Origin of the sequence: Anabaena sp. UHCC 0204 (genome assembly GCF_009711975.1) — a bacterium.
GTDB lineage: Bacteria > Cyanobacteriota > Cyanobacteriia > Cyanobacteriales > Nostocaceae > Dolichospermum.
This window is the reverse complement of record NZ_VIKW01000031.1, coordinates 1-48,037: the sequence shown is the minus strand read 5'-3', so window position 1 is coordinate 48,037 and position 48,037 is coordinate 1. Positions and strand designations below refer to the sequence as shown.

Sequence of the window (48,037 nt, the reverse complement as noted above, 5' to 3'; positions counted from 1 at the left end):
GTGGTCTGGCTTAAATACGACTTTTTCAGCAAGCCCTAAATATTTATGATAATTCCGAAATTACAGCAGATTCCACTCTTTTGAGATACAAACTTAAATTATTAAACTCTTGTGGTGTGGGCATCGTGACGGGTAGAAGTGTACCTCCTAACACCGGGAAGTGCTGTATGTTATTGTTCTAATTCTGAAAATGATAATAACCTGATTCTGACAATTATTTAAATGATAAAATACTCTAGATCATGATGAAAAAAAATCCTGTAAATCCTTAAATTCTGTAAATTATCTCGACTCCGCGGTAGTTGAGCGGAGTCGAAACTCGATAACCACCTGATTCTGACAATTATTTAAATGTTGGGTTTCCTTACGTCAACCCAACCTACGGAATTTAAAAATTAGGTTTCTCAGGATAGAAAAATAGGTAAAGTTATCGTTTATAATAGTTAGGGAATACTCTTGTTGATTTATCAAAATAGTGGAATTTGGGAAAGTTTCAGGGCTTATTTTGTATAAAATTTGCTGTTTGTAAGGAGATGAAATTATGAGTTTAACTATTTCTGATGAGGTGCTAAATTCTAGCGGAATGACAGGGAGTGAATTATTAGTAGAAATTGCAATTATGCTATTTTTACAAGAAAGGGTTAGTCTGGGTAAGGCTAGTAAAATCGCTGAAATGAATTATGTAGAGTTTCAAGAATTACTTGCAAAACGCAATATTTCTATGCACTATGATGTTGAAGAATTTGAAGAAGATATTAAAACTCTTCAATCTACAGGTTGGCTATGATTGTTGTTAGTAATACTTCGCCAATTAGCAGTTTAGCAAAGATTAATCAATTGTCTTTGCTTGAATATATTTATGGTCAAGTGATCATCCCACAAGCAGTATATAATGAATTAACTGATATTAGAGCAGGAGAAAAAGTTAATAACGCCCTAAAAAATGCAAATTGGATAGAAATAAAAAGTGTTATTAATAAGCAATCAGTCAGAAAATTAGATTTAAATTTAGATCAAGGAGAAGCTGAAGCTATTATATTAGCTGTAGAATTAAATGCCAATCAACTATTAATTGATGAAAGGTTAGGAAGACGAGAAGCAGTAAAATTAGGATTGTCTTTAACAGGCATATTAGGTATGCTTTTAATTGCTAAGAAAAGAGGATTAATCAGTAATGTCAAATCATTAATGGATGATTTAATTTCTCAAACAACTTTTAGAGTTGGTGAGAAACTCTATGATCGTATTTTGAAACAAGCAAATGAATAATGTCTGATAGCGTAGTAATGTAGGTTGGGTTAAGCGACAGCGCAACCCAACAAAGTTCCGAAAATGTTGGGTTTCCTTGCGTCAACCCAACCTATATAAATAGTTTAAATTAAGTCAGTTATAGAAAATTGTCGCTGTTTTTCAAGGTCTTGTAAATGGATTTTTTCTATATATATGGCTTCAACATAATATTTATCTTTTTCTGGTTCAGCTTCAGGATCTATTTTTTCCCATTTTTCCATAAAGTAACGATAGCGTTTTTCTCGGAATACTCTTTCCATACAAGCTAATGCTGCTTGGATAACGTGAGGAGTTCGCAAGATTTCTGTTTTATTTTTTTCATTGAGATGAAATAAATGAGAAACTACTTCTAACTCTTCTGCTAATTCTAAATATCTATTTTGCACACTAGAAATTAAATCAACTTCATCAATTGTAAATTCGGCAATTTGTTGCCATAAAAAGCGATGATGAGAAAGACTAAATTCTAAATTGCGGGTTTCTAAATCATCAATAATTGTTTGTCGCTGTTGGGAAGAATGCAGATAGATGATTAATAATAATGCTTCGGCTCGTTCTAGTAAACTGCGTTCTGTGGTTACTAAAGATAGCTTTGGGGTTTTAGTAGGTGGTTTACTTGTGCGGGAATTTAAGGATTTTATACTACTAGGTTTAATTTGAGTTAAAAGATTTTCAACTCTTAAAGGTATGAGTCGAGTATCTCCTAAACTTAGGATTTCTGCACAGTAGGAAACATAATAATTAAGTGTATCACTATTATCTATATTTTGTAATATTTTAACTATTTGTTGGGTGACTTGTTGAAAGTCGGTGGCTTGTTTTAAGTCTCGATTTTCAATAATTTTATGAATTTGCCAATCTAGCCAAAGTGGTGCATTTATTAATAGTTGTTGATAATCTGCGGAAGTATGACTATGTAGATATTCGTCAGCATCTTTACCATTAGGTAAATTGAGGATTTTTAATTGTACTTCGCCTTTATATGCTAAGGTGGCAATCTCACCAATTGCTCTTTCTGCGGCGTTGATTCCGGCTTTATCTGCATCAAAATTAAGGATTAATTGTTTGGATTCGGTGTAACGTAATAGTAGCCGTACTTGTTCTATGCTTAAAGCTGTACCCAGGGAAGCAACAGCATTATTAATTCCTGCTGCATGGAGAGCGATCGCATCAAAATACCCCTCTACAACTACAGCTTGATCTACTTTAGAAATACCGTCTTTGGCTTCATCTAAAGCGAATAAGGTTTTCCCTTTACTAAACAGTTCTGTTTCTGGAGAATTGAGATATTTAGGCTGTTCATCCGTTAAAGTTCTGCCACCAAAAGCAATTACTCTACCTTGAATATCACGAATGGGAATCATTAAGCGATCGCGGAAAACATCATAATATCCGCCCCCTTCTTTCCGGGGTTTAATTAATCCCGCTTGTTCTACCAATTGCACAGGATGATGTTTACTTTCTACCAAATAACGGTAAAGTGTTTCCCATCCAGGTGGTGCATAACCTAACCCAAATTGTTGAATTGTTGATTGTTGAAATTGACGACTTTGTTCTAAATATTCTAGGGCTTTTTGTCCTTGAGATTGTCTTAAAGTGTGTTGATAAAATTGAGCAGCGGAAGCCAAAACAGTATATAATTGTTCACGTAGAGATATCTGTCGTTGAAATTCTTGCCTTTGTTCAGGTTCTAAAGTTTTAACAGGAACTTGATAACGTTTTGCTAAATCTAGTACCACATCAGCAAATTGGCGTTTTCCCAAATCCATCACAAACTTAATTGCATTCCCCGCTGCTAAACAGCCAAAGCAATAATACATTTGCTTATTAGGACTGACGGTAAAACTGGGGCTTTTCTCATCATGAAAAGGACATAATCCCACAAAATCTTTTCCCCGTTTCCGCAAGACTACATACTCCGAAACCACATCAACAATATCAGCCCGGAGTTTAACTTCTTCAATAGTGTCTGGATGTAAGCGGGGAATTTGCATTAGAGATTAATACTTATAATTGTTTTAACCAAGTTTCTAAATCAGCTACTTCTGAAAAATCTAATAATGCTTCTCCTAATAAATCCAATTGTTCTAAAGATAATCCTTGAATTTGTACAACTAAAGATGAAGAAAGTTCTCCAATTCGACGATTTAGTTGGCGGATAATTACGCGCTGTTCTCCTTGCTGTAGTCCTCTTTCTTCTCCTTCTTGAATAGCTTTTTCCCGGTCTTGCTGGTACAGTGGTGCTAATCGCATAATCAACTCCCTATCATCTGGTTCTAGATTTTGATTGGCTCTCAAGTTCTGCTGGAAATTGTATAGTAATTCTAGCATCACTTTTTTAAATGGGTGACTTGTCGGTAGTGCTGCCAATTCATCAACCGCTTGTCTTTGCACGGTTTCACGTCCCAGAACTCTTAACCACAGAGTTTCTTCAGTGCTGGGTAATTGATGCACAACAATGATGGCTGTCCCTAGAGAATCAGGTAAAAAATGTACTCCAGGCAACCAATCTACCTTTTGAATTGTACCAAATCCTGATAATAGTTTTGTAGATGCGGTTGGGGTAATAATCCATAGTTTGGGAATATCTAATTCTGTAACTGTGGTTTTTTGGCGATTTGCTTGTCTTTGAAATGCACCTCTAATTTCTAATAATTTTAATATGCAACTACATATCTCTTCTTTAGATGCGGGATTCCGAAATGGTTCAAATATAGCAGGTGTAGCGGCTATTGTCCCTAATAATCCTAATACTTTTATATTAGCATTTTGTACAGAAAATGGAGAAAATGAAACGTCAATTTCCCTAGCTTCTCCCGATACGCGACTCGGTGCTTCAACTTTTCCAAAGGGTTTTAGTAATTCCTCAAGATAGTCTTTGGCAAATTGGTCATGGATAAATCGTGTCATTCAATTTGGTTGGGAGTAAAGTTAATTTGCTGAAGTTAATTATAAAATAACGCGGTAAATAGGATTAGTAATCTCAAATTCCTAATTTTAGGTGACTGGGCATAAATTTTCTCAAATTCTTGTTTCTAGATCCAAAATCATAGATAAAATTGCAATTGCTGGGACTTAACAACGGAAATAGGTAAAAATGGGACGTATTTTTATTTCGGCGGCGCATGGAGGCACTGAAGCGGGTAGGAATGACCCTGGTGCGATCGCAGGTGGAACAACGGAAGCCAAGGAAATGATTTTTCTACGGGATTTGATAGTCACAGAACTCCGCACCCGGAACTTGGAAGTTTTAGCTGTTCCTGATGATTTGAGTGCTGCTCAAACGATAGTTTGGATTAACTCTCGCGCTCGTTCCCTGGATATAACTTTGGAAATTCATGCTGATGCTGCTAGTAGTCCCTCTATCCGTGGAGCTAGTGTGTTTTATATTGCTGGTAATGACCAACGAAAAAAAAATGCCGAAACGGTATTGATGGGACTATTGGGACGAGTTCCGCAGTTACCAAATCGTGGAGTTAAGCCAGATACAGATAGTGGTTTAGGTAGTTTACAATTTTGTCGGCAAACAAAGATCGCGGCTTTATTAATGCAAGTAGGTTTTATTAGCAATCCAGAAGATCGAGCTTTACTCCAAAATCGTCGTCGTGATTTGGCGATCGGTATTACTGAAGGAATTACTGCTTGGAATCAGGCAAATAACCCTGATCAACCAACTCCAGTAGTCAGTTATCCTAATATTAATATCAACATCAATGGACAAAATTATCCCGAACAAGGAGCATTAATTAATGGTAATGCTTATATCCCCATTGATTTAGTAGATCGGTTGCGCGTTGACATCACCAAAGTTGCTAATCTAGTGCGTGTTAATTATCGTCAAATCGTTTATATCAAAGCAGTTGATCTCCGCAATTATAATGTTTCTATTGCTTGGGATAGTGCCACCCGGACTGTTAAATTACGTTCAATTTTAGCAGTTTGTCCCGGACAAATTGAACAAATTATTTCTAATGGGAATACATCAGAATTAGAACTACAAATATTTTTGAAAAATAATAATGAAGCTGCTCTTACACAGTTTCCTGAACTTCCTAAATTCTATCGAGAAGAAGCAACTATTGAGGGAGTAAATCATGATTTAGCTTTTTCACAAATGTGTTTAGAAACTGGATTTTTACGTTTTGGTACTGATATTCAACCCCAACAAAACAACTTTGCCGGCTTAGGTGGAGTTGGTGGTGGTGCAGAAGGAGCATCATTTCCTAGCGGCAGAATTGGGGTGAGAGCGCATATTCAACATTTAAAAGCCTATGCCAGTTTAGAACCTTTAGTACAACAAGAAGTAGATCCTAGATTTCGTTTTGTTACCAGAGGTGTTGCTCCTTCAGTACATCAATTATCTGGACGTTGGTCGGCTGATTTAGATTATGGTACAAAGATTACAGCCATACTCAGAAGACTATATGAATCTGCAAATCTTTTGTAAATAGAAAATAGGGAGCAGGGAATAGGGAATAGGTAACTATATAGGTAGTTTTTTGGCAAAATTAAATAAGACTCAGCTATTAAGCGTTATATTGTTATTAATGATGATTAGGAACAACATTTGTGTTTCCCCTCTATGATGAAAACCCCACCCGAACCACCCCATTTTTAACTTATGGGTTGATTGGGATGAACGTTCTTATTTTTCTCCATGAAGTTAGCTTATCAAATGCACAACTAGAGCAATTTTTCCAATTGTATGCTGTAATACCGCAAGAATTAACAACCAATGTTGCTAGTGAGTGGACAACCTTATTTACCTCGCAATTTTTACATGGGGGTTGGTGGCATTTAATTTCTAATATGGTCTATCTTTGGGTTTTTGGTAACAATATTGAAGACCGTTTAGGGCATTTAAAATATCTGATATTTTATCTGATTTGTGGTGCTTTAGCTGCTCTGTGTCAATGGTTTATTGCGATTAATTCTAGTATTCCTTCTTTGGGAGCAAGTGGAGCAATTGCTGGGGTTTTAGGTGCTTACTTAATCTGGTTTCCCCAAGCCAGAATTACCTCTTTAGTCTTCTTAGGTTTTTTCGTGACTACAATCAATATTCCGGCCATAATCATGATTGGCATTTTCTTTATTCAGAATCTCATCTCCGGTGTTGCCAGTCTGCAAGCGGCCGCTAATATGAGTGTAGAAACTGGAGGAGTTGCCTACTGGGCGCATCTTGGCGGCTTTGTTGCGGGCATGATTTTTGCCATCGGTAATCGAGATTAGGGAATTGGGGATTAGTCAGTTGTCAGTTGTCAGTTGTCAGTTGTCAGTTGTTAGTTGTTAGTTGAAAATATCTGCACCCTGCCCCCTGCCTTATTTTAACGCTCACCTACTTTCTGTGTGCAGCAATTGGGACTTCTGGGGATGGGACAATTTCTAATTCTGCATCTTGTGTGGGGATGATGATATCTTCTAATGATTCAAAAACTGGTTCAGCAATTTGTACAGGGATATCGGCGGCATTAATAATTGCTCCTAAGAGATTAATTTCATAGTTCATTAATTGATCAATGGTTTCACCCAGTAAATTTTCTTGTGTATAGTTTGGTCGTGTTACTAACACCATGCCATCACTATAGGACTGAAGTAATAGGGGATCGTTGGAAAAACTGAGACTGCTAGTATCTAAGATTACTAAATCATAACGTTCTCGGACATCTTCCATGAGTCGTTTGATTTCACTAGATTCGATAATTGCGGCGGAGTGAAGAACCGGTCCAGCACTAGGAATAATGTATAAATTTTCTATGTCTGGAACTATGCGGATACATTCACTCAAGTTGGAGTAATACTGTAGTGGTTCAAGGGCAGTATCTTCGTCAAGATTGACATTTAAGAATGCAGCACGGGATGGCGATCGCAAATCGGTTTCAATAATCAAGGTTCTTTTCCCAGCCCTAGCAGAAGCAATGCCTAAGTTATAAGCACTAACTGTTTTCCCTTCTCGACTACTAATGCTAGTAATCAATAATACTTTAAAGTCTTTCCCACCAATGCGGCGCAAATTACTGCGGAATCTTTCATAAAACTCCAAATAGGGAGAATCGGAGTCCAGAATTACTGGGACACCATCTGTATGGAAATCATCTAAGGGCATGATGGGCAATTCTCCCAATAGTGCCACCTCTCGTTCCTTGAGACTGTCGCGGATATCTTCTCTGGTTTTGAAAATTCCTTCTAGAGAACCTAATAAAAAGATGACTCCACCACCAACAACAATACCCATAAAAGAGCCAATAGCTATAGTTACAGGTATATTTTTGGGTTTAACTGCTTTAGCTTCACTGATGGGAGGACTAGAAATACTCAGACTAGATACAGTTTCTGCTTCTGCGGTTTTGGCATCTGTGAGCTTGGCTTGAATTTGGTTATATATAGCTTTTTCGAGTGCAACTGCTTGTTCTAAACGCGATCGCTCTAATTGCTTATTGGGAATCACAGCATACTCTTGACGTAATTTAGCCTCTTGCTGGATCTGCTGATTAAGTTGTTGTTCCAGTGTTTCCTGTTGAGTTTGCAAGGCTACCATTTGGTTAGCTAACCCCTGTCTGGTTGGATCTAAGCTACTTTGAGTCCGAATCCCGGTCAAATCACCTTGAAGAGGAGCAGCCATACCTGCACCACCCAACACCTCATAAGCTCGTGCTTGTAATAACTCTTCCGAGGCTGCTTTCTGACGCTGTAATTGCACCATAGTTGGGTGTTGGGGTCGTAAATCCTTTCTCAGAAAAGCAATTTGTGATTCAACTTGATAAATTTGCGATCGCAAATTCGCAATAATCGGATCAGCACTCAAAGCAGAAGCCACATAAGCCTGATTTACCCCCAACCCTAATTTCCGTTCCAAAGAATTAATTTGAGCTTTAATTCCAGCAATAGCGAATCTAATTTGCCGTTGCTGATTGAGACTAGATGTAATCCCAGACAATAAACTACCATTTTCTGCCGCTAAAATTGCTGGACGTTCCAAGCGATCGTATTTTTCTAATTTCTGCTCGGCTATTTGTAGCGATTTTTTAATCTGTGGTAAACGCTCATTTAGTTTTTCAATAATCGCGGTTAATCTACTAGTATTAATTTCTCCACTTAGCTTCACCATTTCTTGCATTAATCCCAGCAAGACGTCCCTAGCTCTATTACCATCTTGATCTTGATAGCCCAAGATTATAGTTGTAGACGTTGGTTTTCCCAACTTATCTTTACCAGGCATTTTGATCGAGATATTTTTAGCAATAGTTGTTGGTTTTATCCTCATCTTTGCTGCTACCGCTTCAATTACTGGATTCGATAATAAAGTGGCATTTGTTAATTCTCTTCCCTGCTGTTGTATCTCACTACCAGTCTGAGAAAAAGACACAGTTGGTCCAGTATAATTTAACTGCCCTGTGGCTATATATACTGGTGGTGGATCAGGTAGCATTGCCACTACCGTTGAACCAATTACAGCTAAACTAAAACCTGCTAATCCAATCCATTTATACTTTTCAAAAGCAATAAGATAGCGTTTAACAATTGGTGGAGTCATAATAATTTATAATTTAAAATGAGAAAACTTCATGGAAACTTAGTCAAAAGATTCTTTTTCTCGGTTCTTTAATTTTCTGTACCACCGAATAAACCACTGCCAAAGTTTTGGAAAAAACGGAGAAAAGACTGAACATTAAAGAAAGGTTGAGTAATAGTATTGAGTAAATTAGTAACTTTCCCGACTAAATTGCGACCAACAACAATTACATCATTGTCTTGTAGTGCCACATTTTGGGAAGCATCACCCGCAAGGGCTTTTTTAGCATCTAGTCTTTGAGTAACAGCTTTACCTTGCTCAGGATCAAAACGAACTACAGCAATATCACGAATATTAGCAGTATCGAGTCGAATACCCCCTAAAGCATCTATAAACGTACTTCCATTCGGAAGAGATTGGATCGCAATTCCTCCCGCAGCATAATTTAACACCCGCACTCTAATTTGCGGAACAGCCAAAGTTGAACGGGCAATTAAATTCCGATCATAACCTTCATCCGTACCAACTTCCCGTTGTGGCACAATAATGGCATCACCATCTTGCAGACGTAAATTAGGTGCTGATACACCATTTTGCAAAGCAGCATATAAATTAATGTTTTGTGAAATAATCGAACCATCAGTTAATTGACGACGGACTTGTACTTGCCGCAAATCTGCCTTCAGCGTAGAACCACCAGCCAATGGTAAGATATCAGTAATTCTGGGCATAGCCGTTGATGCAGAATATATTCCTGGTCGAAATACTTCACCAGTAATAGTCAATTGCACAGGACGCATTCCCGACAAAGACACCTCGACAATTTGATTAGGTGCAACTTTCTCTAAAGCCAAGCGAATTTTTGCCTGTGCTTCTTCCAAACTCAAACCTTGTACGGAGATTTTTCCTACTTGTGGCACAATAATATTACCATCTATGCCAATGGGGGCAGAAAAACTAGAGTCTGGCCGTTGTCCTACCAGTGATAAAACTGTAATGGGATTAATAATATAACGATCTAATTGAGTGCGAAGTTTTGCTTCTGCTTCTAGCAAAGTTAACCCTTGCAAAGGAACTACTCCTAATAATGGAACAATAATATTACCTTCTGGATTAATAGATGCTTGAAAGCTTAAATCTGGAAAACGCTGCACATTCAAACTAATGGAATCACCAATACCTAAACGGTATATTCCAGGAGGACGCTGTACGGAAACAAGAATTGTATCTCCTGTGGATAAAAGATAATTACTAAATTGTGGTGAAATTTCGTTACTTGTGGTAGCTGTAGATGTCATCTCAGCATTCTCAGGTGGTGAAGGTAACGATTGCGAAGGTGGTAAATTCTGCGCTATGACAGGATGAAATGATGTTGTTATTTGAACACTGATTAAAAATAGGAGACTAAATTTACGCATATTAGATTGAGTATTGTTACAAGATATTTTTGTATCGGTTCAATAAGTAGGGTTAGCCATAAGGACACAGGAGGTAGGGGCGCAGGGTCTGCGCCCATTCAGGAGACAACGAGGAAGAATAAGGTTTTTCCTGATGTACTTAGGAAAGATATTAAAAAGTGAAATTTATAAAACCTCTGTGATTAAAGCTTGTTGGACAATCTGACCTAATGACTGAACCTCAGTCCAAGATGTTTCCACCTCTCCTAAAGGCTCAATTGGTAGCAAAATAGTAACAGCCACCCAATAAATACGGCGATGCTGCCATTGTGCCACTTGATCGGCAAAAAACCAATTTAACGGTGATGGATTACCTGCGTTCGGCATTGCATACCATTGTAAAACAGCGAAGGTTTGCTGTGGGGTGACAGCACGAAAAAAATTAGCCGTTACTTTAAATGTAGTATTTGTATCTTCATTTGAAGTTATATTAACAGTAAATTCACCAGAACGATCTTGAGCTATATCCCATCTTCCCCAGTTATTTATTTCTGTCCATTCTACTTCTGGTTGATCTTTTGGTCCGTTTTGCGGTAGTAAAAGTAAGATCGCTTCGGTAGAAGTTCCTTGCTTCTTGATGCGCTGCCAAGACCATTTATGTGTACCAAGTTGTTGTTGAGATTGTTCAATAGTTGGCCACCCTGGAATACTTAATCCCACTTTGCGGATATTTTGCAACTTCTGGAGGTTAGTAATTGGTGGTGGCTGTTTCCATTGCCATTTTCCTGTTATGTATCCAGGAAATGCTCCCAGGGCTAACAGTAATAATAGTAAGACTACTACAATCACTTGATACCATTGTTGTTTGAGTAATTTAGATAGAGAAATCATATAGTAATGCAAGTTGCTAGTCAGGTGATTGGTGATTGGTGATTGGTGATTGGGAATTGGGAATTGGGAATTGGGAATTGGGAAACTTATTTCTGCTCCCCTACTCCCCTGCTCCCCTGCTCCCCTGCTCCCCTACTCCCCTGCTCCCCTACTCCCCTGCTCCCCTGCTCCCCTGCTCCCCTGCTCCCCTGCTCCCCTGCTCCCCTTATTCACTTGTTTCCAGTTCTTCTCCCATAAAATAGGTATTCATCCAATTGAGTATAGGTATTAACAATAACAGCATACAAGCTGAATATAGGTCGCCGCCCCAACTATCATGAAGCCAGACAAAAGCGCCTTCATTACCTGTACCGTGGAAAAATGTCAGGAAAGTGTTGCGAATAATATTAGCAATTACACTAATAAGCATAGCAACAGATAAAAATATGGCACTGATGCGGCGAGAAGATAAAGTTTCGGTCCAATAAAGTAACATTAAGCTGACGTAGAAGGTTGTTAATAACATTTTCAAGCCGGCACAATAGGGCGCAACTTCGACAATTCTGCCACCAACATATATATTTATACCATTTACAGTTACATCCATACCCATTTGATTGAGAATAAATGCGGCTGTTCCGGCAATAAAACTTTGTAGAGGAAATGTGTAGGGAGTGATGATATATGGTATGGCTGTAGGAGTAGCAAGAAATACTAAGATTAGGGAAAACCCTTGTAATTTTAAACCGGGGCGGCCTTTTAGCCATAAGCATATTCCCGTCAGTATAACTGGTAGGGAAAGATTAACCCATTCCGTTACACCACTTAAATAAAAAACCATCCCTACTATTAATAGAAACAACCCCAAAGGATTGCTATGATCTGGAAGCCGTTGCCATTTTTTTCGATTTAACCAACTTAGATAAAATGCAAATGGTAACCCGATAATACCATGACTAAAATATTCATGTTCGATACTAATGCTTTTGTGTAACCAACCATCTACCCAATGTAGTAAGATGGGCGCATAAAGTAAGATTAAAATGCCTATAATTCCGAAGGTGAGAAGTTGTTCTTGGTTGGTTTTTTTTAACTGTTGTGGAAATGTCATATTGATAATTGATAATTGACAAAAAATGTGATCCTGTCCCCCTTTCTCCAGCCTCTTTCTAGTCCCTATTCTATAGATCAAATAGGATGGCTATAGTAGAGACAACTTCTGTGATTTGATTGCTATTCAAACCAGGGTACATGGGTAAGGATAATATTTGTGTAGATAGCTGTTCTGAATGGGGAAAGTCTCCATTTTGATAACCTAAATATGTAAATGCTGGTTGGAGATGACAGGGAATTGGGTAATGAATTCCTGTTTGAATGCCGGCTGTTGTTAATTGTGTTTGTATTTGTGCGCGGGTTACAGGACAAGATTGATCTATATTGATGACATAAAGATGATAAACATGACCTGTACTACTTTGATTTTCTATGGGCAGAATACCAAGAGAGGCTAAAGGGGCTAGTTTTTGATTATACTCTTGGGCGATAGTCAAGCGATCGCTATTCCATTTCTCTAAATAGGGTAATTTTTGTTGTAATATCGCTGCTTGTAAGGTGTCCAAACGGCTATTAGTTCCCGGTTCTAGATGCACGTACTTTTGAGATGAACCATAATTTCGTAAGCGACGCATTTTTGTGGCTATATCTGCATCTGCTGTCACCAATATTCCCCCATCTCCCAAAGCGCCTAAATTCTTGCTGGGATAAAAACTAAAGGCTGCTGCTTTCCCTACTGAGCCGGCTTTGTATCCTTCTCTTTCTGCTAAGTGTGCTTGGGCTGCATCTTCAAAAATGATGACTTGATGGGTATTGGCAAAATCTAATAGCTGACTTGGTGATACCATTTGTCCATATAGGTGGACGGGAATAATGGCTTTGGTTTGGGGTGTTACGGCTTTTGCAGCGGCTTCTAAATCAATTAAGGCCGTTTTGGGGTCACAATCTACTAAAATCGGCTTTGCTCCGGTTTTTAGTACGCCTATCAATGTAGCAACAAAGGTATTGGCAGGTAAAATGACTTCATCACCTATGCCAATATTACAGGCTTCTAACCCCAGAGCGATCGCATCTGTTCCTGATGCTACCCCAACCCCATATTTTGTCCCGGAAGCCGTTGCGAAGGCTGTCTCAAAATCTGATACTGCTTGTCCTAAAATAAAATCACCCTTTGTCAATACATTCTCTATTGCTTGGTGCAGTTGAGATTGAATTGGCTGGTGTTGAAATTTCAAATCAACAAAAGGAATTTTTACAGTCATTTGCTTAGTGATTGAGTAGCCTAAAAAACTATAACAGTATTCGAGTTTCCCAAATTGTGGGACACTAGTACCGCAAGGCGGAAGTCAAAAGTCAAAAGTCAAAAATCAAAATGAATACAGCATGAGCTTTTCAGAGATTTGGAATAGTTGGTTTATTTACGCCAATCTGTACTAGGGGAATTTAAGGCAGAATTTAGCTTTAAACCTCATCCATCTTGAAAACTTGAGTTTTCGCCATAGAAAAAACTATGGATTTCAACTTGGAAGGGGTTTAGATATTTTTGATCAGCAATTCTGTTCTCATTATTCAATAAGTAGAATAACTGAGATACCTCCTAGTTATTGATACTGATAATTATATCAAATCCTAGTTCGTTATTTATAATTTGTGATTACAGCAGTTTTCATGTATTCGTACCACACGCTAATTTTTCTATTCCTTTCTTCCTTTGCGTCTTTGCGCCTTTGCGTGAGATATAAAATGTGGTGAATTTACCCGAAAATCACTGTAATTATCCTTCAGGTTGTCAGGACAAAAATTTTTTCTCCCAAAGTATTGATTCTAGGCACAATTAGGGAATGCTTAAAAAAAGGACAGGATAACCTCTCATGGTTATTTGCCTCATCAAGCCAGCAGTTATCAAGGTAATAATGACAATGGTAGATTCAGAAAATAAATTATTTGCGCCCCAACATAATTGGAATTCCGTCACCCCAAAAGAACAACAACGTCTTCAAGCACTGACAAGTCTGGGGCTGCGACAATCAGAAATGATTCCGGTGTTTGAAGAAGCTACCCAAACCGCTGCTCACTTTTTAGGTGTAGAAATTTCTATTTTAGGATTTATTGACCAAAAACTTCATTGGTTCAAATCAGCGGTGGGCTTATCCCGGCTAGGATTAATGAATGACTTAGCTCGCAACCGCCAACTTTTGCGCCAGGAATCATTTTGTACTCAAGTCGTAGAAACATCACAAGTTTTAGTCATTAATGATACAAATCTTGACACAAATTCATTCATTCAAGAAAGTAAATTAGTTCGTGATTATGGTATTCGTACTTACTTGGGAGCGCCTCTAATTGATGCAGCAGGTAATTGTTTGGGTACATTAGCAGTCATGGATAGACAGCCTCGTAATTTTACAACTCGTGATATTGAATTCTTACAAATAATTGCGCGTTGGAGTATGAGTGAGTTTGAGCGCAACCGCTTATTAAAAGATAACTCAGAACCAAGAACCGTTAAACCTAATTCAAATTTTTCACTTTTAGAAGCACAAACAATTGACTTAAAAGTTGCTGCGACTCATGTAGAAGCAGACTTAGACTTAACTAAACAAATTCAATTAGAACTTCTCAGCCAGCTAACTCAAGAATTACGGACACCATTAACATCTATATTAGGAATGGCTGGTGTATTAGGAAGAGAAATTTATGGACCACTGACAACTAAACAAAAAGAATATTTAGAAATCATCCAACATAGTGGCAAATATTTACTTTCTCTAGTCAATGAAATTACCGAATTAGACGCAACAAATCAAAATTCCCATGTCATAAATTTAGTTCCTGTAGATATTGAAATGCTGTGTAAACAAGTTATCAATACTTTAGAAGAACTAGCTACTCGTCGGGATCAAAATATTCGCCTATCTATAGAACCAGGGCGTAATCGCTTCTTATCTTTAGATAAAGATAAAGTACGACAAATTTTATATAATTTGATTTTTAGTGTCATTCAAATTTCTGCTATGGGTAGCATAGTCAGAATTCACGTTACATATAAAGAAGATACTTTATGTGTGACAGTTTGGGTATCTCATCCTTGGTTAGGAGATGGTATTACTGACTGTGATGCTTACTTTTACCTCAATTCCTCGCAAATGGTAGCTGTGGTAGATGAGTATAGCAATGATGATATGCAGTCAGAAAATCCCCAAAAAGTTCCTGATTCTTACTCAGATATGTTAGGTGATTGTTTAGTTGAAAAAACTGAAAAATTAGCGGCTAATATGTCACGTGAAAAACTAGGACTATTGTTGAGTTGTCATTTAGCAGAATTGCATAATGGACAAATTTCTATTCAAGGTTCACCAGAATCAGGATATCGTTATGTATTATCTTTGCCATTAAAATTTGCAACTGCGTCAACAGTCGTGAGTGAGATATAGCTGGAGAAAGAGAATCAGAAATAGGTTAAATGCAGTACAATTAAATGCGGGTAAATACTGTATTTACAGCGATCGCAATTTTACCCATAGCTCGTTCACTTTCACTATACTGATGAGCAGCAATTAATTCTTGTAATGGATATGTGCGATCAACTACAGTCCGCATTTTACCTGTTTCAATTAACTTTTGCAAATACAGCAAATCCTGGCTATTAGGTCTTTCTAAGACAAATTTTACCTTTTGTCCCGGAAAAACCGCCGTTAAAATAATCTGCAAAATTACATCTGGGGTAGGTAAAGTAGAAATAAAAACCCCATTGGGCTTTAAAACCTTTCTGCATTCAGAAAATTCTCTTTTAGCAACTACATCAAAAATGATATCGTACTGCACATTACCTTCTGTAAAATCCTGTATAGTATAGTCAATAACTAAATCTGCATTCAGAGACTTCACCAAATCCAAATTTTTAGCACTGCAAACACCAGTCACCTCAGCCCCCAAAGCCTTAGCAATTTGCACAGCAAAAACGCCCACACCGCCCGAAGCCCCATTAATCAATACCGATTGACCTGATTTGAGATTACCCAAGTCTCGCAGGGCTTGAAGAGCCGTTAGCGCCGCTAAAGGAACAGTTGCGGCTTCTTCATAAGTCAGATTTGTGGGTTTGGGAGCAGCTAAATTTTCGGGAACAACTGCAAATTCGGCATAAGCACCACCAGGAAAGTTAGTGCTGCCATAAATAGCATCACCTACCTGAAAGCGCGTTACTTGCGAACCAACTTCCACCACCTCCCCAGCCACATCAAAACCCAAAATCAGCGGAAATTTGTTTCCTGTTAATATACTCAACATCCCTTTGCGGGTTTTCCAATCAATGGGATTAACACTACTAGCATGAACTTTGACAAGTAATTGCTCAGGCTTAATTTTTGGTTGTTCCACCTCTTCATATTGCAAAACTTCAGGAGAGCCATAACGATGGATAACAACAGCTTTCATCACATTTTCCCTAATTCGATTTGTTCGTCATAGTTATAGTGTAATGATAATTGAAAGTTCATGGTTAACAAAATTATCAATAATCATCAAGAAATAATGATAAAACAATTAAATCTTTTGAAAATGATCTGCATTAAGATAGATGTTTTTTCAATGCTACATTCCTGATATAGTCAGGATCTAGCTATGTTTTGTATCATGAAAAATAGAAAAATTAAGAAAAGATAAATTGCATTTTTATGCGAAAAATAAATGATAGGTTGTATACAGAATTGAATTTCGCACGTATCTGGAGTAATCAGGTTGATTCTACTCCAGTTTTTTACCCTTAAATCCCTGACAAACCAGAGTTTTCAGGAGAATTTGCGGGAAACTTGAGTACAGTTGAATATTAGAAAAACCCGATGAAAATATAGCTCAAATCCTGACAGGTATTGAGTTTTAGATGAGTACAAAGAAATCCTGAACCCCTCACTATAAATACTAGTACCCCTCACTATAAATACTCGTACCCCTACCCAAAAAAAGTTTTTTTAATTTTTTTATGGTTGCAATACAAGGATTTTAGAATTTGAGTACAAAACTAATAAATCCAATAAGTTCTATCCCAGATAAACCCAGCAACGGCTAAAGAACGGACTGCTATAAATCATTTATCGCCAATCACTTAACGCTCCTTAACAAAGTTAGCAGCCAAAAGTGAGTGGAGGGATGAGATAGCACCATGTCCAAGTAAATTGAAGTTACGGCTGTATACAGCTTATTCAATTTCCAGACATTGGCAGTAGTAACAGCATCTCCCACAGTGGCCCTCTAGTCCACCGAACTTGCGAAATTCAATGACACTACCTGCTATAGACATTCTCACCTCCGAAAATCAGGATATCATTATCAGCCCGGCTACATCTGCTGCTTGTGGTTGCGACAGCAGCACAACTCCAGAAATGGATGAAAAACTCATAGAACGCATTTCTAAACACCCTTGTTATAGTGAAGAGGCTCATCATCACTATGCACGGATGCACGTTGCTGTTGCTCCAGCTTGCAATATTCAATGTAACTATTGTAACCGCAAGTATGACTGCGCTAACGAAAGTCGTCCTGGAGTAGTGAGTGAACTGCTCACACCGGAAGAAGCTGCACATAAAGTGTTAGTAATTGCCGGAAAAATTCCCCAAATGACTGTATTAGGAGTTGCTGGTCCTGGTGATCCTTTGGCTAATCCAGAAAAAACTTTTCGGACTTTTGAATTAATTGCAGACAAAGCACCAGATATTAAATTGTGCTTATCAACTAACGGTTTGATGCTCACCGAATATATCGATCGCATCAAACAATTAAATATAGATCACGTTACTATCACCCTTAATACCATTGACCCCGAAATAGGCGCACAAATCTATTCTTGGGTTCACTATAAACGCAAACGTTATAGAGGGGTTGAAGGAGCAAAAATTCTTCTAGAAAAGCAGTTAGAAGGATTGCAAGCTCTCAAAGAAGCTGATATCTTATGCAAAGTTAATTCCGTGATGATTCCTGGAGTTAATGATCAACATTTGGTAGAAGTTAACAAGGCTATTCGTGAAAGAGGAGCATTCTTACACAACATCATGCCGCTGATTTCTGCACCAGAACATGGTACTCATTTTGGTTTAACTGGTCAACGTGGACCAACAGGAAAAGAACTGAAAGAAGTCCAAGACAATTGCTCTGGTAACATGAAAATGATGCGCCACTGTCGCCAGTGTCGAGCCGATGCGGTAGGATTATTAGGAGAAGATCGTAGCCAAGAATTTACTAAAGATAAATTCATGGAAATGGCTCCAGAATATAACTTTGAAACCCGTCAAGAAGTTCACGAAGGTATTGAGAAATTTAGAGAAGAAATTAAGGCAGCCAAAGACAAAGCTAAAGCCAATTCTGTAGAGAATAATGATGGTAAATCTCTACAAAACAAACCTAAAATCCTAGTTGCAGTAGCGACAAAAGGCGGTGGATTAGTTAACCAACACTTCGGACACGCCAAAGAATTTCAAATTTATGAAGTTGATGGTAATGAAGTGCGCTTTATCAGTCATCGGAAGATTGATCAATACTGTCAAGGTGGTTACAGCGAAGAAGCTACCGCAGACAATATAATGAAAGCGATCGCAGATTGTAAAGCAGTCTTAGTATCGAAAATAGGCAATTGTCCCAAAGAAAAATTAGAAGCAGCAGGAATCCAAACTGTTGAAGCCTACGACGTAATTGAAAAGGTTGCTTTAGAATTTTACGAGGAATATGTTAAGGCTAATGGGTAAAAGGTAATTGGTAATGGGTAATATTTTCCAATCACCAATCACCAATTACCTGTTACCAATTCACCAATTCACACCAAGGTAAATAATCATGGCTTACAAAATTACTAGCCAGTGTATTTCCTGCAAGTTGTGTTTATCTGTTTGTCCTACCGGTGCAATTAAAGAAGGTGACGGTAATTACTGGATTGACTCTAAACTTTGCACAAACTGCGCTGGTAGTATTCACACTGTACCTCAATGTAAAGCCAGTTGTCCTACTGCTAATGGTTGCGTTAAACAACCTAGTGATTATTGGGAAAGTTGGTTTGCTAATTACAACCGTGTCTTAGCAAAGTTAACAAAAAAACAAGACTACTGGGAAAATTGGTATAACTCTTATTCTCAGAAGTTCTCCGAACAGTTGCAAAAGCATCAAGGACAAGTAGTTATATAGGTGACAGGGGACAGGTGACAGGTGACAGTTAATAGGAAATAGGAAAGATAAATATTCTCCCCTGCCCCTCTGCCCCTCTGCTCCCCTGCTCCCCTGCCCCTCTCCCCCTGACTCCTTCTTTACCACTTTATACTTTTATAGAGAAAACCATGCAAAATAATTGCATCTATCTTGATAATAATGCCACCACTAAAATAGATCCTCAAGTTGTAGAGGCAATGATGCCTTATTTGACGGACTACTATGCCAATCCTTCTAGTATGCACAGTTTTGGTGGACAACTTGGTAAAGCTGTAAAAACAGCCAGAGAACAAGTTGCTGCTTTACTTGGAGCAGAAGAATCAGAAATTATTTTTACCAGTTGCGGAACTGAAGGTGATAATGCTGCTATTCATGCTGCATTATTAGCTCAACCCGAAAAACGTCACATCATCACTTCCCAAGTAGAACATCCAGCAGTTTTAAATGTCTGCAAACAATTAGAATCTAAAGGTTATCAAGTTACCTATTTGTCAGTAAATGCTAAGGGACAAATGGATTTGAACGAGTTAGAAGCTTCTCTAACTGGTAACACTGCATTGGTGACAATGATGTATGCCAATAATGAAACCGGCACTATTTTTCCAATTGAAGAAATTGGTGCTATGGTTAAAGAATATGGAGCAATCTTCCACGTTGATGCAGTGCAAGCGGTAGGCAAAATACCCTTGAATATGAAGACCAGCACCATAGATATGTTAACTATATCTGGTCACAAAATTCATGCTCCTAAAGGTATTGGTGCTTTGTATGTTAGACGTGGAGTTCGATTCCGTCCTTTATTAGTTGGTGGACACCAAGAACGGGGACGCAGAGCAGGTACAGAGAACGTTCCCGGAATTATTGCTTTGGGCAAAGCTGCGGAATTGGAAAAGCTACATATAGAACAGGCAACTACTAAAGAAAGAAAGTTGCGTGATTATTTGGAACAAACTCTTCTGGCTAAAATTTCCGATTGTGAAGTAAATGGTGATATCAAAAATAGATTGCCAAATACTACAAATATCGGTTTCAAATATATTGAAGGTGAAGCAATTTTGCTCTCTTTAAATAAGTACGGTATTTGTGCTTCTTCTGGTTCTGCTTGTACTTCTGGTTCTCTTGAACCTTCTCATGTTTTACGAGCTATGGGTTTACCCTACACGACTTTACATGGTTCAATTCGCTTCAGTCTTTCTCGCTACACAACAGAAGCGGAAATTGATCAAGTAATAGCTGTAATGCCGGAAATTGTTGACCGTCTCCGGGCTTTATCTCCCTTCAAAAATGATAATGCCGATTGGTTACAACAACAGTCAGTAGTCGTAGGGGCGAAGCATTCGGAAAATAGCCTTAGATAAAAATTGATAATTAGTCGCCCGAATGCTTCGCCCGTACAGTGGTCAGTAGTAAATAAAAATTGACTGCTGACCAATCGAAAATTACGAATTGCCAATCTAACATCCAAAATCTAAAATCCAAAATCCAAAATCAATTATGTGGGACTACACTGATAAAGTATTAGAGTTATTTTACGATCCTAAAAACCAGGGTGCAATTGAAGAAACTGGCGAAGCTGGTGTGAAACTGGCAACTGGTGAAGTCGGAAGTATTGCTTGTGGTGATGCTTTAAGATTACATTTAAAAGTGGAAGTTGCATCTGATAAGATTCTTGATGCTCGTTTTCAAACTTTTGGTTGTACAAGTGCGATCGCTTCTTCCAGTGCTTTAACTGAAATGGTTAAAGGTTTGACTTTAGATGAAGCTTTGCAAGTTACAAATAAGGAAATCGCTGATTATTTAGGTGGTTTACCTGAAGCAAAAATGCACTGTTCAGTCATGGGTCAAGAAGCTTTAGAAGCTGCTATATTTAATTATAGAGGTATTCCTTTAGCTGTCCATAATGACGATGATGAAGGTGTCCTAATTTGTAGCTGTTTTGGGATCACAGATACTAAAATTAGAAAGGCTGTTGCTCAAAATAATCTCTTCAGTGCAGAGCAGGTAACAAATTATGTAAAAGCTGGTGGCGGATGCGGTTCTTGTTTAACGAAGATTGATGATATAATAAGAGAAGTAAAGCAGGAAGCCGCCAAACAAAATCTCAACAGCTACGGCGCGAAACCTACTACAGAAATTCCTAGTTCAGGGCAACAAAGACCATTAACTACAGTTCAAAAAATTGCCCTGATTCAAAAAGTATTAGATGAAGAAGTCCGACCCGTTTTAATCGCCGACGGGGGAGATGTAGAACTTTATGATGTAGAAGGCGATAAAGTTAAAGTAATTCTCCAAGGTGCTTGCGGTTCATGTTCTAGCAGCACTGCAACTTTAAAGATTGCGATTGAAGCGAGATTACGCGATCGCATCAGCAAAGAAATCATCGTCGAAGCAGTTTAGAAAACAATTGACAATTGATAATTGACAATTGACAACTGACAAACAATTCTCACAACCTCATAAATACAATGCACTCAACACTGATTCTATGTTTGGTAGAGCGATCGCCTCCGGCGGGACATAAACCCCTCCATAGCGACGTTCTACAAACGCTCACTGCCGTAGAACTTGGCCGTGAGAACCAAAAGACAAACCAACCAATTCTAGGAAACACGAACAATGACTGAAGAAAAAATTAGACAGATAGCTTTCTACGGCAAGGGCGGTATCGGTAAATCTACCACTTCTCAAAATACCCTTGCAGCTATGGCTGAAATGGGTCAACGCATCATGATCGTAGGTTGCGACCCTAAAGCTGACTCTACCCGTTTGATGCTTCACTCCAAGGCTCAAACCACCGTATTGCACTTGGCTGCTGAAAGAGGTGCTGTTGAAGATTTAGAACTTCATGAAGTAATGCTCAAAGGTTTCCGCGACGTTAAATGCGTGGAATCTGGTGGTCCAGAACCCGGTGTTGGTTGTGCTGGTCGTGGTATTATCACCGCTATTAACTTCCTAGAAGAAAACGGTGCTTACACAGACTTAGATTTCGTATCTTACGACGTATTAGGTGACGTTGTATGTGGTGGTTTTGCTATGCCTATCCGTGAAGATTAAGCTATTTTGTCTAGGGTTTTTGTTAATACTATTGGTTGGAAACTTTTATTTTTTATGCCCTATTTTTGCCCTGGTAATTTTTGGGAAAATGGGGTTTTTGTTTTGTTTTTATTCTTTTATTTACCCTATTTTATCCCTACTGTCAAGAGATATACATGATTTTTGATAAGTCTGTTACCTCACGCAGAGACGCAGAGAGAAAAATATTAAATTTTTATACTTTTGCAAGCCAAGTAATAATATCAAAATTATTCTGTATAATATGCTAATATTACGTCACTTTTAATTATATGTCTAGTCTTAATCTCAAACCAACTCACAAACCTATTAAGCAATATTACGAAGAGTTAGAAAATTTTAAAAAATTGGGTGTGGTTCATGAAACTGCGGTAAAAGCTGCTTTTCAAAAGTTGCTTGAGTCTTGCTGTCAACAGTTTAAATGGACTCTTGTCCAAGAGTATGCTATTAAAAGACCGAAAAAACAACCGCTTCGTGTTGATGGGGCTTTAGTTGATGATTTTAACTTGCCTCGTGCTTATTGGGAAGCTAAGGATAGTAAGGACAATTTAAAGAAAGAAGTACAGAAAAAGTTAGCTGTTAATTATCCTAAAGATAACATTATTTTCCAACAACCGGAAAGGGCGATTCTTTACCAAGACGGTAAACTGGTAATGGATGAAGATATTACTAAACCACAAAATTTAGTGGATGTTGTGCGGCAGTTTTTTGAATATCGTCCTCCAGCTATTGAACAATGGGAAAAAGCGGCTGATGAGTTTGGATTTCGGGTTAAGGAACACGCTACAGCTTTATTACAATTAATTCGAGAACAGGGTAAGAAAAATAAAAAGTTTATTGATGCTTTTGCCGATTTTTTACAACTTTGTCGTCAGTCAATTAATCCCAATCTTTCAGAAGCAGCAGTTGAGGAAATGTTAATTCAACATTTATTGACTGAGCGCATTTTTAGAAGTGTGTTTAATAATCCTGATTTTGCTCAACGGAATATTATTGCGGTAGAAATTGAAAAAGTAATTAATGCTTTAACCTCTAAATCTTTTAGTCGTATTCATTTTTTAAGTAGTTTAGATCGGTTTTATGGTGCAATTGAAGAAACCGCCGCAACCATTGATGATTTTTCTCAAAAACAGCATTTTTTGAATACTATTTATGAGCGGTTTTTTCAAGGTTTTTCTGTAAAGGTTGCGGATACTCATGGAATTGTTTATACTCCTCAACCCATTGTTAATTTTATGGTGAAAAGTATTGAGGATATTTTACAAAGAGAGTTTGGTAAGTCGTTAGTTGATAAAGGTGTACATATTCTTGATCCGTTTGTGGGAACAGGTAATTTTATTATTCGGGTAATGCGAGAAATTGCAGAAATTCAAAAATCAGCTTTACCTTATAAATATGAACATGAATTACATTGTAATGAGGTGATGTTGTTGCCTTATTATATTGCTTCGATGAATATTGAACATGAGTATTTTGAGCAAGCAGGAGAATATAAATCTTTTGAAGGTATTTGTTATGTAGATACTTTTGAGTTAGCTGAGAGTCAGCAATTATCCCTTTTTGTTCCTGAAAATACAGCCAGACTTGAAAAACAGAAACAAACTAAAATTTTTATAATTTTAGGAAATCCACCATATAATGCCAATCAAGTTAACGAAAATGATAATAATAAGAACCGTAAATATAAGATTTTAGACAAGAGAATTTCAGAAACATACTCTAAAGATTCAAAAGCCTCTAGCACTAATAAGCTAAATGATCCTTATGTAAAAGCTATAAGATTGGCATCTGATCGTATAGAAGATGAGGGTATTATAGCATTTGTAACTAACAATGGGTTTCTAGATCAAATTTCCTTTGATGGTGTAAGAAAACATTTATCAAAAGATTTTTCAAGAATCTACATTCTAAATTTGCATGGAGATATTAGGAAGGATTCTATGAGAGATGGAATCCCTTTAGGTGAAGAACATACTGTCTTTGGATTAGCTGCAATGGTAGGTATTTCAATTAATATATTTATTAAGAAAAAGAATACTGAATCTGAACCTATTAAAATTTTTTACTCTGAGGTTGATTTTAGGGCTACCAGAAAAGAAAAATTTTCAATAATTGAAAATGCTATTTCAATAGTTGGTATTTCTTGGGAGGAAATTAAGCCCGATAGTAAATACACATGGCTAACCAAAGAGCTTAAAGCTGATTATGATAATTTTTTACCGATGGGTAATAAAGAGACAAAATCTCAATCTTTAAATCCTTCCGCAATTTTTTCAATTTACAGCTTAGGCATCAATAGCAATAGAGATAATTGGGTTTACAATTATCAAATTGATGATTTAAGCAAAAATATAGATATTTTTATTGAAACTTATAACCAACAAGTTTTTAAATGGAGTAGAAGAGGACAATCAGACAAAGATATAGACTCATTTGTTTTGTATGATGATCAAAAAATTAAATGGAGTAGTAGATTAAAGGAATTATTAAAGGCTGGTGTATCTACCGAATTTGATTCATCAAAAATTAGAACATCTTTGTATAGACCTTTTAGTCGTCAATATCTTTATTTTGATGCTGTTTTGAACCATAGAAGAGGTCAGCTTCCTAAAATATTTCCAATACCTTTAGTGGAAGCAGAAAATTATGTTATATGTGTTGTAAATGAAGCTCAAATTCCATTTTCTGCACAAATAATTAACTGTATTCCCTGTCTCCATTATGGTGGTAGACAAACTCAATCTTTTCCCTTTTACACCTACGACGAAGACGGAACAAACCGCCAAGAAAACATTACAGATTGGGCATTAGAAAAATATCGCAACCATTACCAAGATAACACAATTAACAAATGGGATATTTTCTACTATATATACTCCGTTCTTCATCATCCCCACTACCGGGAACGCTACGCAGCAAACCTAAAACGAGAACTTCCCCGCATTCCCTTTGCACCAGAATTTCATCCTTTTGCAGAAGCCGGAAAACGACTAGCAGAAATTCATGTTAACTATGAAAAACAGCCAGAATATCGCCTTAAACATTTAGAAAATAAAGACTTACCCATTGATTGGCGTGTGGAAAAAATGCGCCTTTCTAAAGATAAAACCCAAATCAAATATAACGACTTTCTCACCTTAACAGGTATACCCTCAGAAGTATTTGAATATCGCTTAGGCAACCGTTCCGCATTAGATTGGATAATAGACCAATATCAAGTTAGCACAGATAAACGTAGCGGAATTACAAATGATCCAAATCGTCTTGATGATGAAGAATATATTGTGAGGTTAATTAAACAGATAATTACTGTGAGTTTAGAAACGCTGGAAATTGTTAATAATTTACCAGATTTGGGTTTACTGCAAGACTGATATCAAGATTATCGCATTTCCGATGTTGTGGTTTGAGAGCGATACTTGCGGTGAGGTTTGCGATAGCGAAGCGCTCCGTAGGAATCGCATTTCCGGTGTTGTGGAGAGAGCTATTGCTATAATTATGTAGGATGGATAAATTATAATATTTTATGGACTACCACAAAATTATCACCATTGAACCTGGTAAACGTAGCGGCAAACCTTGTATTCGAGGAATGCGAATAACCGTATATGATATTTTAGAATATCTTGCAGGTGGTATGACAGAAGCCGAAATTCTCGAAGATTTTTCTGAACTTACTTCAGAAGATATTAAAGCTTGTCTTGCTTTCGCTGCTGACCGTGAGAAAAAGTTATTTGTGGCATCCCTGTGAAACTTTAGCTAATTCTTCAGGAGTTACTTGAAAAGGTGAAACATGATAACGATTGAGAGCTTCTAAAAATTCGTGACGGCTAACTCCTGCGATTTCCGAACCCTTAGATTGGGAAACCATACCAACTTCATACCATTTGACAGCAGCAGCTAAACGCATTTCCCTAACAAACGTTTCTGGGTTACTACGAAGTGCAGAAAAAACATCATTGGGAAGTTCAATGTTAATGTTTATGTCCATAGCATTAATTATGTTGATTGATTTTTATTAGCTTAACATTAATTGAGTAATTGCTGATAAACTGGAATATAGGGATTTATGATAAATATATGACAGAAAATCGAGCTTACGTTCAAAATCTAGCCCAGCAATATATTGAAGCGGGTAAACCAAAAGAATGGTTTGAACAACTTTACTCTCAAGCTAATAATGATAGTAAAGCTATTCCTTGGGCAGATATGAAACCCAATCATAACCTAGTACAATGGTTAGATGATCATCATATTCAAGGTCAGGGAAAAACAGCATTAACAATTGGTTGTGGTTTGGGAGATGACGCAGAAGAATTATCTCAACGTGGTTTTAAAGTCACAGGTTTTGATATCTCATCCTCAGCTATAGAATGGTGTAAAAATAGATTTCGTAATTCTACTGTTGAGTATAGAGTTGCTGATTTGTTAAATCCTCCTATCCAATGGAATCAAACTTTTGATTTTGTCTTAGAATCATATACACTGCAAGCATTACCACATACATTAAGTTCACAAGCCATTTCTTTAATAGCAGATTTTCTTGCTCCTGATGGTATATTACTTGTAATTTGTCGTGGTAGAAATATAGAAGATCAACTGGAAAAAGTACCTTATCCATTGACTAAAGATCAAGTAATGAAATTTGTAGATGCAGGTTTATCATTAGTAGATTTTGAAGATTATTTAGATCAAGAAAGAGGATCTGTAGTTAGAAGATTTAGAGCAACATTTAAGAAATAGGTAGGTTGGGTTAAGCAACAGCGCAACCCAACAGATATTTTCAGTTATGGTGGGTTAAATAGTATCTGGATCAATATTTAACTCCCTTAATTTTGCTGCTAAACGTTGAGATTTTTCCGCTTCCATTTCCGCACTTTCTTCGGGTGTCGGAACTAAAGTTCCCTCTGGTGTAAAATATCTTAATAAACCCTGAAAAATCCCTAAATATAATCCTAATTCTTCACTCCATAAATGTCCTTTTTCATTAAGTTCTACAGGTTGATATTTACCATGTATTAAATAAAAACCTGCAAACTCTAATGTATAAGGATCAAACAAAAAATATTCAGGTGTGCGGAAAATATCTTGATAAAGTTCTTTTTTAGTTCCTCTATCAGTTTTAGCTGTAGTTGGTGAAAGAATTTCTATAATCAGGTTAGGATATTTGCCATTTTCTTCCCACACAACCCAACTTTTTCTAGTTTTTCGTTCTGTTCCTAAAACTACGAAAAAATCTGGACCTCTAAAATATTCTGATTTCTTTTGATTAGGACTATAATAAATACTCAGGTTTCCGACAGCATAAAAATCAGTTCTCTCTTTCCATAACCATTTGAGAGATTTTATTAAGAGCATTATTTGTTCGAGATGCAGTTCTGTTTCCACTGGAGGTTCATCACTATATAGGTCACTGAGTGGAAAAATTATCTCTTCAGATATATCTTCCAATATGTTGGGTTGTGCTTCTAGTGCTTGAGTAATCATCATGATATGATACCAAGTAATTTTATTGATTATAGCATTAATTATTATTTTGGGTTTTGATGTTGGGTTGCGCTGTTGCTTAACCCAACCTACAGATTATAATTTTAATTAATCATTTTCATCAACTCTTGATTTCCTATCTGTAACCTCAATCTTTCATTCTCAATTCTCAACCTCTCATTTTCTTGTTCCAATCTGATCACTATATCTTGCAAATCTTCAACTTTTGATTTTTTCTTAATCGCTTCCTCAATTGCAACCTTACGATTTTCCAAACTAAACCACTTTTGATAAATGGATGTGTGCATATTCACAGAATGACCCAAATTATCAGCAGCAGCTTTAATTGGAATTCCCATTAAATGCGCTCTAATTGCCCAACCATGCCGTAAATCATAAGGTTGAAAAGGAATTCCCACAAATCTAAACCATCTATCTGTACCATGTCGCGCAGAGTTGATTTCTCTACTCGTAACTTTATCTTTGATTTTCGCTTTTAATAAATTAATTGCTTCTGTATCCATTTTTAAATTAAAAGTTTCCACCCAACGGGGATATAATGGTAAAGCTTCCCTTTGTCCTGTTTTACATTCTTCATTAACTCGCCATGTATTCATGGTATTATCTGATGATAACCACCAATTTAAATCAGGATTAACAAAAATTTCAATTGGTCTTAATCCATAAGTCGCTAACATCCCATATACCCATCTCCACAATTTCCAATTATTTCTATCTTCTCTAGTTATCAACTTACTAGAACGATTAATAGCATAATTTTCAAACTTGAGATATTCCTGTTCTATCTCTGCGTCAGTGGGTATATCCCGTTTGCGTTGAGAAATAGCCTTGATTTTTAAATTACTTAATTCTGGAACTTCTACACCAGAACATTTACACAACACCCGAATTACCTTAATTAATTCATTTTTCACACTATCCGATGACGTGCAGAATTTTACAGCATCAATAAAATTAGCATTTATAGCTAATTTATCTTTTGGTAAATGTGTTTTAGCAATATAGAAATAACTATTAAAAGTATTGTTACTTTTGAGAGTACGTTTTCTGGTTTGAAAATAGTTTTGCTCAAAGTCAGAAACCAACTCTCCGATTGTGAGAAACTTAGCTTTAAATCTAGTTTTGCCTAAATATTTATCAGTCCATGAAAACTGTTTTCTAGCAATCAATTTTCCTAATTCATTAGCTTCCTCTTCCGCCGTATTTAAACCATCAAAACTAAATGGTATCCCCAAAGAAATATCATATTGTTTAGTGCCGATACCGTTTTTATCAACATCACCTGGTTTAATAGGTAGAGTAGTTCTCAACTGTAATGAATTTCCAGACTTTCTCACAGAAACACTCACCCTAGCGGCTCTTAGTCTAGCATTAATTGCTTTTAATTCTGTTGTTAATTTTGCCGTTAAGTGATTTTCTTGATTTTCTACTGCTTGCATTCTACCTAAATATCCCCCGTCCGTGATAGCTGTTTGGTGAAAATCGGCAAATGCTTCCTGTGTTCTGTCCATACCCTAGATTTACCCTAATAAAAAAACTGTTTACCCTAGACAATGATTGCGACAAACATTGTAGAAAATAAACATTTTCCGGCTATAAAAATCATGTTATTACTCTTTCCCGTGAAGGTAAAGCACAAGAAATCTACATCGTTACCTCTGGTGAAATGATGGCGATGTACGCTGCAAACAACATCGCTCGTGGTGTACTTAAATATGCTCACTCCGGTGGAGTTCGTTTAGGTGGTTTGATCTGTAACAGCCGTAACACAGACCGAGAAATCGAATTAATCGAAACCTTGGCTGCACGTTTGAACACCCAAATGATTCACTATGTTCCTCGCGATAACATAGTTCAACACGCTGAGTTACGTCGGATGACAGTTAACGAGTATGCACCTGATAGCAAACAAGCTAACGAATACCGCGAACTAGCGAAGAAAATCGTTAACAACAAAAACCTCACCATTCCTACACCTATCGAAATGGAAGAGTTGGAAGAATTGTTGATTGAATTCGGTATTCTCGAAAGCGAAGAAAACGCTGCAAAAATGCTGGCTAAATAGGCATAATTCGCTACGAAGAAAGAATTTTCTAGCACCAGGAAAAAGGCAGAGAGCAGCACATCAAAAGCTCTCACCTTTAACCAAAATTCCCTTCATTCGCAAAGGGGACATCAAGTCCCCATCCCTAACCCGTTCCTTAGGAGCAAGAGAGACAGAACATGACTCCTCCAGATGACAAGAAGATTGTTGAACAAAGAAAAGAACTAGTTAAAGAAGTTCTGAAAGCTTACCCCGAAAAAGCTGCTAAAAAGCGCGAGAAGCATTTAAATGTATATGAAGAAGGTAAGGCTGATTGTGGTGTTAAATCTAACATCAAATCCTTACCTGGTGTAATGACCGCTCGTGGTTGTGCTTACGCAGGTTCTAAGGGTGTGGTTTGGGGTCCTATCAAGGACATGATCCACATCAGCCACGGTCCTGTAGGTTGCGGTTACTGGTCTTGGTCTGGTCGTCGTAACTACTACTTAGGTACAACAGGTATTGATACCTTTGGTACTATGCACTTCACCTCCGACTTCCAAGAACGCGACATCGTTTTTGGTGGAGACAAGAAACTCACCAAGTTAATTGAAGAATTAGATGTATTATTCCCCTTGAATCGTGGGGTTTCTATTCAATCTGAATGTCCTATCGGTCTAATTGGGGATGACATCGAAGCAGTAGCTAGAAACACCTCCAAAAAAATTGGTAAGCCAGTTATTCCCGTCCGTTGCGAAGGTTTCCGTGGTGTGTCTCAGTCTTTAGGACACCACATCGCTAACGACATGATTCGTGACTGGGTATTCCCCAGAGCAGATCAAGCTAAGAAAGACGGAACATTGAAGTTTGAAGGAACTCCTTATGATGTAGCCATCATTGGTGACTACAACATCGGTGGTGACGCTTGGGCCAGCCGGATCTTATTAGAAGAAATCGGTTTGCGCGTTGTTGCTCAATGGTCTGGTGATGGTACAATCAACGAAATGTTGATGACCCCCAACGTGAAGATGAACCTCATCCACTGTTACCGCTCGATGAACTACATCAGCCGTCACATGGAAGAAGCTTATGGTATACCCTGGTTAGAATATAATTTCTTCGGTCCTACCAAGATTGCTGCATCTTTACGTGAAATTGCTTCCAAGTTTGACGCGAAGATCCAAGCAAATGCTGAAAAAGTAATTGCTAAGTACCAACCTACCATGGATGCGATCGTTTCTAAATATCGCCCCCGTTTGGAAGGTAAGACTGTAGCAATGATGGTTGGTGGTCTACGTCCTCGTCACGTTGTTCCCGCTTTCCAAGATTTAGGAATGAAGATGATTGGTACTGGTTATGAGTTCGCTCATAATGACGACTACAAACGTACTACCAACTACATCGAAAACGGAACTATCGTTTATGACGACGTTACCGCTTACGAATTTGAAGAATTCATCAAAGCATTGAAGCCAGACTTAGTTGCTTCTGGTGTGAAAGAGAAGTATGTCTTCCAAAAGATGGGTCTTCCTTTCCGTCAAATGCACTCTTGGGATTACTCCGAACTTGATTATGTTGGTGGAAAGGTGCGTTAATTTGAGGTTTTTTGGTTGGGGAATTAAGAGAATTTGATTTTTAGACTAAATGTAATTTATTATGTTTGATAATAACATTGTTTGTGGATAACTGCAAGTAGTAAAAGTCTGATTTTGTCTGAGTTTGAGATGGTTATTAAGTTTTGATGTTTGGTGATTTGGTTAAATTTGATAACTTTTTGTAGGTTGGTTTTATAGACTAAATAGTATGGTGTACGTTAAATTTTTAGTAACCGTTCAGAGGGTGTAAAGAAAACGAAAAACAACCCCCAAAATCAAGCAATAAAATTAAGCAGCTTTCAACAAGTCAGAATCATCAGAACAAGTAGCATTTTCTGGAAGCAAAGAAGGTACAGTTGTAGAGCCACGAGCCGCAACAACAGCTTGAGTCATAAACTCCAAAACATTGCGCTTTTGGGACTTGAGAGTGGGAGCATTTCAAGTTTGTTAGAACAGATGAACTAGCAGACAGGGGTGAAAATCAGCGAAAATAAAGGAAGAAATCAAGGGAGCATCTCAATCATGGAACCAGCTAATCAGAAAAAACTCCAGGAGCATCTCAAAGCCATAGCCGGAATTCTATATCAAGAAGCAAAAACTGAAGAATTAGAGAGTTTAGCAGGAATTGAAAGAACAATTCTTAGCAGACTTTAGAATATATTACGCCAGAATTAGGGGTTTTTTTCTCAAAGAAGCAACAGGAACTTCATCGGGAAGAGTAAGAATAATAAAAAGCATTCTTGGAGAATTGCCAGTCAGTGAAAAACAAGCACGAAAGTTAAAACTAGAAAACAATCAAAAAATAAGTCCTTATTTAGAGCAATGTTGCTTGAGAGCAAGTGCAGGGGAAACGCATCTTATCAATAAGGGCAATTCAATCTCATATAATGACCAAAATATTCGCATTAACGACCACTTATTGACAATATTTTAGTCCATCACTATGACCCTGAAAAATCAATCAAACGATAAATTAGGATTTCTTGGTTTATACATTAAAACGGTATTTTGTCAATAAAATTTAGATGCGTTTCCCCTGTTATAGGAGGCGATCGCTACCAATTAATCACAGGCAAAGTGTTTATTTTTGCAAATTCTTGATCAGCAGTCACTAAACTTGCTGAATTTTGGATTGTTATTGCGGCAATCACCGCATCAGGTAATTTTAACCGATATTGCTGACGAATTTCGATAATCTTCTCAACTAATAAGGCATCGCTCGCTGTCAAACCAACAATTTCCACTTGCTCAATAAATTGTTGAAACAGTTGAATATCGCTTTCCGTTAGCCCAGAAAACACTAAAAATTCAATCTGGCTAATAATCGAAATTCCAATCCAATTAGCATTTTGAAGTAACTGAATAAGTTGGGTATTTCCTTGCAAAAGCGCGATGATTGCATTCGTATCTAGTACATAGCGATTACCATTCATCTCGTAATGTCCTTTGCATCAATACTGCATCTCCTTGCCAATTTAACCGTCCTACCAAATGAGAAAAATCATACTTCAGATTTTGATCTTTAGATGCAACAACTGGATTAATTACCAGCACAATATTTACTTGTCCCGGATTAAGTTGTGTGGGAATGTCAAGGTGCAAATGACCTGACGAATCCACTGTTGTTGTTAGTTGAAGAACTTCCATTTTTATTTCAACAATTAAGTACCAATTTTATTTTAGCGCGATCGCGTCACAATAATCATAAATGATTAATAATACATAAAATCCTGGATATCCTGATTCTGACAATTAATGCTACAATAAACAAATAATTACTTGGTATCATATCATGATGATTACTCAAGCACTGGAATTACAAACTAACACCTTAGAAGATATATCAGAGGATATCATTTTTCCCCCCAGTGACCTATATAGTGATGAACCTCCCGTGGAAACAGAACTGCATTTACGTCAAATTATTCTCCTTTTCAAATGTTTAGAATGGTTATGGAAAGAGAGAACTGATTTTTATGCTGTCGGAAACCTGAGTATTTACTATAGTCCTCATCAAAAGAAATCAGAAGATGTTAGAGGTCCAGATTTTTTCGTAGTTTTAGGAACAGAACGAAAAACTAGAAAAAGTTGGGTAGTGTGGGAAGAAAATGGCAAATATCCTCATGTCATTGTCGAAATTCTTTCACCAACTACAGCTAAAACTGATAGAGAAACTAAAAAACTACTTTATCAAGATACTTTCCGTACACCTGATTATTTTTGGTTTGATCCTTATACATTAGAATTTGCAGGATTTAATTTAATCAGTGGCAAATATCAACCCTTAAAACCTAACGAAAAAGGATATTTATGGAGTGAAGAATTGGGTTTATATTTAGGAATTCATGAGGGTTTGTTAAGATATTTTACATCATCAGGAGTTTTAGTTCCTACACCGGAACAAAGCGCAGAGATGGAAGCAACAAGAGCAGAAATTGAAGCTAAAAGAGCAGCAATGGAAGCAGAAAGAGCGAAAATATCAAATGAAAAATCTCAAAGGTTAGCCGCAAAATTAAGAGAGTTGAATATTGATCCAGATACAATTTAATGAAATATAAAATCAAATTGTGTTTGGTTTAATTACGCCAACTTTGTATATTAGGAGAAAATTTTATGCAAGTAATGACAATCAAAGATGTAGAACAAGTCCAAACTGCTTTTAGTGAAGCCGGCTTAGATTATGATGTTGAGTTAACAAACGGGAGAATTTCTATTGTGGGTCCATCAGATATTGTATCTAGTGAAGTTGGTATTCTTTTTAGCCGACTATTAGCTAATTGGGTTTATCCCCGTCGTTTAGGAAGAGTATTTGATTCTGCTGGTGGTTTTATTTTACCTGATAGCAATCTCACCGCACCAGATGTTTCTTTTGTTCGGGCTGCACGTCTGCGTCAAAGTCCCCGTTATTTTGGTGAACTTGTACCAGATTTAGTAGTAGAAATTAAATCTCAAAGTGATAGAATTAAACCTTTAGTTACTAAAATTCTCAACTTTATAAACTTAGGTGCTGTGATTGGAATTTTAATTGATCCTGATGAGGAGACTGTAACAGTTTATCGTCATCAAGGTGAACCAACTGTTTTAATCAATGGCGATATTTTAACTTTACCTGAACTTTTTCCAGGTTGGGAATTAGCTGTTTCTGAATTATGGCCTCCTATTTTTACTGAAGAAGAAACTCAAGGTTAGTTGGTTTGATCGGATTAGTTTTTATGTGGAGTTCTTTCATGAGAAACAGGGAATTTTGCCTGAAGATATGTGCGGAGAAAATCTCCGCACCAATTTTTCTGTTTATTCGTGAATTGTAACTTTGATCATTTTAACTGGAGTTTTTGGGCGATCGCCTTGTCCCGTTGGAGTCGTTTCAATGGCTTTCAATACATCCATGCCTTCAGTAACTCGACCAAAAACAGGATGCTTGGATTGACCGGCTGTAAACCAATCTAAATAGGAGTTGTGGACAGTGTTGATGAAAAACTGGCAACTTCCACTATTAGGGGCCCCCGTATTAGCCATAGACAGAGTTCCTGGTTCATTGGAAATTTTCCCGTCTTCAGGATGCTCATCTTGAATGCACCCATCAGGACTATTACCCGTTCCCGCACGAGGAGAGCTAGGATCTTTACTGTGAGGACAACCAAATTGCACCATGAAGTTTTTAATCACACGGTGGAAATGGAGACCATCATAAAAGCCACTTTTAGCCAATTTGATGAAATTTCCAGCCGTTATGGGCATAACATCGGTGAATAGCTCAAGAGTAATAGTACCAAGGGAAGTTTCCAGAGTTGCGGTGGGATTTGCCATGAATATTGAATTACTAATCTGTGCAATGGGTTATTTTGTCGCTTCTAGTTTACCCAAAATATTGAACATAATGTTGACTAACATCCACAACTTTTCAAACTAACAATTTCTACTTGTGATAAAAAACTCAAGATCAGGTTGTTTTCTCGGCATTTTAATCTGGGAAAGCTAAACCAGTTCTCGGATCTCTGATATATAATCCCAGTGTCAAACTCCGCATCACTTCATCCCAAACAGGTATTAATTGTTCTGCTTGATCTGCCCAATAATCAAAGGTAATTAAACATTGAATATTAGAACCTAAACCCACGCAAGTCCGAGAAAAAGCTTCCCTTGGTTCTGCTTGAGTATCAATAAATTTAATTTCACACCACATAATTCTGGCAGTTTGTCGCTTGACGGTAATCACTTCTCCTCTTTCAATCACATCACGGCTATCATTTTCCATGATTTTTTTTAAAGTAGATTTGAGAGGAAATAGAGTCCAATCATTAGCTGGTAAATGATTGTAAGATACCTCTAAACAACAATCATCATCAGGTGGTTTCTTATCCATGAACTTAAATGATTTTTCCTGTGGTTCAGATATCCAACCGCGAGGAACATTGAAACGTACAGCCCCTCTACCTGCGACAAAAATATTATATTCTGGGGGAGATTCCCAATGATGATCTGGTTTTAATTCCAGAGTTTCTTTAATCCACTTAAACTTGGTTTTTTTACGTTTTGTCATAATCGTAATAAGTCACTAAATTTGATTTTACAGTAATATTTATTTGCTAGAATATGTTAATTGTATTGTGGTGATTCAGTTTCCAATCCAACACCATCATAAAGCATTTCTATCGGAAATTCAAATTCGATACTTGATAAAGTGATGATGTCTCCAGCAGTGTAGGGATAATAAAGCCACATTCTTCCTTCTCCTCGACAATAACGTTCAACGGATATTTTTTCAGAATCAATTAAGATGTATTCTTGTAAACTGGGCATTGTTAGATAATATCTGAATTTTTCACCTCTATCTTTACTGCTTGTACCAGGAGAAAGAACTTCAACAATTAATTTGGGATTTTGAATAAATTTACGGGCGTTGAGGTCTTCAGGGTGACAACTGACGATAATATCAGGATAGAAGTATGGACTTTTAGGGGTTACTTGTACTTTCACATCTGATACATTGACTCGACAACCTCTAGGACGCAGATGAGAGTATAGAGGTCTGTAAAGATTGAGAGCAATATCATTATGGGGAATTGTACCACCAGTCATGGCAAAGACTTCGCCGTTTATGTATTCATAGCGAATATCTTGGTCAAGTTCCCATTGGAGATATTCCTCAATGGTCATTTTTTGCGGTTGTTGGGGAATGGCTATCATATCAGGATTTTTTTAAGTTTGTTTTGATTATAGCAACTACAATTACAACTATTTTCAGGTTATTAAAGTATATTTTAATAAAAGTTATAGAGTGAAAAATGCTACAATTAAATATTCATCTACTGTAGTGCATAAATTTTAACGCCGTTATCTCAATTTTTAAACAGCATTAACAGACTGAAAAAATGAAACATTTTAGGACAAATCAAAATAGCAAATTGGCTGTTTGTCTATCTAGTTGTGTAATCTTCATCTGTTTTTTTCCGTTTTGCTTGTATGTATCTGTTTGGTTTGCCTTTGCCATTGGACCGACGAATTGTACTTTACCAAATAGGTGTTCACAGTTGGAAATAAATACCAAAAGCATTCTGTCATTACTTGTTTTATTGGGGGTAGGATTTGCAGTTCCCATAATAGTTGCAAGTTCTGTTGGAAAAGGTTTTCGTCGCTAAATTAGTTCCGTTTAGTGTCTCGTCTCACAGCAGAGATATTTTAGAATAAGATCGAGGGAAATTCGTAATTCTAGAAGACTTTAGATTATATTCTGGATGAGTTAACATGGCGTAGAAGAGCTAAACAAACTCTTGACTAAACACCAATTTTCAAATATAGTTCTTTTCAATCTGAATTATATGAAAGTTTCATCATGACTGTACAAATAGCCGGAAAATATAGCTTTGTTTCCCAAGAAAACTTCGAGGACTACTTGAAGGCTGAAAATGTTGGGATGATAACGCGAACGGTGTTGGCAAAAACCACGCCAGACATGATTGTGGAGATTGACGGCGACAACTTTACCATCACCACCGTCACCAATCTAAAGACTATCAAGATTAGTTTTACCTTGGGAAAAGAGTATGATTGTGACCCAGGAACGAACAAAGTTGACAAATACATCACTACTTTGGAAGGGGGTGACACCTTGGTGACTAAGAAGGTTGAGGATACCTCTTCTACGTCTTCCACAAAGTTTACTAGCGATCAAATGATCATGACTATGACAACGAACGAAGTCACTGCAACGAGAACATTCAAGAGAGCTTAAACAAATAGGGCTTGATATTTGGCGTTGCTGATAGCCATATTGAATATGAAATGCCAAAATTACGTTTTTTGTACTTTTTGACGAAACTAATTCATATTGCGACTTAGCAACGCCTGCTGTTCATATTTCGCGATCGCACTCAACTCTATAATATTCCTCATTCAGATAAAATAATTGCAGCTAATCGTTCCTCAACTTCACAGATATAATCTGTCAAACCCGTATCAACTCCTCTTTCTCGTAAATGTTTTAAACTTGTATCTTCCCAACACTGCTTTTCCCGTTCCATATTTCCTGTAAGTTGTTCAACAACTACTTTTACATTTCTGATTCGTTCAGGTTCTTTCTCAGAAGTAGCACGTAATCTATGAGACTCTATGCAAGGATCAAAACTCAATTTATTTTTGATTTCTTCGAGAATTTGTTCCTCTTGTTGATTAGATGAAATAAACCCATTTAAAACCCATGCTTCACGTTTTGGATCAGCCGCACCAATGATAATTTCTAATTTCGGCGTTTTATTAATATGTGCTGAACGTGCTTGCTCAATTCCTTCTTTACGTTCCGGTTGATTATCTAAATCACGGATAAAAATAACAGCTTTAATATGTCGTGTTTTTTGCAAAAAACGTACTAAATTAAGAATCTTGATAGATGCTGCTCCATCAGCTTCTAAAGATACACCCTTACTATAATGACCTAAATATCTGGGTTCATTATATTTTAGTTGTTTTTTTGCATCATCAATAATTTTTCTAATGTCTCTCCAACAAGAAAATTCTGTCCCTTCCTCTAAACCAGTCCACTGAAAACAATGTTGCAGAATATCATTATCTAACCAATCGAATTTTTCCTGCAAAACTCGCTCGGCTAATTTAGTCGCTATTCTGGCATCTGCACCACTTTCAACTATGACAATAAACTCAGTCACTGACTTCTCCTTCTACCACCCAATCTTCACCTTCAGCATCCCAAAATTCACCAGTCGTTAAGGTTTCTTTTGCCCATTCTACATCAGGATGTTCATCCAAACGTTTAGCAATTGTAAAACCTGATTTACTGTTATTTAATATGTGGACTTGAGAAGGAGTAAGTGCATCAATAATATAAGGGGAATGAGTAGAAAAAATAATTTGCAGGTTAGGATTTTCGGCAATTATTTCTTTAAAAACAGTCATTAACTCACGTTGTGCTTTAGGATGAAGTCCCTGTTCTACATCATCTAATAAAACTAAATTAGGTTGATTAGGATTCATTAGTACAGTTAATAATCCTAAAGTTAACATTGTTCCTTCGCTAATTGCATGGGCTGGAATACGTTCACCTGTATTCATATTTAATATAATTTCTTGTCCTATCATTTCTTGATTTTCTTCATAGGAAATAGATTTACCATCTACTTCGATTAAACGTTTGCGAATGACTGGAACTTTTGCTCGTTTGATGCCAACTTTGCGTACATTTGGAACAATTTGACTCAATTTTTCTTCTATTAATTGAAATTGATCTGGAGCTTCATCACGCAAAAAATCTAAAGTGGGTGCTAATCCTGAACCATCGAACTCAATTCTCGGTGTAACTTCATCACTGTAAGTTGCTTTGGCAAGGTTGCTGGCAATTAATTTTAAATAGATAGTATTTTTTAAAGATTGAGGAATCTTGGATATATCTCTAAAACGTGGATCTTGATCCCAATTATATTGATGTCCATCTATACTTAATATTATGCTGGAATTGTAATTATAAATTTTTTCCTCTTCAATACTGTAGAAAAATTTCCACTTTTTCTTAAAATTATCTTGCCAATAACCACTCGCAGTTATAGACATTCTTTTTTCACCCATTGTTGTAATAAATTGAGGTGAATTTTCATTTTCAAATATTTGTGTAGATAATGAATGAGTAAGCATACTTAAACTATACAAAGCTTGTAAAACCGTTGTTTTACCAGCACTGTTTTTTCCTACAATTCCATGTAATCGGGAATTGTCAAAATTGAGTTCTGTAGATTTATGGCTTTTGAAATTATGAAGTATTAGTTTTTCTAGCATATTTTTATCTATATCTATGGATAAAGAGTTTTAGTAATGGGCATGGTTTTGAGTAGCAACAGCAGCGTTAATATAACTGAATATGTCGTCAAGTTCCCCCATCGCCTCTAATTCTATTGCTTCCTCTGGAGTGAGGGTATTTAATTTGTTTTTATCAAGGAGTTCTTGCATCCGTTCCCCTAGCTTATCGGTAAATTTGAATAGCATGAGGTTGTTGATATGCTTGATGCAGATTCCTTCAGGTAATAATTGGGATGGTTTAACGAGTGTATTTGTCATTGGTGGATTATCTTTAGTTTTCTTGATTTTATCATTGGAAAATCTTTAAAGTTTAGCCATTGTGCTTTTGTTCGTCCGCTTCTAGTAGTTGAGCAAGTTGATGTGCGGCTGCATGGGAATTAAGCGGTGATAAAATAGAATAGGTTGCTCCCTGTTCTAATGATGGTTCTTCATCCCTAGATAATTCGGAAACTAGAAACTGCATTACTTTTAGTTTGTCTGCACGATTTAGATTTCGCAGAGTGGGAAATAGTTTTATAGCGTTCATAATTGTTATGGTGGGGATTAGACTTTAATTGTTATCATCCGTCACTTGGGATTTGAGAGAGTGCGATAGCGAAACACTCCGTAGGAATCGCTATTTAGAATTGATGAAAATTCGAGCGTCTAATGAACAATTGCAACTAAGGCTACAGGAATTGCTACAAAATAACTTGACTCCTCATCAAGAAAACTATCACCACCCATAATCAAAGAATCCTGCACCCATTGAGAAATTGCCTTTCCTACTGATTTAGCCTGTTCAATTTCTTCTAATGATAGAGAGACTGCACCTTGAGTAATTTCTTTTTCTAAGAATGTAATCATTTCATGTACTTCATTAGCAGAAGCACCATCAGGATTCATAGGTTGACTAAAATCAGTAGTAGTAAAACAATAATAAGTCAGATACTTAGCTGAATCTGATGATTTACTTTTTTCCAGTTCTCGTAATGGATGAGTTGCAAATAGCAAGTAAGAACAATCTTGACAATTAGGAAAATTTTGGTACAAGTTGTATGCCGAAACAGCTAAAAAATCTGCTTGTTTTTGTCTAGCAAGAGATTGAGTTAAACTTCCTATTAGATCGGCTCCAATCATAGGCTTATGTTGTTTTATACCTGCATCAGTTTCTGTTAAAAGCCACGGTAGCAACCCTGCTAATTTATTGAGATTTTTTTCTTGGCTAAAAAGACCAAATTCTGGATCAAAGTTAAATTTAGATTTGTTATCTCTACCTTGCCAAATTACCAGAACTTCAGAAGTTGCTGATTCCATTTCTGTTTTCTCTTCCCCAAAAACAGGACGTTGCCACTCTTTAGCCTCAAAAGCTAGTTTATGTCTGTAAGGATCATATTCAGTAACATTTAAATCATGCCAAACTTTCAGGCGTTTGAGTAGCTTATATCGATCAAGCACCCATTGAAGTTTTAGTTGCTCTTGCTCATTTAATTTACGGAGTTCTTTCTCCATTAGATTGCTATGTTCCTGGGCTTTTTTCAAAATTTCGTCTACATTACCCTTATCATTAGCTTCATCAACTGCATTAATAATCTTTTCCTCCTGCTTATTATCAAGTTGCCCTAAAATTTTAAGCTGCATCCGGTGATCTGTTACTCCTGCTTTGATTAGACGGTCTAATAAAGCAGTATCTCTTTTTTCAGCTAGTGTACCTTCTAAAATCAAGTAATAAGCAGTAACGTCGGAAATTTGTCCTAAGCGAGCAACCCTCCCATTACGTTGCATTAAAATGGCAGGATCAGGACTGATATCCCAATGCACAACTTTATTTGCTACTTGAAAATCTAATCCTTCATCCGCAGCAGAAGTGGCTACAAGGATACGGTAATTTTTGTTGCGATCATAAAATTTCTTGACTACTTCCTTACGCTCATCAGAACTCATTCCACCAGTGAGGGCAAGACTTTGTTTTGGGAAAGTTGCCGTAATAATAGCAGTAGTTTGTAGGACTTCAGTAAAGACTAGAAACCGAGAATCTGGGTGTTCTTCAAGCATAGCTCTTAGCCAGTTCAGCTTGGCATTTTCCACACTTGTACCTGATGCCAATAAATTTAATGCTAATTCTGATACTTCTAATATTTCCTCTATTGTTGCTTCCAAGTCTGGATCGTCGTCGTTATCATTTTTGCGCTTGATATTATCTAGTATGGTTTTCTGAAATTCGTAAATTCGAGGTATACTACCTTCTCCTAAATGTTTAGACCCAAAAGAAAAGTTACTGTCAGACGGAAAAAGAATCTCTTTAGCATATTCTATGTCTCTATCCTCATCAAATTTTGCTAGGCATTTGGAAATCTCCCGAATTAACCTTCTCAATTGTTTTGTATCATCTGATATATCTCCTTTATACATTTTTTCGTTTTGCCATTTAGGATGATGACGGACAGACCAACGAAATAACCAACAAGCACCAGCTAAAGAACTACTTGTCAAACGAGTTTCAAGATGTGCAGTAGCAAAACCTCCAAAACTATCATTATGATCTCGATAAATTCTCTGTACAGTTTTTTTGATTTTCTCTAATGTTGATAGATATTCTTCATTAGTTTTTTCAAGAGTTGGTGATCCTTCCCGGTGTGGACGAACTATGTTTAATTTAGGAAATAATCGCTTATCTAACCAATTACGAATCTCATCCTGTTGTCGCCAAATCACTGTTACAGGTGAATCATCTTTTGATATTGCTGCTAAAAGCTCATTTTTGCCAATATCTTTAGCATAGCCATTTGTCAATGCTGTTTGGTGTGTCAGTAATCGCAATAAATTTGTAAATTGATTAGCAGAACGAAAGGGTGTAGCACTCATTAGAATTACTAACTCTGGTGGTTCAGAGTCTTTCCAGAATTTACCTGCAATCATTTGATAGGCAGCTTTATATGCTTGTGTTGTATAAGTTGCCGATTCTACAGACTGACCATTTAAATCATCATTGCTGGAACAGTGATGACACTCATCAATAATGATGATATTTGGCTTAATTCCTACTGGTAATTGCTTTTTACTTTTATCTTCAAGATATAGTCTAGCTGCGTGCATACTAGCAATACGAATACCTTTCTGGCTAATAGAATCACCATAATCTCTAAAAGAATCTACAACACTAATAATGCTGTCATCACCAGAATCTTTAATTACACTACGCAATTTTTCTTTAACATCTTCTGTCAAACCGCCAGATGTTAAATAAAGACAACGAAAATCCTCTTTTTGAGTAATTAGCTTATCTCTTAAAATTAAAGCTACTTCAATAGTTTTGCCTAAGCCTACTTCGTCAGCAATCAAAATGCGTTTGATACGAGATTCCTTAGTTTTGACATACTGCTGTAATGCTAGTTGATGAGGAAAAGGATCTTTGTCACTAGCAGTAATTCGCCCAGAATAAATATTTGCTAATAGCTCTAATGCACCAAGCCTCAAAACTGTTTTAATATGATGATCAGGCTTTAATTCATTTTGCTCAAGAACACTTTCACCTGGATAGTAAGCGCGTTTTTCTTTAAGACGTAAAAATAATTCGGGAAATTTTTCCTTGATCATTCCCCTTCGACGTAAGTTTTTGAAACGAATACCCCGCCCATCTATGACGCTGTTTTCACTGTCCGTTGTTTCAATTGCATAGGCTATATGAGTGTAGGCGTTGCGATCTCCGCTATCAGGATCAGCCCAAACAATATCTGCGTGATTACCGTTTTCAGATGGAATTTCAAAGAGCCTATATGTCATATCTGTATCCTCAGAAGATTTTGATAATCGTTAACTTGCTAATCATGAATCTTAGCAATATGTTTAACTAAATACCTACATGGAAATTACTTATTATACAAAACTTTTATATACAAGAAGGTCTAAAAATATACATACATCATAAAGTTTAATATATTAAAATATACTTTTAATACTGTACACTTTCTATTTTTTGATAAAATTATATGTTGTAATATTCAATTTAATCCAATATTTAAACTCTTATTCAAAAACTATGACATTATGCTAATAATCATGTAAAATAATATTATTCTTAGCTACTTAACACTAGGTTTATAAAAAGGAAAAACCGTTATGGAAAAGCGAATAACTATTCATCCAGATATTTGCAATGGCAGACCTGTTATTACTAACACTCGAATTTCTGTACAAACAATTATAGAATTTTTAGGTGCAGGTGATTCTATCGAGGAAGTTCTAGAAGAATACCCATCTTTAGAACGAGAAGACATTTATGCTTGCATCCAATTTGCGGCAAAATTGATGGGGAATCATTACGAAGTGAGAAAAATTGCATGAATGGGTTTTTATTTGATGAAAATCTCCCCACTAAAATCCAATTTACTCCATCTTTACCCGTAATTCATGTTTCTATTTTAGGTAATAGTCCGAGTGATACCCAAATCTGGGAGTATGCAAAGGAAAAAGAATTGGTGATTGTTACTAAAGATGCAGATTTTTCAGATCGGTTGATGGTTGATTCTTCTCCACCTAAAATAGTGCATCTACGTTTTGGGAATATGCGAAAACGTGAATTTCACTCATTTCTAGCTAAAGTTTGGACAGAGATTGAAATGTTAGTCATTGATCACAAGCTAATTAATGTTTATTCGGATCAAATTGAAGCATTTAAATAGTGTTATGGTGCATTACTTAACTCCGTTTATAAACCATTTCCATCCTCAACTTCTCCACCTCAATCTTCAACCTTTCATTCTCCATTTTCAACCCTGTATTTTCATCCTTAATCAACTCCACCTCATTCCGTTTACTCAAAGCCTGATTAATTGCCAACTTCCGCATATCCAAAGAAAACCAACGTTGATAAGTTTTCGTATGAATCTGCACACTATGACCCAAATTATCCGCCGCAGCCTTAATCGGAACTCCCAAAATATGCGCTCTAATTGCCCAACCATGACGTAAATCATAAGGTTTAAAATTCAAACCGATTTTTCTAAACCACCAACTCACCCTTTGAATTAAAGCCGTGATTTCCGCATGATTATTCTGGTCTTTTTTACTAATTGCTATTGCCAACATTTCTAAATACTTCGGATTTCTCAAATCAAATTCATTAATCCATTCCTTATATAAAGGTAAAGCTTCCCTTTCACCAGTTTTACAATCTTTATCAACCTTCCAAGTTAAATCTGTATTTTCATCACTTAACCACCAATCAATATGAGGATTAACAAAAAGCTCACGGGGACGTAAACCAAAAACCGCCAACATTCCATAAGTCCAACGCCATAATTGCCAACTATCTTTGACATCTTGATTAACTTGCTTACCGCGATTATGCAGATATTCATCAAACTTGTAAAATCCAGTAACTATTTCCTTATCAGTAGGAACATTGCGAGAATTACTTTCAGGTACTTTAGAATAATTAGTTAAATTGATCTCAATTTTAAAAAGTTGACAAAAAACAGAAATAGCCCTCACAGCATTATATTTAGCCCATTCCTTATCTATTTTTTCAATCGCATGAATCAAAACTTCCCCAATTGCCAAATCATCAGCATTTGTATAACGCTTAATTCGAGAAAAATAATAGAAAAAAGTATGTTCACTTTTAGTAGTGCGTTTATGGGTTTTAAAATATTCCTCCTCAAACCTTCCCAATAACTCACCAATAGTTCGTAAATCCTTTTTAATTGCCTCATTTCCCAAATATTTATTATTCCAGACAAAAGTTTGCCTAGCAACTAACTTTCCTAATTCATAAGCTTCTTCTTCAGCCGTTTTCAGTCCATCAAAGTTAGCCGGAAGATTCAAAGTGATATTGTATTGTTTTCTTCCAGTACCCCTTGTGTCCTGATCTCCCGGTTTAATAGGTAAAGTTGCCCGTAATTGCAGACATCCATTGGATTCCCGAATTGTTACCCTAGTCTTCGCAGACTTCAAACGCAGATTTACCTGCTGTATTTCCCATAATAGCTGTTCCTTCATCCTTTGCGTCTTTGCTCCTCTGCGCCTTTGCGCGAAACTTAACTCTGAATCTTTCAGACTATATTTAGACAAAAAATAAAGGAGTTAACTGCAAACATAGTTTATCCCTGACATTGCTCACTGCAAACATAGCGGAGTTAAAAGCTATTAAACCAGCAAAATAAATACTCCGGTCCTTACCACGGTTACGACGGATTCGCAATCTTCGCTCGTGACATGGATTTGGCGCTCAACAGCCCAACATGGGGATTAATCGGCGCTCCCTGGAACAAAAAAGCTCAAAAAGCTAAAGCAAAGGCTAAGGCTTCCGTTTAGAGAACAGATAGGGGTAAAACCTGCCAGTACAGGGATAGTCTGGGGTTTGGCCCCAGGGGGGAGTTAGGAATTCAAGATTCAAAATTAAAAATTCTAAGTTTTGGATTTTGCATTTTGAATTTTGAGCTACATTTCGCACTCCCCACCACAAGATTACGGGCAGAAAAACCCACCAAAGGGAGCGGAAACACCGCCCCTAAGGCAAACACAATACACAGCTTGGAGATATAGAAATGCCTCAGAATCCAGACAAGATTCAGGATCACGTTGAGCTATTCCACCAGCCAGAATACCAACAACTGTTTGAAAACAAGAAACAGTTTGAAAACGCTCACACACCAGAAGAAGTCCAACGAGTTTCCGAATGGACAAAAAGCTGGGAATACCGGGAAAAGAACTTTGAACGTACAGCTTTAACCGTTAACCCCGCTAAAGGTTGTCAACCTTTAGGTGCTATGTTTGCGGCTGTAGGTTTTGAAGGTACTCTTCCCTTCGTTCAAGGTTCTCAAGGTTGTGTGGCTTACTTCCGTACCCACTTAACTCGTCACTACAAAGAACCATTCGCCGGCGTTTCTTCTTCCATGACAGAAGACGCTGCTGTGTTCGGTGGTTTGCAAAACATGATTGATGGCTTGGCTAACTCCTACAAGCTATACAGTCCTAAGATGATTGCTGTTTGCACCACCTGTATGGCAGAAGTTATCGGTGATGACTTACAGTCATTTATTGGTAACGCTAAAGAAGCTGGTTCAGTTCCTCAAGATTTACCAGTACCTTTTGCTCACACACCTAGCTTCGTTGGTTCTCACATCACTGGTTACGACAACATGATGAAGGGAATTCTGACTACCTTAACCGCAGGTAAGAAGAAAACCAAGAGCAACGGCAAAATCAACTTCATTCCTGGTTTTGATACCTACGTAGAAAACAACCGCGAAATTAAGCGAATTGCTTCTTTGATGGGTATTGACTACACCTTGTTGTCTGATAACAGCGATTATGTTGACTCACCTTGTGATGGTGAATACAATATGTATCCAGGTGGTACTAAGCTAGAAGATGCAGCAGATTCCATTAACGCTAATGCTACTATTGCTCTTCAAGCTTACTCCACAACCAAGACCCGTGAATACATCGCTAAAGACTGGAAGCAAGACGTTTCAGTTTCCCGTCCTTGGGGTATCAAGGGAACTGACGAGTTTTTGATGAAACTCAGCGAATTGACTGGTAAGGCTATTCCTGAAGAATTGGAAATTGAACGCGGTCGTGCAGTTGACGCAATGACTGACTCCCACGCTTGGGTTCACGGTAAGCGTTTCGCTATCTACGGTGATCCTGACTTAGTTTATAGCGTAGTTGGTTTCATGCTAGAAATGGGTGCTGAACCTGTACATATCTTGGTTCACAACACCAACGAAGTATTCGAGAAAGAATTGCAAGAATTGTTAGATTCTAGCGTCTTCGGTAAGTCCGCTAAAATCTGGGGTGGTAAAGACTTGTGGCATCTAAGATCATTGTTGTTCACAGAACCAGTAGACCTGTTAATTGGTAACTCCTACGGTAAATACCTGTGGCGCGATTGTGGTGTACCTTTGGTAAGAATTGGTTATCCTATCATGGATCGTCACCACTACCACCGTTATGCAACTGTTGGTTACAAAGGTATCATCAACCTGTTGAACTGGATTGTGAACACAGTATTTGAAGAAATTGACAACAACACCAATGTTGCTGGTAAGACCGATATTTCTTACGACTTAGTTCGTTAAGAATGTCTGTAAGGGTGGGATTTTCCCATCCTGGAGAATAAACAAAGGGGATTGGGACATAGGCAATTTACCTAAAATCCTATCCCCTATCTCCAGTTTCTAGCTTTTATTTTTATTCCTTTCATCTATTTGCAGGATGAATTACGTTATCTTCAATCAATACC

The 48,037-nt window shown here is 37.1% G+C and carries 44 protein-coding genes and 2 pseudogenes; 23 read left to right on the top strand and 23 right to left on the bottom strand.

What is annotated here, in order from left to right; genetic code table 11:
- The first annotated feature begins 541 nt into the window (after nucleotides 1-541).
- Both FJR04_RS20450 and FJR04_RS20445 read left to right on the top strand, forming a co-directional pair.
- On the top strand, nucleotides 542-787 hold the full coding sequence (locus FJR04_RS20450; RefSeq protein ID WP_168498211.1) for a UPF0175 family protein: 246 nt from the start codon (nucleotides 542-544) through the stop codon (nucleotides 785-787).
- A complete protein-coding gene (locus FJR04_RS20445) occupies nucleotides 784-1,269 on the top strand; it encodes a DUF3368 domain-containing protein (protein ID WP_168498209.1) in 486 nt (161 codons plus the stop codon). The genes FJR04_RS20450 and FJR04_RS20445 overlap by 4 nt, the downstream gene beginning before the upstream one ends.
- 104 nt (nucleotides 1,270-1,373) lie before the next feature.
- On the opposite strand, the gene dnaG is transcribed toward FJR04_RS20445, so the two are convergent.
- Complete coding sequence (dnaG, locus tag FJR04_RS20440) at nucleotides 1,374-3,284, bottom strand: DNA primase (RefSeq protein ID WP_168498207.1); 1,911 nt, start codon at nucleotides 3,282-3,284, stop codon at nucleotides 1,374-1,376.
- A gap of 13 nt (nucleotides 3,285-3,297) precedes the next feature.
- Complete coding sequence (locus tag FJR04_RS20435) at nucleotides 3,298-4,200, bottom strand: DUF4351 domain-containing protein (RefSeq protein ID WP_168498205.1); 903 nt, start codon at nucleotides 4,198-4,200, stop codon at nucleotides 3,298-3,300.
- Between the two features lie 187 nt (nucleotides 4,201-4,387).
- Here FJR04_RS20435 and FJR04_RS20430 point away from each other — a divergent pair, with 187 nt between their 5' ends.
- Nucleotides 4,388-5,737, top strand: coding sequence for an N-acetylmuramoyl-L-alanine amidase (locus FJR04_RS20430; protein ID WP_168498203.1), 1,350 nt, complete (start codon nucleotides 4,388-4,390; stop codon nucleotides 5,735-5,737).
- A 122-nt stretch (nucleotides 5,738-5,859) separates the two neighbouring features.
- Nucleotides 5,860-6,519: a rhomboid family intramembrane serine protease gene (locus FJR04_RS20425; RefSeq protein ID WP_168498201.1), complete on the top strand. Its 660-nt coding sequence runs from the start codon at nucleotides 5,860-5,862 to the stop codon at nucleotides 6,517-6,519.
- A gap of 106 nt (nucleotides 6,520-6,625) precedes the next feature.
- On the opposite strand, the gene FJR04_RS20420 is transcribed toward FJR04_RS20425, so the two are convergent.
- From FJR04_RS20420 to FJR04_RS20400, 5 genes are all read right to left on the bottom strand, one after another.
- The gene (locus FJR04_RS20420) at nucleotides 6,626-8,821 is read right to left on the bottom strand and encodes a tyrosine-protein kinase domain-containing protein (protein WP_168498199.1); all 2,196 of its coding nucleotides are present in this window, start codon (nucleotides 8,819-8,821) and stop codon (nucleotides 6,626-6,628) included.
- Between the two features lie 68 nt (nucleotides 8,822-8,889).
- Nucleotides 8,890-10,218: a polysaccharide biosynthesis/export family protein gene (locus FJR04_RS20415; protein WP_168498197.1), complete on the bottom strand. Its 1,329-nt coding sequence runs from the start codon at nucleotides 10,216-10,218 to the stop codon at nucleotides 8,890-8,892.
- A 165-nt stretch (nucleotides 10,219-10,383) separates the two neighbouring features.
- On the bottom strand, nucleotides 10,384-11,088 hold the full coding sequence (locus FJR04_RS20410; protein WP_168498195.1) for a cyanoexosortase B system-associated protein: 705 nt from the start codon (nucleotides 11,086-11,088) through the stop codon (nucleotides 10,384-10,386).
- 205 nt (nucleotides 11,089-11,293) lie between these two features.
- Nucleotides 11,294-12,178 carry a cyanoexosortase B gene (crtB, locus tag FJR04_RS20405; RefSeq protein ID WP_168498193.1) on the bottom strand — a complete coding sequence of 295 codons (885 nt, stop codon included), beginning with the start codon at nucleotides 12,176-12,178 and terminating at the stop codon, nucleotides 11,294-11,296.
- A gap of 70 nt (nucleotides 12,179-12,248) precedes the next feature.
- Nucleotides 12,249-13,382: a DegT/DnrJ/EryC1/StrS aminotransferase family protein gene (locus FJR04_RS20400; RefSeq protein WP_168498191.1), complete on the bottom strand. Its 1,134-nt coding sequence runs from the start codon at nucleotides 13,380-13,382 to the stop codon at nucleotides 12,249-12,251.
- A 657-nt stretch (nucleotides 13,383-14,039) separates the two neighbouring features.
- Between FJR04_RS20400 and FJR04_RS20395 the strand changes: the two genes are divergently transcribed.
- Nucleotides 14,040-15,554: a GAF domain-containing sensor histidine kinase gene (locus FJR04_RS20395; protein WP_168498189.1), complete on the top strand. Its 1,515-nt coding sequence runs from the start codon at nucleotides 14,040-14,042 to the stop codon at nucleotides 15,552-15,554.
- Nucleotides 15,555-15,594: 40 nt separating this feature from the next.
- On the opposite strand, the gene FJR04_RS20390 is transcribed toward FJR04_RS20395, so the two are convergent.
- A complete protein-coding gene (locus FJR04_RS20390) occupies nucleotides 15,595-16,554 on the bottom strand; it encodes an NAD(P)-dependent alcohol dehydrogenase (protein ID WP_168498187.1) in 960 nt (319 codons plus the stop codon).
- 839 nt (nucleotides 16,555-17,393) lie between these two features.
- Here FJR04_RS20390 and nifB point away from each other — a divergent pair.
- The 7 genes and pseudogenes from nifB (at nucleotide 17,394) to FJR04_RS20355 (ending at nucleotide 26,131) form a co-directional block, all read left to right on the top strand.
- A complete protein-coding gene (gene nifB / locus FJR04_RS20385; protein WP_168498185.1) occupies nucleotides 17,394-18,854 on the top strand; it encodes a nitrogenase cofactor biosynthesis protein NifB in 1,461 nt (486 codons plus the stop codon).
- A gap of 88 nt (nucleotides 18,855-18,942) precedes the next feature.
- On the top strand, nucleotides 18,943-19,287 hold the full coding sequence (locus FJR04_RS20380) for a DUF362 domain-containing protein (RefSeq protein ID WP_168498183.1): 345 nt from the start codon (nucleotides 18,943-18,945) through the stop codon (nucleotides 19,285-19,287).
- A gap of 149 nt (nucleotides 19,288-19,436) precedes the next feature.
- A complete protein-coding gene (nifS, locus tag FJR04_RS20375) occupies nucleotides 19,437-20,666 on the top strand; it encodes a cysteine desulfurase NifS (RefSeq protein ID WP_168498181.1) in 1,230 nt (409 codons plus the stop codon).
- A gap of 136 nt (nucleotides 20,667-20,802) precedes the next feature.
- Nucleotides 20,803-21,705 carry a Fe-S cluster assembly protein NifU gene (gene nifU / locus FJR04_RS20370; RefSeq protein ID WP_168498179.1) on the top strand — a complete coding sequence of 301 codons (903 nt, stop codon included), beginning with the start codon at nucleotides 20,803-20,805 and terminating at the stop codon, nucleotides 21,703-21,705.
- A gap of 219 nt (nucleotides 21,706-21,924) precedes the next feature.
- A pseudogene (locus FJR04_RS20365) lies at nucleotides 21,925-22,356 on the top strand (AAA family ATPase); the annotation flags it as partial.
- A 296-nt stretch (nucleotides 22,357-22,652) separates the two neighbouring features.
- Nucleotides 22,653-25,754 carry a type ISP restriction/modification enzyme gene (locus tag FJR04_RS20360; RefSeq protein WP_168498175.1) on the top strand — a complete coding sequence of 1,034 codons (3,102 nt, stop codon included), beginning with the start codon at nucleotides 22,653-22,655 and terminating at the stop codon, nucleotides 25,752-25,754.
- Between the two features lie 152 nt (nucleotides 25,755-25,906).
- Nucleotides 25,907-26,131, top strand: a complete 225-nt coding sequence (locus FJR04_RS20355; protein WP_168358392.1) for a DUF433 domain-containing protein — start codon at nucleotides 25,907-25,909, stop codon at nucleotides 26,129-26,131.
- Here the strand turns inward: FJR04_RS20355 and FJR04_RS20350 are convergent.
- Nucleotides 26,111-26,371 (bottom strand): UPF0175 family protein, encoded by a 261-nt coding sequence (locus tag FJR04_RS20350; RefSeq protein ID WP_168498173.1) that lies wholly within the window; start codon nucleotides 26,369-26,371, stop codon nucleotides 26,111-26,113. The genes FJR04_RS20355 and FJR04_RS20350 overlap by 21 nt on opposite strands.
- An 89-nt stretch (nucleotides 26,372-26,460) precedes the next feature.
- Here FJR04_RS20350 and FJR04_RS20345 point away from each other — a divergent pair, with 89 nt between their 5' ends.
- Entirely contained in the window at nucleotides 26,461-27,123 is a 663-nt protein-coding gene (locus tag FJR04_RS20345) for a bifunctional 2-polyprenyl-6-hydroxyphenol methylase/3-demethylubiquinol 3-O-methyltransferase UbiG (RefSeq protein WP_168498171.1), read from the top strand.
- 54 nt (nucleotides 27,124-27,177) lie between these two features.
- Here the strand turns inward: FJR04_RS20345 and FJR04_RS20340 are convergent, their stop codons facing one another.
- Together FJR04_RS20340 and FJR04_RS20335 are read right to left on the bottom strand one after the other, a co-directional pair.
- A complete protein-coding gene (locus FJR04_RS20340; protein ID WP_168498169.1) occupies nucleotides 27,178-27,870 on the bottom strand; it encodes a Uma2 family endonuclease in 693 nt (230 codons plus the stop codon).
- 101 nt (nucleotides 27,871-27,971) lie between these two features.
- Entirely contained in the window at nucleotides 27,972-29,399 is a 1,428-nt protein-coding gene (locus tag FJR04_RS20335) for an integrase (RefSeq protein WP_168498167.1), read from the bottom strand.
- A gap of 110 nt (nucleotides 29,400-29,509) precedes the next feature.
- Between FJR04_RS20335 and nifH the strand changes: the two are divergent.
- The 4 genes and pseudogenes from nifH to FJR04_RS26685 form a co-directional block, all read left to right on the top strand.
- Nucleotides 29,510-29,953, top strand: a pseudogene (gene nifH, locus FJR04_RS20330) (nitrogenase reductase); the annotation flags it as partial.
- A gap of 158 nt (nucleotides 29,954-30,111) precedes the next feature.
- Entirely contained in the window at nucleotides 30,112-31,506 is a 1,395-nt protein-coding gene (gene nifD / locus FJR04_RS20325; RefSeq protein WP_168498164.1) for a nitrogenase molybdenum-iron protein alpha chain, read from the top strand.
- A gap of 522 nt (nucleotides 31,507-32,028) precedes the next feature.
- Nucleotides 32,029-32,160: a hypothetical protein gene (locus tag FJR04_RS26690; RefSeq protein WP_371418290.1), complete on the top strand. Its 132-nt coding sequence runs from the start codon at nucleotides 32,029-32,031 to the stop codon at nucleotides 32,158-32,160.
- A complete protein-coding gene (locus FJR04_RS26685) occupies nucleotides 32,132-32,440 on the top strand; it encodes a hypothetical protein (protein WP_168498162.1) in 309 nt (102 codons plus the stop codon). Before FJR04_RS26690 ends, FJR04_RS26685 begins: the two co-directional genes overlap by 29 nt.
- Before the next feature lie 121 nt (nucleotides 32,441-32,561).
- Here FJR04_RS26685 and FJR04_RS20315 read toward each other — a convergent pair whose 3' ends face one another.
- Both FJR04_RS20315 and FJR04_RS20310 read right to left on the bottom strand, forming a co-directional pair.
- Nucleotides 32,562-32,939 carry a type II toxin-antitoxin system VapC family toxin gene (locus FJR04_RS20315; protein WP_168498160.1) on the bottom strand — a complete coding sequence of 126 codons (378 nt, stop codon included), beginning with the start codon at nucleotides 32,937-32,939 and terminating at the stop codon, nucleotides 32,562-32,564.
- Nucleotides 32,929-33,153 carry a hypothetical protein gene (locus tag FJR04_RS20310; RefSeq protein ID WP_168498158.1) on the bottom strand — a complete coding sequence of 75 codons (225 nt, stop codon included), beginning with the start codon at nucleotides 33,151-33,153 and terminating at the stop codon, nucleotides 32,929-32,931. The genes FJR04_RS20315 and FJR04_RS20310 overlap by 11 nt, the downstream gene beginning before the upstream one ends.
- A gap of 145 nt (nucleotides 33,154-33,298) precedes the next feature.
- On the opposite strand from FJR04_RS20310, the gene FJR04_RS20305 reads away from it, so the two are divergent.
- Both FJR04_RS20305 and FJR04_RS20300 read left to right on the top strand, forming a co-directional pair.
- On the top strand, nucleotides 33,299-34,054 hold the full coding sequence (locus FJR04_RS20305) for a Uma2 family endonuclease (protein WP_168498156.1): 756 nt from the start codon (nucleotides 33,299-33,301) through the stop codon (nucleotides 34,052-34,054).
- A 65-nt stretch (nucleotides 34,055-34,119) separates the two neighbouring features.
- Entirely contained in the window at nucleotides 34,120-34,695 is a 576-nt protein-coding gene (locus tag FJR04_RS20300) for a Uma2 family endonuclease (protein WP_168498154.1), read from the top strand.
- A 102-nt stretch (nucleotides 34,696-34,797) separates the two neighbouring features.
- On the opposite strand, the gene FJR04_RS20295 is transcribed toward FJR04_RS20300, so the two are convergent.
- The 4 genes from FJR04_RS20295 to FJR04_RS20280 all read right to left on the bottom strand — a co-directional run bounded on the left by FJR04_RS20295 (nucleotide 34,798) and on the right by FJR04_RS20280 (nucleotide 37,105).
- The gene (locus FJR04_RS20295) at nucleotides 34,798-35,313 is read right to left on the bottom strand and encodes a peptidylprolyl isomerase (protein ID WP_168498152.1); all 516 of its coding nucleotides are present in this window, start codon (nucleotides 35,311-35,313) and stop codon (nucleotides 34,798-34,800) included.
- 154 nt (nucleotides 35,314-35,467) lie between these two features.
- A complete protein-coding gene (locus FJR04_RS20290) occupies nucleotides 35,468-36,046 on the bottom strand; it encodes a hypothetical protein (RefSeq protein WP_168498150.1) in 579 nt (192 codons plus the stop codon).
- Nucleotides 36,047-36,102: 56 nt separating this feature from the next.
- On the bottom strand, nucleotides 36,103-36,693 hold the full coding sequence (locus FJR04_RS20285) for a Uma2 family endonuclease (RefSeq protein ID WP_168498148.1): 591 nt from the start codon (nucleotides 36,691-36,693) through the stop codon (nucleotides 36,103-36,105).
- Between the two features lie 205 nt (nucleotides 36,694-36,898).
- Nucleotides 36,899-37,105, bottom strand: a complete 207-nt coding sequence (locus FJR04_RS20280) for a hypothetical protein (RefSeq protein ID WP_168498145.1) — start codon at nucleotides 37,103-37,105, stop codon at nucleotides 36,899-36,901.
- Between the two features lie 234 nt (nucleotides 37,106-37,339).
- Between FJR04_RS20280 and FJR04_RS20275 the strand changes: the two genes are divergently transcribed.
- Entirely contained in the window at nucleotides 37,340-37,738 is a 399-nt protein-coding gene (locus FJR04_RS20275; RefSeq protein WP_168498143.1) for a lipocalin/fatty-acid binding family protein, read from the top strand.
- A gap of 157 nt (nucleotides 37,739-37,895) precedes the next feature.
- Here FJR04_RS20275 and FJR04_RS20270 read toward each other — a convergent pair whose 3' ends face one another.
- The 5 genes from FJR04_RS20270 to FJR04_RS20250 all read right to left on the bottom strand — a co-directional run bounded on the left by FJR04_RS20270 (nucleotide 37,896) and on the right by FJR04_RS20250 (nucleotide 43,572).
- On the bottom strand, nucleotides 37,896-38,669 hold the full coding sequence (locus FJR04_RS20270; RefSeq protein ID WP_168498141.1) for a hypothetical protein: 774 nt from the start codon (nucleotides 38,667-38,669) through the stop codon (nucleotides 37,896-37,898).
- Nucleotides 38,662-39,789 (bottom strand): AAA family ATPase, encoded by a 1,128-nt coding sequence (locus FJR04_RS20265; protein WP_168498139.1) that lies wholly within the window; start codon nucleotides 39,787-39,789, stop codon nucleotides 38,662-38,664. Before FJR04_RS20265 ends, FJR04_RS20270 begins: the two co-directional genes overlap by 8 nt.
- A 30-nt stretch (nucleotides 39,790-39,819) precedes the next feature.
- The gene (locus FJR04_RS20260; protein ID WP_168498137.1) at nucleotides 39,820-40,068 is read right to left on the bottom strand and encodes a hypothetical protein; all 249 of its coding nucleotides are present in this window, start codon (nucleotides 40,066-40,068) and stop codon (nucleotides 39,820-39,822) included.
- A 52-nt stretch (nucleotides 40,069-40,120) separates the two neighbouring features.
- Entirely contained in the window at nucleotides 40,121-40,336 is a 216-nt protein-coding gene (locus FJR04_RS20255; RefSeq protein WP_168498135.1) for a hypothetical protein, read from the bottom strand.
- A 119-nt stretch (nucleotides 40,337-40,455) separates the two neighbouring features.
- On the bottom strand, nucleotides 40,456-43,572 hold the full coding sequence (locus tag FJR04_RS20250; RefSeq protein ID WP_168498133.1) for a DEAD/DEAH box helicase: 3,117 nt from the start codon (nucleotides 43,570-43,572) through the stop codon (nucleotides 40,456-40,458).
- A 336-nt stretch (nucleotides 43,573-43,908) separates the two neighbouring features.
- Here FJR04_RS20250 and FJR04_RS20245 point away from each other — a divergent pair, with 336 nt between their 5' ends.
- Both FJR04_RS20245 and FJR04_RS20240 read left to right on the top strand, forming a co-directional pair.
- Entirely contained in the window at nucleotides 43,909-44,133 is a 225-nt protein-coding gene (locus FJR04_RS20245) for a DUF433 domain-containing protein (protein WP_168498131.1), read from the top strand.
- Nucleotides 44,130-44,471, top strand: a complete 342-nt coding sequence (locus FJR04_RS20240; RefSeq protein ID WP_168498129.1) for a DUF5615 family PIN-like protein — start codon at nucleotides 44,130-44,132, stop codon at nucleotides 44,469-44,471. The genes FJR04_RS20245 and FJR04_RS20240 overlap by 4 nt, the downstream gene beginning before the upstream one ends.
- Before the next feature lie 16 nt (nucleotides 44,472-44,487).
- On the opposite strand, the gene FJR04_RS20235 is transcribed toward FJR04_RS20240, so the two are convergent.
- Nucleotides 44,488-45,789 (bottom strand): site-specific integrase, encoded by a 1,302-nt coding sequence (locus FJR04_RS20235; protein ID WP_168498127.1) that lies wholly within the window; start codon nucleotides 45,787-45,789, stop codon nucleotides 44,488-44,490.
- Nucleotides 45,790-46,337: 548 nt separating this feature from the next.
- Between FJR04_RS20235 and nifK the strand changes: the two genes are divergently transcribed.
- The gene (gene nifK, locus FJR04_RS20230; protein ID WP_168498125.1) at nucleotides 46,338-47,873 is read left to right on the top strand and encodes a nitrogenase molybdenum-iron protein subunit beta; all 1,536 of its coding nucleotides are present in this window, start codon (nucleotides 46,338-46,340) and stop codon (nucleotides 47,871-47,873) included.
- The last annotated feature ends 164 nt before the right edge of the window (nucleotides 47,874-48,037 follow it).

Bases quoted from the DNA above. Each gene is read 5' to 3' on its own strand.
- FJR04_RS20450 (WP_168498211.1), top strand. From the start codon at position 542: ATGAGTTTAACTATTTCTGATGAGGTGCTAAATTCTAGCGGAATGACA.
- FJR04_RS20445 (WP_168498209.1), top strand. From the start codon at position 784: ATGATTGTTGTTAGTAATACTTCGCCAATTAGCAGTTTAGCAAAGATT.
- dnaG (WP_168498207.1), bottom strand. From the start codon at position 3,284: ATGCAAATTCCCCGCTTACATCCAGACACTATTGAAGAAGTTAAACTC.
- FJR04_RS20435 (WP_168498205.1), bottom strand. From the start codon at position 4,200: ATGACACGATTTATCCATGACCAATTTGCCAAAGACTATCTTGAGGAA.
- FJR04_RS20430 (WP_168498203.1), top strand. From the start codon at position 4,388: ATGGGACGTATTTTTATTTCGGCGGCGCATGGAGGCACTGAAGCGGGT.
- FJR04_RS20420 (WP_168498199.1), bottom strand. From the start codon at position 8,821: ATGACTCCACCAATTGTTAAACGCTATCTTATTGCTTTTGAAAAGTAT.
- FJR04_RS20415 (WP_168498197.1), bottom strand. From the start codon at position 10,218: ATGCGTAAATTTAGTCTCCTATTTTTAATCAGTGTTCAAATAACAACA.
- FJR04_RS20410 (WP_168498195.1), bottom strand. From the start codon at position 11,088: ATGATTTCTCTATCTAAATTACTCAAACAACAATGGTATCAAGTGATT.
- crtB (WP_168498193.1), bottom strand. From the start codon at position 12,178: ATGACATTTCCACAACAGTTAAAAAAAACCAACCAAGAACAACTTCTC.
- FJR04_RS20400 (WP_168498191.1), bottom strand. From the start codon at position 13,382: ATGACTGTAAAAATTCCTTTTGTTGATTTGAAATTTCAACACCAGCCA.
- FJR04_RS20395 (WP_168498189.1), top strand. From the start codon at position 14,040: ATGGTAGATTCAGAAAATAAATTATTTGCGCCCCAACATAATTGGAAT.
- FJR04_RS20390 (WP_168498187.1), bottom strand. From the start codon at position 16,554: ATGAAAGCTGTTGTTATCCATCGTTATGGCTCTCCTGAAGTTTTGCAA.
- nifB (WP_168498185.1), top strand. From the start codon at position 17,394: ATGACACTACCTGCTATAGACATTCTCACCTCCGAAAATCAGGATATC.
- FJR04_RS20380 (WP_168498183.1), top strand. From the start codon at position 18,943: ATGGCTTACAAAATTACTAGCCAGTGTATTTCCTGCAAGTTGTGTTTA.
- nifS (WP_168498181.1), top strand. From the start codon at position 19,437: ATGCAAAATAATTGCATCTATCTTGATAATAATGCCACCACTAAAATA.
- nifU (WP_168498179.1), top strand. From the start codon at position 20,803: ATGTGGGACTACACTGATAAAGTATTAGAGTTATTTTACGATCCTAAA.
- FJR04_RS20360 (WP_168498175.1), top strand. From the start codon at position 22,653: ATGTCTAGTCTTAATCTCAAACCAACTCACAAACCTATTAAGCAATAT.
- FJR04_RS20355 (WP_168358392.1), top strand. From the start codon at position 25,907: ATGGACTACCACAAAATTATCACCATTGAACCTGGTAAACGTAGCGGC.
- FJR04_RS20350 (WP_168498173.1), bottom strand. From the start codon at position 26,371: ATGGACATAAACATTAACATTGAACTTCCCAATGATGTTTTTTCTGCA.
- FJR04_RS20345 (WP_168498171.1), top strand. From the start codon at position 26,461: ATGACAGAAAATCGAGCTTACGTTCAAAATCTAGCCCAGCAATATATT.
- FJR04_RS20340 (WP_168498169.1), bottom strand. From the start codon at position 27,870: ATGATGATTACTCAAGCACTAGAAGCACAACCCAACATATTGGAAGAT.
- FJR04_RS20335 (WP_168498167.1), bottom strand. From the start codon at position 29,399: ATGGACAGAACACAGGAAGCATTTGCCGATTTTCACCAAACAGCTATC.
- nifD (WP_168498164.1), top strand. From the start codon at position 30,112: ATGACTCCTCCAGATGACAAGAAGATTGTTGAACAAAGAAAAGAACTA.
- FJR04_RS26690 (WP_371418290.1), top strand. From the start codon at position 32,029: ATGGAACCAGCTAATCAGAAAAAACTCCAGGAGCATCTCAAAGCCATA.
- FJR04_RS20315 (WP_168498160.1), bottom strand. From the start codon at position 32,939: ATGAATGGTAATCGCTATGTACTAGATACGAATGCAATCATCGCGCTT.
- FJR04_RS20310 (WP_168498158.1), bottom strand. From the start codon at position 33,153: ATGGAAGTTCTTCAACTAACAACAACAGTGGATTCGTCAGGTCATTTG.
- FJR04_RS20305 (WP_168498156.1), top strand. From the start codon at position 33,299: ATGATGATTACTCAAGCACTGGAATTACAAACTAACACCTTAGAAGAT.
- FJR04_RS20300 (WP_168498154.1), top strand. From the start codon at position 34,120: ATGCAAGTAATGACAATCAAAGATGTAGAACAAGTCCAAACTGCTTTT.
- FJR04_RS20295 (WP_168498152.1), bottom strand. From the start codon at position 35,313: ATGGCAAATCCCACCGCAACTCTGGAAACTTCCCTTGGTACTATTACT.
- FJR04_RS20290 (WP_168498150.1), bottom strand. From the start codon at position 36,046: ATGACAAAACGTAAAAAAACCAAGTTTAAGTGGATTAAAGAAACTCTG.
- FJR04_RS20285 (WP_168498148.1), bottom strand. From the start codon at position 36,693: ATGATAGCCATTCCCCAACAACCGCAAAAAATGACCATTGAGGAATAT.
- FJR04_RS20280 (WP_168498145.1), bottom strand. From the start codon at position 37,105: ATGGGAACTGCAAATCCTACCCCCAATAAAACAAGTAATGACAGAATG.
- FJR04_RS20275 (WP_168498143.1), top strand. From the start codon at position 37,340: ATGACTGTACAAATAGCCGGAAAATATAGCTTTGTTTCCCAAGAAAAC.
- FJR04_RS20265 (WP_168498139.1), bottom strand. From the start codon at position 39,789: ATGCTAGAAAAACTAATACTTCATAATTTCAAAAGCCATAAATCTACA.
- FJR04_RS20260 (WP_168498137.1), bottom strand. From the start codon at position 40,068: ATGACAAATACACTCGTTAAACCATCCCAATTATTACCTGAAGGAATC.
- FJR04_RS20255 (WP_168498135.1), bottom strand. From the start codon at position 40,336: ATGAACGCTATAAAACTATTTCCCACTCTGCGAAATCTAAATCGTGCA.
- FJR04_RS20250 (WP_168498133.1), bottom strand. From the start codon at position 43,572: ATGACATATAGGCTCTTTGAAATTCCATCTGAAAACGGTAATCACGCA.
- FJR04_RS20245 (WP_168498131.1), top strand. From the start codon at position 43,909: ATGGAAAAGCGAATAACTATTCATCCAGATATTTGCAATGGCAGACCT.
- FJR04_RS20240 (WP_168498129.1), top strand. From the start codon at position 44,130: ATGAATGGGTTTTTATTTGATGAAAATCTCCCCACTAAAATCCAATTT.
- FJR04_RS20235 (WP_168498127.1), bottom strand. From the start codon at position 45,789: ATGAAGGAACAGCTATTATGGGAAATACAGCAGGTAAATCTGCGTTTG.
- nifK (WP_168498125.1), top strand. From the start codon at position 46,338: ATGCCTCAGAATCCAGACAAGATTCAGGATCACGTTGAGCTATTCCAC.